A 49,536-nucleotide genomic window follows, 5' to 3' on the forward strand; every position below is an offset into this window, starting at 1 on the left:
TGACGGTGTAGGAGGCTCCACTGCTTCCCCTGTAATCGTAATTGGAAACACAAGTCCAGATTATGTGAGAACCATCATGCACGAGATTACACATGATTATGAAATTGATCATGATGGAACAACTTGCTCAAGTCAAACTCCTAATGTCATGGCATTTGGCGCTTCTGGTGGCAGTCCTTGCAGCTCTCAATACATCAAGAATTGGACCCCTAGTCAAGACACTACTATGGAATCTCGAAGAGGTTGGTATTAAATTACCAATCCTATCTCTTTTTTATTATTAACTAATAACACTAAACAAGTAAAATCAAAAATTGTCCTTATGGATAAAAAATGATTCATTGGTTTACGATGATTTTAATTTCCTGTATTGATAATTAGCATATTTGGCATCAAATCTTAATTGTCCATATTAAAAAAATCTGATCCTGTCTTCAGCGTAAGTTTGCTTAATAGTACAAATCTATGCCATCCTTTTTAATAAAATAATTGTGAATGTATTGCTATCATAGGTTAGAAAAACTTATGAGCATCTCTTAGAACTTTAATGCATTACAATGTCCAAAACTACTCGTCTAATTCTTTTGTTTGTTGCAATCGGTGTATTTGGTTTTGGAATTTACTTTGCTTTGAATTCCACCAATGATTATACATTCACAGAACTTTCAGATTATGATTCAAAACTGGGGATAAATGAATCTACTTGGGATTGTGCATCTGTATCTGTTGAAAAACTATCCATACATGATTTAGAAAAACTACAAAACAGACCAAACGGAGACCAGTTAATATTTTTGAATTTTACAGATAACAATTTAGATCAAGTAAATATTCTCGGAAAATTAGTGAGTGGCGTAAACAACCGGGAATATTCACTTAATGACCGAGGTTATGCAGAATTAGATATAGAAGAAATAGTAATTATTCAACACATTCTGATTGAAAAATCAATTTCAAAATACAAAGACACTATACACGATTATTCACGAGGATCAGATCCAGTACGTTATTATGATGATGATCTTGATAGATGGGAAAAAAACAAACATCGTTGGGAAGGTTATCTTGTAGAGTTTTTATCTCCCACAATAATTTACCAAGATCGTCTTTACCATGTTAATGGATTGGGAAGCAGCATCAGAAGTGACAATTTAGAAGAAACTATTAACGTTCAACTAATTGAAATGACTGAGCAAGAGTATCTTGCACAAAACCCAGAACACAAAATTATTGAGATTGCTGAACATGACATAAACTCTATGCCTGCAGTCCTGGATGCCATATCACAAATTGGAACATGGGAAATATCGATAACAGAAAGTCAGTACACTGGAGACAAAATACAACAGGAGATTGTTGATTATTTCAAATTAGAAACTCAAAGACAACTATCAGAATTTGAGGGAGAATATGTGGCAGATTTCACATATGGTGGAAATTATTACAGGACAGCATACCTTGTATGTTAAATCAACTATTGGAACTTGGCAAGATCAAACAAGATGTAACAGTACAAAAAAACTTTTGATAATTATTTCTGCATGTTGTCTTGTTTTTATAGACTGTTAAATCAGATCGATATTTTATTGTGATAGTTCCTTGTTGAGGAGAATCATGGTTCTTGAGATTTTCGTGTCATAGTCATAAATGCCGATATTTTTTGGATTTGAGGCTTTTTGGCTCAATTCTCTTTTGTAATAGAAGGATTTAAAGAGAATTGATGGCGCCCTCGGCGGGATTTGATGCTTTCAAGTCAGGCGGGTAGAAAGTAGGGATCACTTCAAAAACATTGTTTATTGAAGTCATTTCCGTCTGACTGATAATTTTTTTGATTAACCAAATGGATTATTCTTTTTTAATTCTATGAATTTTTCTAACACTTTATCACAAATTTTTAATTTGTTTTTGGCATTTCATTCTTTTATGTATCATAATTGAGTTAATCTACAAATTGAGATTTGCTAAAAAATAACTGTCTATGATTTTATAATGTGTGTCAAATTTTTCACGGTTTTAATAACTTACCATGAAGAATTTGAATAGTTCAAACCTATTGGGATTTGAATAGTGTGGACTTGTTGAGATTTGTTCTAGTCTTTCTTACTCAATTCATTTTCTAGTGCCTTTGTCACAAATTCTTTGATAGTAACTCCTTCGTCAACAATTCTATGCTTTAACTTTCGTTGAAGTTGTTCGTCTATCTCTACAATGAGTTTTGGCACAAGTTTAGCTTTGTATAATATTATAAATACTAGATTATAAATATATGGGAATATGGTAATATTTATTATTACCTTGATGATAGATATGACATGCATTCAGGCATAAAATCAGAGGCATATTCTGAAAAAACAAGTGATGATAGTCTATCACGAGATGAACTAATCATCAAGGCACAGTTAGAGCAATGGATTGTGGATGTACAGAAAAAAGCAGAACTAGAGCAAAGACTGCAAAAGGCATTTGAGAATAGTAAGAGTCATGTTTCATCTCTAAGTCAAATGTAGATTTCAAATCTCAACAAATCCGTAAAAATAAATGAATTTTTTAAGAATAAGACTACGTTGATTTGTGTTGTCATATGAGTATTAGTCAAGAACCACCGAGAGTCTATCTAGACACCAATCATTGGATACGATTATTAAAAATATCTCAAGGAATAGAAAAAAATGAAAAACTAGAAAAAATTTTTGAAATAATAAAAGAATTAACAAAGTCTGACAAGATTCGAGTTTTATATTCCGCTTTTACCTTAAATGAAATTTGGAAGTATCACGAAATTCAAGAACAGCATAAGTTAATTGATTTAATCTTAGATGTATCACAACAATGGGTGTTAAAACCTCACAATTTATTTCAAAAAAAAGAAATTGAGAATGCGGCTACTTTTGTGCTGAAAGGAAAATATATTCACAATCTAAATGCAGAAATGGTGGGAAAAGGCTTAGCTGCAATTTTTGATACCTCTTTTGATCACATGAATAAAAAACATCTTCTTGCATGGACTTTATTGAAGAATAATCCTTATGGCATATCTGAAGATTTTTTTAGAAAAGACTTTCAAAAGCATAGTGAAGATTTGGAAAATACTAAGCAAACTCTAAAAGATGGAAGATTACAAAAATTACACAAAGAGATTTTTGAAGAAAATAAAAAACTAATTGAAAATATGGAAGACTTGCGTCAAAAAAATAGTACTATGAATAAAGATTTGTTTTCTAGATATTCAATGGCACGTTCTTTAATAGATTCTGTAGTACCTCATTTGTCAGTTTTTATGCTTTCTAACCAAATAAAACCTGAAGAACTATTTGGTAAAGATCCTATCTCAAAAATAGCTAAAGAAAAAATAAATTTGTTGAGCAAACATTTGAATTCTTTGAATGTTATGTCTGTTTTAGTATTATCTAGAGATCTTACTACTCAAAAAAAGATTAGCCCCAATGATGTTTATGATATAGCACATTTGTCTGGCGCCATTCCTTATTGTGATGTTGTGGTTACTGATAAAATGGCTGCAAGAATCAGTAGACAAAAGAAACTTGATGAAATGTATGATTGTATTATTTTAGAGCGTCTTGAAGAACTTTCTCAAATTGAACCTATTAAATCTCAAATTTGATGTTGCTTTCATGAACATATACAATCCTCCCAGTTTTACACTGACATACTGAAATTAGGTTTAAGAGAATCAATGTTCAAACCTTGGCAGATTTGCACATATTTTATTAAAAATAATGCCAATACAGTTCAAATCTTGACAGGTCCATACAGTCAGAGTGTCATCACGATAAATGTGAAGTAATAAGAGCTACGCGTTTTTCTAAATTCTGAAATTTTGTAGCAAATATTTGTAAATGTTGTCTTAGCTCTTCTTTTTCTTCGTGATGTTGTTGCTTTAGTTTACTTAGTTCGGTATCATCAGAAATTTCAGAATATAATGTAATGAAAGGTTCTACCATTTCATAAAAAATTTCCAATTCTTCACGAGATTTTGCTAGATAAATTTTAGATGATTGGCTTTTTTGGCCCATGAATATACGAGCCATATCATCACCAACTGCTGCAATTTGGCAAGCAGTTCTGAAAACTTTACGTAATCTTTTTGGACGTAGTGGACCCTGCTTACCTTGACTAAGATAGATTCCGAGTCTTTGTTGTGCAATTCTAAAGTTTGTTGCTATACTAGCAGAATCCACCCTGTTTCTTTTCTCTCGAATACTAGAAACAAAAATTGGTTCGGAATCATCAGCATTGAAACGTTTTTCTCGTATATATTTTCGAAGTGCATTAGTAGATTCTATGCTAAAAAAAGTCTTTATCCATTCACCAGTTTTATTTCTGAAATTTGAAAGAAATAGCCTCTTGTGATTATCTTGATTTCTAACAAATTCTAGATTTAGCTTTATCAAATCCCCAATATCTAATCCTGAGGATATCAAACATAGTGCAATTACCTCATCTCTTCGATTTAATGATTTTAGGAAATCACGTAACAAAGATTTATTCAAGGTTAGTTTTCTATTATTTTGATTAACTGAAAACAGTGGATAATTGGCATCAGTTTGATCCACTTCTTTTGGTTTTGTTTTTGGTGAATGCCAATTTCTAGTATCAATTTTGTTGTGAGAATAAAATCCTCTTAATGTTCCATAGATTCCAATAATGCAAGAATTTTCATTTAAGCCATCATTTTTACACCAAGAAAATACATCTGCCAGTCTGCTTTCTGCAAGTTCATTGTCTTTTGCAGCTTCTGTGATTAATTCATCAGGGGTTTTTCTCGAATGTTTGAGTAATTTGACAATCCAATATGTCACACTTTTCCAAGTGTTCTCGGATAATCCACCATTAATTCCACGTCGGGTTAGTTCTCTTTTCCATCTTTTTACACTATCAAAGTCTTCAAAATCATAATCAAGTTGTATTGTTTTTTTACGCAAGTGTAATAATATGACTAAATGTGCTATTAAATTTTGATGATCTACAAAGTTTTCTATATTAAACTTTGGTCAAAGATTGAATACCGATTTAAAATTATTGTAAAAAGTATTCATATTTGATTTGACGATTGAGATATTTTCAATAATATCAGAACGAATTTTTTGTGGATCAATGTAAGATATTTTTTCTAATTTTTCTTGAGTGTTATCAAGCCACAAATGTATCATCTCTTCATTTACTTCCAAATGAAATTGTAATCCAATAGCACTTTTGTATTGAAATGCCTGATTAGGATAATGCTCAGATGAGGCCAATCTGACTGCATTTTCAGGTAAATCAAATGTATCTCCATGCCAATGAAATACTGTAAATGGATTGCTAAAACCAGAAAAAAATACAGAGTTATTATTAATTTTCAAATCATTGTAAAAGCCAATTTCTTTTTTAGGTCCAGCATAAACTCTGGCACCAAATGTTTTTGCAATTAACTGAGAGCCCAAACAAATTCCAAGAACAGGCAGATTCTTTTCAACATAATTTTTAATTAATTGTTGTTCTGCTTGAAGATAAGGTAAATTATCATTTGCACTTTCAGGTGCACCTAAAATCACAGCTAGTGAGAAATCTTGATCAGGCAATTTTTCATATTTTGCATTTATTGATTTAATTTTAAATCCATCATTTTGTAAAAGTTCGCCTAAATATCCAGAACCTTCAATTCGAGTGTTTTGTACTAGTAGAACATCGGACATGAATACAATTAACAAAAGTGCTTAATATGTTAAAACAAATATGACAACATGTTAGTTTCTGATCAAGAGATTTGTGAGTTAAAGAATTTTGTTTATCAATTAAACTCTATGAAAAATAGCGTGGTGATTGTAGAAGGAAAACGAGACTCTAACGCATTAAAAAAACTTGGATATTATGGAAAAATTTTAGAATTTCATAAATTTGGTGGAATGAATAATTTTGCAGATTCTGTTGCCAGATATGATAGGCTGATAATTCTTTTTGACAGAGATAGAAAAGGAAGAACGCTAACTAGTAAAACAATTCAACTATTACAAAGAAGGACAAAAGTTGATCTTTCTTTCAAAAGAAAATTACGTTTGATTACAAAGGGAAAAATTATGTTTGTCGAACAGCTAGTCAGTTACGAATCTTATCTAGCCTAAGATTATGGCCAAATGCCTTTTTGATTAAATGCCTCAACAACTCTAGAAACGGCCAAAGCCATAGCAGCCTTTCTCATATCCACCTTGTGTTTCTTTGACATTTCATATGCATCTTTGAATCCTTTTGTGATGTTTTTCTCCATCTTATTTGCAACCTCATCAAATGTCCAATAGTAACCCATGTTGTTTTGTACCCACTCTAAGTATGAAATACATACACCGCCAGAGTTGGCTAAAATATCTGGAATAACTAAAATTTTCTTTTGATAGATAATCGGATCAGCCTCAGGTAGAGTAGGACCGTTTGCAGCTTCTGCAATAATTTTACATTTGAGATTCTTTGCAATCTTTGCATCAATCTGATTCTCCAGAGCTCCTGGAACTAGAATATCACATTTAGTAGTAAGTAGTGCTTCAGTTGAGATTTTTGTACTACCAGGAAATCCAACAACGGAGCCTTTCTTTTCTTTATGAGCTAAAATTGCACTAACTTTTGCACCCTTTGGGATTGAGATAGACCCTTTAGAATCACTAACACCAATTACTTTAGCACCCATCTTTTCAAGATATTCTCCTGCAAACGTTGACGCGTTACCAAACCCTTGTAAAACAACTTTGGCACCTTTCAAACTAAGTTTCAATACTTTGGCAGCTTCTCTTACAGTATATGCTGCTCCTAATCCAGTTGCAACATTTCTTGCAAGTGAACCACCCATAGAAATTGGTTTTCCAGTAATCACACCAGGAGAGTAAACATTTCCATTTAGTTTACTAAATGTATCCATAATCTGTGTCATTTCTCGTCCTGTTGTGTAAACATCAGGAGCTGGAATGTCTTTTCCAGGACCAATAATTTCAGAAATCTTGTATGCAAATCCCCTTGTTAATCGTTCTAGTTCGCCATCACTGATTTTTTCAGTTTTAGGATTAACATAGATGCCACCTTTTCCACCGCCTAATGGAATATCAACAATTGCGCATTTCCAAGTCATCCAAGATGAAAGTGCCATAACTTCACGTTCCATGTATTCAACACCACCTTCTGGATTAAAGTAGCGAATGCCACCTTTGTATGGACCCCTATCATTGTTATGTTGACTTCTAAAACCTGTGAAAATTCTAATTTTACCATTATCCATTTTGACTGGAATTTTTACTCTCAAAACTTTATTTGGCATCGCCAAATATTCACGCAATTCTTTATCCTTAATTCCAAGGATATCACATGCATCGTTTACTTGCTTTGTTGCATTTACAAAAGGATCATTCTTGACCAAGATGTTTTTTCAGAACTGTGCATATTATATTAAGTTTAGTTGTAATTTTCTGATCGCAAATTAAAATAGATTAAAGATAGACTTTGGTGTGATTCATTTTTTTATCTAATTTATCAATTGCTTCATCAAGTGCACCTATGTTAATTTCAAGGAAACTAGACAAGTGAAAAATTGCGCCGTATTTATCGCCAATTTTTGAAATCATGTTATTCTTCTCAAGGACTTTTACATGATGTTGAACCGCCTTGTAATCAAGGTCTAGTTGCTTGGCTAATTGATGAGTGTTATATGGTTGCTCAAGCAGATGAATAATTATTCGTAAACGAGTGAATCCACCTCTTGTACTAGTAAACAGATAAAACAGTAGTTTTCTAGTCTGCTTGTCGGGTTGTCTTTGTTGCAGAGATTGTTTAGATCTAATAATTTCTTTGAATTCTAGTAGTTGATTAGCCATGTTTCCTGAAATAAGACAAGTCAATTTTGCTTAAAACCATATATCCAGATCTCACCCATATCTAAAAGGACAATTACCCTTAAATTGACTTGGCATAAACTCGGTATATCATGATGGCATCACGCGGTTACGATATGACTCCTACTATGTATTCTCCAGACGGCAGAATATACCAAGTAGAATATGCAATAGAGACCGTAAAAAGAGGAACACTAGCCATTGGTGTATGTAGTAAAGAAGGAGTCATCATGGCAGTAGAAGAAAAACCAAGAACATTACAAACAGCTAACGTTACGCAAAAGATTTTCCAAGTTGACTATCACATAGGAGTTGCAGCAGCTGGTTACATTCCAGATGCGCGTGTTCAAGTAGACAATGCAAGATTCTTTTCACAGGGAAATAGAATGACTTATGATGAATCTGTAGAAGTTGCAACAGTAGCTAAACATTTAGCAGACCAAGCTCATCAATTCACCCAATATGGTGGAGTTCGTCCAAATGGCGTCTCTATGATTATTGCAGGAATTGATCAAAAAGGAGAATCAATCTATGTTACTGATCCAAGCGGAACTTATGTACAATTTGCAGCAGTTGCAATAGGTGCAGGTTCTGATGAAGTGAATTCATTTTTGGAAAAACATTACAAAGAAAACATGAGTTTAGAAGATGCGGCATCTCTAGCTATAGCGGCAATCAACATAAAATCAGACATTAAAGAAGGAATCAACCATGTGAAAATGGCAAAGATTACTACAGAATCCAAAGTCTTTGAAAAAGTTTCAGAAACTGATTTACAAGACTATTCTCAAAAAGCATCAAAGTTTGCACCATAATAATTTAGATTTGAAAACTATTCAAACGAGCATATTGAAACGATAGATTATGGGTTTAGGAAGTTATTGGGGGGAAGTAATGGATGTACTTCGCGAAATCATCCCAATTTATGATAAAGTAAATTCCATCATATCATTAGGAAAAGACAAGGAACATAGAATTCGTGGAATTTCACATAGAGTACACCCAGGAAATAAAATTCTGGATGCAGGATCGGGTTTTGGAAACATGTCAAAAACAGCAATGAAGTTAACTGATGGAAAAATTTCAATCACACTTTATGATCCACTTGTACCCATGCTGAAAAATACTGGTACTCATTTTGAAAAAACCCCAGATATGGCAAACGGGGTTTTTGAACACATTCCATTTAGAGATGAAGAATTTGATGCGGTGTTATGTGGTTATTCATTAAGGGATGCAATCAATTTACGAATTGCAATTTCGGAGATTCACAGAGTGTTAAAAAAAGATGGAAGATTTGTGATTGTGGATTTAGGAAAACCAGATGAGGTGTTTTTTAGAGCAGGGGTTTCATTTTATCTAAGATGTATTTTACCCATTCTCGCATTTGCAGCAGGTGGAAGGTTAGGGTTAAAATTCGGAACACTGTATGGGACATACAAAAGATGGCCAAAAAATAAAAAACTAGAAGAACTGATATTAGAAAAGTTTTCAAGAGTTGAATTTGAGAAAGATCTTATGGGCGGAGCAATAATGGTTGCCGCATACAAATGAATAGAGTTCTGATACTAGTCAATATCACAGGTTTAATCATAGGAATTTCATATGGATTACATGGACCAATTCTTCCAGTATTTGCAAAAAATATTATCGGTGCAACATATTCTGATCTTGGACTAATTGGATTAGCAAATTTTATTCCGTACATGTTCATTCCGCTTTTTGTAGGAATTCTTCTTGATAGGATCAACAACGGATATTTACTTGCATTAGGTGCTGCAGTTAATTCTGCATCAATATACCTACTATCAATTGCTCAATCAGTACCAGAAATAATGGGATTCAGAATAATTACAGGTGTAGCTCATGCATTTTTTTGGCCACCATGTGAGTCCATCATATCCAATGAAAGCTCGGAGAAAAATAGAGTCAGAAACATCTCCTTGTTTACAATGTTTTTTGTCATAGGATTTATGGTAGGACCACTACTCGGTACAGTCTTTTTAGAAGGATTTGACATCACATACAGAATTTTATTCCAAATCGCTGCATTCATTCTTGCAGCAGCAATTATTTTTGCACTCCTAGCCTCAAGAAAAAATGTAAAAAATCACTACGAACGATTTTCATTTTCATCAATCAAGGAAATGAAACGATTTCCCGAAGTCATAGTATTGTTGGTTTTTTGTACGTCATCTTTTGGCATAATTTTAACAATTTATCCAGCATTTCTCAACGATAGTGGAATTAGTGCTGAAGACATTTTGTTGTTGTATTTTGTTTTTGGAATATCGCGAGTTGTATCCCTTGCATTGGTTGGAAAGCTTGCTAGGAAAACCAGTCAAACTTTGATTGCGGCAACTGTCGCAATATCAATAGGATTAGCGATATCACTGATGGCGGATTCGATTATTACTTTTGGTATTGCCTTGATTCTAATGGGATTTGGATTTAGCATATTCTTTCCATTAACATTAGAAATAATTTTGAGTAAAACACGAAAGGGAATTTCAGGGAAAATTATAGGAGCATATGAAACAATTTTTGGCATGGGTTGGGCAATAGGACCAACCATAGGAGGGCCGATCACACAGTCATTTGGAAATGAAACACCGTATTTGGTATTTTGTGTGATAGGTATTGGAGTGACAATATTTGCAATAATGTCTAGAAAGAAACTAGAGCCACAAAGAATCCTAAATTAGATAGATGTGGTTCCACGTTTTTTGGTGCAGATATCAAGTGCATCATCAATTGTTGTAACAAAGACTTTACCATCACCTTTAGTTCCAGTGCAAGCAACATTTGCAATAGCTTTCAATATATCATCTAGTTTAGGATCATCAACTACACAGATGATCATTTCTTTACTAAGATATTGACCAACTAGTGGCGGATCTTCAGCACCTTGACCTTGAACGGAGTGAATTGTTACACCACCAACCCCAATCTTTTTGATTGCAGCTACAACAAGATCCCTTGATTCTGGTTGAATTATTGCTTCAATTTTCTTCATAAATTAAGACCATCTTGAAATTCTTTAAATCAATGAGTATATTCTCATACTTGATATTCAATAATGAAATCTATTATCTAGGCATGTAAATAGAACATTACGTTTAATTTCAATTTAAAGAATACCAGATCATGTTGAATTATCCATTAAATGTGGGAGGAAGTGAATGGATGATTATAATTTTTGTTGCATTGGTTTTGATTTTAGGAACAGGAAAACTTCCAGGAGCTGCAAGAAAAATGGGACAAGCAGTCAATGAATACAACAAAGCAAAAAATGAAATTCAAAATCAGATGAAAGAAGTGACAGAAGAAACACCAAAAATTTCTGGTCCTGTTGGAACAGAGCGAGAAAAATTAGAAACTATTGCAAAATCAATTGGAGTAAAAATTGATGAAAAAACAGATGATGAATTAAGAGAAAACATATCTACAAAAATAGGTCAGAAAAAAACAGAAGAATCTGAGAATAAATGATTATTTGGATTTGATCCTGTACGTATTTGTATCAAGTCGTTTTTTAGCAAATTTGTAGTAATCTGGAACTATTTCAAAACCAAGAAATTTTCTTTGGAGCGATTTACTAACTACTGCGACCTGTCCTGAACCAAGAAATGGATCAAATACAATATCATTTTTTTTGCTAGAATATTCTAATAGTTTTTCAATTATTTCAGAAGGAAGTTTGGTAGGTGTTTTTTCATCACCTGTCCAATATTCACGTTTAATATCCCACACATTTTCTTTGTCTTTGTAGTGAAGACTTCGTCCATCTTTTGTTTTTTCATCTTTTTTGAACCTAGAAAATGGAAAAAACTTTCGTTTCTGATCATTTTTACAAACATAAAGACAATGGTAATGAGAAGTGACAAATTTCTTTTTAGTAACCACACCGAATTGATACTTCCAAATTATGTGGTTAATTGTGATAAAACCCACATCATCAAGAGCACGTAGAATATCTTTGAGGTTATTCCATCCTGAAAACACATACATGCTTCCAGAGTCTTTTAGAATCCGAAATGATTCATTCATCCATGCAAGTGTAAAATCATAATAATCCTTAGATTGGATTTCATTATACCCGGATAATACACGAGACGAAGTTCTGTTATAATTTGCTTTTTTGGCTTTGAAATTAATTGCAAATGGAGGATCAGTAATGATTAGATCAATTTTGTTTTTAGGAATAGAACTCATCCCTTCAATACAGTTTTGATTGTAAATTTTGTTAATTTCGATTTCTTTCATTTTTAAATTCAAGACAAATTCCTAGCTTAATAATGTGATTGGTTAGAACAACAACTAAACAATAAATCACCAAGTTATTCTAATCATATAGATCTTGAAATTCTCATGTCCAAAATGTAAATCAAAAATAGAAATTCAAAAAACATTTAACAAAAAAATGCATGTTTCATGTGAGAAATGCGGTATTGAAGATCTTTTAGAATTTACAAAAAATCCTGATGAAGTATTTTTAGAATTTCTTTCTAGATATGATAAAGGGTTAGTTACTGAAAAAGGACTTTCTGAGGGACTAAAAGAAGAAGGCATTGTGAGAGGAGAAAACGAGATTAAAGAGATGATTGGAAATAATAAACCAGATAAAATTACCGAGGAAATTCTATTTTCAAAAAAAGACTATGTGTCTCAATACAAAGTTTTGAAGAATCCTGAGCCTAAAATGGGATGTAGTGTTGAAGATTTAGGATTAGATGAATCAATCTCGGAGCATCTCAAAGAATTGGGAATAAAGCAATTTTACAAATTTCAGGAAGAAACAATTCAAGAGATCATATTTGGAGAAAATGTTGTGATTGAAGCACCTACAGCATCTGGCAAAACAGAAGCATTTTTGATTCCAGTGATTCAAAGAATAAAAAAAGAGGCCAATGACGGAAATGTTTTTGCAATTTTCATTTATCCTACAAAAGCACTAGCACGAGATCAACATCCAAAAATTCAAAAATTTGCGGAAAAGATTGGAATTAACATCAAAGTTTTTGATGGAGATACAAAGATAGAGGAACGAAGAGAGATCATTGAAAAACCGCCTCAAATTATAATTACGAATTTTGATGTTTTGCATTATCACATGTGGCATCAAACAAAATTTGCATCAATATTAACATCAGCGAGAATTCTAGTTGTGGATGAAGCTCATGTGTATTCAGGCATTTTTGGATCAAATGTACATTATATTATTAAAAGACTGAAAAGAATTTGTAGTAATAAAATACAATTTGTTGCAGCATCAGCCACATTAGAAGATGCCAAAGAATTTTGCCAAAATCTTTTTGGGGAAAAAATGCAAGTTATTCGTGGTTCAGGTAAAAAAGGTCTAACAGATTTTGTAATGCTATTTCCATCACTGAGGACACAAAGAAAACTCATGGTTGAACTAACAAAGAAAATGACTGAAAAAAAACACAAAACAATGGTGTTTAACAATTCACATCTAAATTCAGAATTATTAGCAATTCAAGCAAAAAAGCAAAAAGTCAACATTAAGGTTCACAGAGCAGGGTTAATGGCGAACTACAGAGCGTCAGTTGAAAAACAATTCAAAGACAACAGTTTGACTGCAATATCATGTACTCCAACGCTTGAATTAGGCATAGATGTAGGGAATGTTGATTGTGTAATATCATCTACCATCCCAGTAAACAGACTAATTCAGAGAATTGGCAGAGCCGCAAGAAAAGGTCAGAGAGGGTATGCATTTTTAGCATTAGGAAATGATCCAATCTCACAATACTACAAGAATCACCCTGATGATTATTTTGAAGATATTGAAAAAACATACATCGATCCGAAAAACCCGTTTGTAGAAGAGTTTCAAGTTCTAGCAATGGCATGTGACAGACCAATATCAAAACACGAATTAAAAGAACATCAAGAAGTGATAGAACATCACATAATCAAAGAAAATATCACACTATTCAATAACAGAATAATTCCTAACTTTGATAAAATTAATTCTATACTAAATGACTATAGTATCAGAGGAATCGGAAAATCAATCGACATTTTCTTATCAGACCAAAAAGTAGGAGACAGAGTATTGCCAATAGCATTAGAAGAATTGCACAAAGACGCAATCTATTTTTTGGCAGGTATTCGTTACAGAGTTAAAGAATTTGATTATCCTAAAAAGAATTATGCAAAAATAGAAAAAATTCCAAGAGATTATCCATATTATACAAAATCACTTACAGAAGAATGGCCCACCATTGAAACAGTTTTTGAGAAAAGAATTGCAAATGGAATAGAAGTTGCATTTTGTAAATTACATATTCAAAAGAAAGTGTATGGTTATGTCAACATAGAATTAGGTCAAGAGATTACACAAGGTGAAAAGATACTACTTGACATTCCATTAGAGTATGATTTTGTTACTAAAGGAATTGTTTTTCATGCCCCAAGACCGCTGACGGTTATAGAGACATCAGAAGATGAAGCATATGCAGAAGCCAGCGGATATCATGCGACAGAACACGTAGTAATTGAAGGAAGCAACATGATAACAGGCGGAGTTTCTCAAGATTTAGGAGGCATATCCCTTGGGACTTCAGGCTTGATTTTCATTTATGATGGGGCAATTGGAGGCAGCGGTGCAAGTAAGGCCCTCTATGACAGATTTGAGAAAGCACTAGAGAGAAGCATGTACATTGTAAAAGAATGCCCTTGTCAAAACGAATCAGGATGTCCCAGATGCACATTTTCATATAGATGTGGTAACAATAATGAATTTCTTCACAAATTATCAGCATTAGAAATTCTTCAGAGAATCAATAGTGGTGAAAAAACAGAATTGGTTGACCCTACAGAAGGCGATAGACCTCTTGTATGATTAATCAAAATGGGATAAATATAACAAAAATACAACATCATTATGGAAAAAGTTGCTCTTGTGACAGGTAGTTCTTCAGGAATTGGATTAGAAACTGCACTAGCACTTGCAAGAGACGGATACAAAACTTTTGCAAGTATGAGAGATACAAAAAAATCTGGAGAATTAGAACACGCTGCAAAAAAAGAAAACATGACAATCAAAGTTATAGAATTAGATGTGGATGATGAAAAATCAATTATCTCAGCAATCAAAAAAATAATGTCAGATAGTCAAAGAATAGATGTACTTGTTAACAATGCAGGATATATGCAATTTGGATGTACAGAAGACGTATCAATAAAAGATTTTAAAAAACAATTTGAAACTAATTTCTTTAGCATTGTAAGAATTATTCAAGAAATATCTCCAATAATGAGAAAACAGCAATCAGGAATTATCGTGAATATCAGTTCAGTTGTTGGCAGGATGGGTCTTCCAGGATCTTCAGCATATATCAGTTCAAAATTTGCTCTAGAAGGTCTAACTGAATGTTTAAGATATGAATTAGGCCAGTTTGGAATCAAAACTACTTTAATTGAGCCAGGTGTTGTCAAGACAAACTTTTTGAATTCAACCAAAGTTCCAAAATTAAATACAGATCAGAAGTATGAGAAATTAACACAGCATATTCTATCAGGTCTTAACATGATGTCAGAGCTGGGAACGCCACCATCTCAAGTAGCAGATGTTGTGATCAAGGTAATTCATGACAAAGAGATTCTACCACGTTATGTAGTAGGAACTGATGCAGTCATGTTTTTAGAGGCAAAAAAGACCAAAACAGACATAGAATTTGAGAAATACATGAGTAAAGAGCTATTTCCAAGCTGATTGAATACTACGTTAAATTGATATACAGATAGAATAGAGTTTTCATCAAAGTCCTCAATTTTAAAGTGAAAAAAATGAAATGGAAAACACTACAACATAATGGAATCTTATTTCCTCCAGCGTATGAGGCTCAGGGAATTAAGATAAAGATCAAAGGAGAGACTGTAAATCTCGATCTAAATCAAGAAGAAATGGTGTATCAATGGGCAAAAAAGAAAGACACACCATATGTACAAGACAAAGTTTTTCAGAAAAATTTTACGACAGATTTTGCTAAAACTCTAGATACAAAATTTAAAAAAATATCATATGAAGATATTGATTTTTCTCAAGCTTACAAAATAATCGACAAAGAAAAAGATCTCAAAGAGATGATGTCAAAAGAAGATAAGAAATCCATTGCTGCAAAAAGAAAAGAATTACGTGAGAAACTAAAAGCCAAATTTGGAGTTGCCATTATGGATGGAAATCAAGTCGAAGTTGGAAATTACATGGCTGAACCACCAGGAATATTCATTGGTAGAGGAGAGCATCCGCTTAGAGGAAGATGGAAACCACCGGTAACGCCAAAGGATGTTACGCTGAATCTTGGAAAAGATGCTAAAGTTCCTGAAGGAAAATGGGGCAAGATTATTCATGATAACGAATCTATGTGGTTAGCTAGTTGGATGGACTATCTTACACAAAAAAGAAAATATGTTTGGCTGGCAGATACAGCAGGATTAAAACAAGACAGAGACAAGGAAAAATATGAAAAAGCAGTAAAGCTTGCAAAAGAAATTGACAAAATCAAAGACAAAATTGTCAAAGACATGAAAAGCACAGATCCAAAAATTAGCAGAATTGCTACAGCTTGTTATTTAATTTACAGAACTGCAATGAGAGTAGGAGATGAAAAGGATCCTGACGAGGCAGATACAGTTGGTGCTACAACTCTCAGAAAGGAACACATCAAAATTACACCAAATTCAATAGAATTTGATTTTCTTGGTAAAGATAGTGTAAGATGGCAAGAAACTGTAAAAGCTGAAGGCCACGATAAACAGTTCCATGAAAATCTCAAGAACCTCGTGGAAAAGAAAAAACCTAAAGATGAGATTTTTGATGACATTACTTCAAGACATGTTAACGTGTATTATTCCAGTATTGTCAAAGGCTTGACTGCGAAGGTATTCAGAACATATCTTGCTACCACAGTTGTCAGAAATTATCTCATTGAGCATGACAATATGAAAGGAAAGACAGCAAATGAGAAACTATATCATGCAAAATTGGCAAACTTGGAGGCTGCCATGATGTGTAATCATAAAAGAACAATCCCTAAGACCTTCGAGCAGGCATTAGACAAGAAAAGAGACACACTCAAAAAAATAGAAAAAGAAAAGCCATGGGAAAAAACCCAAGCAGATCTTAAAAAAACAGAAGCAATACAACCAAAAACTGATGCTCAGAAGAAAAGCAAAGAAAAAAGAATCAAGACATTAAATGAGCAGATCAAAAAACAAAAGGCAAAACAAAAAGAGAGATCAGAGAAATTACAACTACAAATAGATCTATCAGAGAAAACTAAGGACTATAACATTGGAACATCTTTAAGAAATTACATAGACCCACGAGTTTTCAAAGCTTGGACAGAAGAGGTTGGTGTGGAGTGGGAAAAACTATACACATCAGCATTACAAAAGAAATTCCTTTGGGTCAAAAATGAAAATATTGATTGGAATAGTATAAAGTAATTTTATCTAAAATCCGGTCCCCAAGTATCTCTTTGTTTTTCTTTCCAATTTAATGAAGATTCTGTCTTTGCGTGAGAAACATCAGATAATGCATCATATTTCGGATCAAATGGGTTGTAACCTTGGCATTCAAAATAGAATTCATCAGTTAACGCAAATCCTTTGTAAAAGCTCTCCTCTCCATCATGTTCTGTTCTTACTATGTAATCTACAACACGACATTTTGTATAATCAAAACCACGAACAACATCATCACCATATGCTAAAATCAGATTCACATCAAATAGCTTAACTTGTGAAGAGACACCAGTTACTTTTGGTCCAGACTCGCGAGTTTGATCAACTGTGTGATATAGTAATGGAGTAACGCCAGGAACCCCCACAAGTGTAAATGTTGGATTTGCCCTTGCAATTAGATTACCTTGGTAGAATTCAGGAAAATCTACAACTTCAGTGCCGCTATCAAAATCAAAAGTAGCAATCATGTGAGGACCAGTGCCCATATTGTAGGAATTTGTTGTGTAAATATTGTTCATCTTAGATAATCTAGATTCTTTGGCATCAGATAGTTTATCAAAAACAGGGTTAACTGGAGTCAGACCAGAACAGACAACATCAAGAATTTCAGCAGTAGCAAATCCTCGCTTTCCAGTATAGCCTTCCTCGTGATCCCTTAGAGTCAGTATATCATATCCACTCACTATACAATCTTTAAAATCAAGGCCTCGTAGTGTTTCTTGAGAATTTGTAAATTCTACAGACACATCAAAGTCTTCGTTGAAAGTAGATGCCATGCCAGAAACTTTTTGAGATTTATCAATTGCGTTATCTATCAAAGGATGAGGTAAAACTGCAGTAATTATCTGAAAGCTAGGACCAGCGTCATTAGCCTCATTAAATCCTGAAGTTAACGTAAAAATCACAGACTCTATTTTTTCAGAACCATGATCAAATTCAAATGTAAGAAAAGTACGAACATCCTCGGCAAGTGTGAAAGGTAATGAGCCATAATCGGTAAAACTACGTGACATGGAATTCAAATCAGAGTTATCATAGTCTAAATTAATTCCAACTCCACCGCATCTAAATTGTATACTATTAACAATTACAAACCCGGTATCAGGTGCTAAATAGGACTCATAGTCATCTGTAAGAGTCGATACACTGTATCCAGAAATTTCACAGTTATCATATGTGAATGATTTTAGAATATTTTCATTTTGAACTACATTAACATCAACGTCAAAATATCGATAATTATACTCAAAGCTATTACCTCCAGTTAAAGTAGACATTCTATAGAGATATGCTTCATCTAATGCCTTGTGTAAATGAGGATTATTTCCCACAACACCTTCAACTTCAAAACTAGATCCAATGTTAGATACAATATCTGAAGTGGTGGAAAAAACAGGAAAATTCACAGTTTCAACACCATTCCTAAAATGAAAAGTAACTTCATTGTGTATACCTGCTACAAAATTATATTCTTCAGCATATACTGTGTTTAGCATTCCTTGAGACAACATTACAAGTACTGACAATGTGACAATAGATGCCAAAATAGAAAATTTTTGAAAACTTTTTGTCATTGTCAACAAAATATCAAAAATCAAGATAAGCTGTGAGAATGCATTGCAATGCACCGCACAGAGTGATTGTATTTTTGAGGTAAATCTGAGTTGCAAACTCATCAAATATCTTGTAGAATCATTTAATTTCCCAAATTTTCAGGCATATATTATGCCGGGGTAGCTCAGCCTGGTTAGAGTGCCAGTTCAATTGGTAATCTCTAACGGTTCTCCAACTAAGGCAATACTCATAATCTGGAGGTCGCGAGTTCAAAACTCGCCCCCGGCACACATTATTTACTAAAATCAAAATCTAATGTCATTATTCTAGGTTCAAAATTGTGCCAAACTATGCCATTTTTGGACAATATTTTCAAAATCATTCATTTGCTGCATCAAACGATGGGCACTTACAACTATCTCTATTCCCACAATAACAACAAATGCAATTACAGTAAGATATTACATTGTCACAACCCAAACACAATTCACGTGATTCTGGATTACTCACCAGAATCACCAAATTTTGGCATGTGCTCTTTACAATAACATTTCAGTTCGGCACATTCGCGCATTCCATCAACGTAATCACTTAGGATGACCTTTTTTGTCTCGCAGAAACAAACATCCGCCGGTTCTGTACATTTGATACAATAGCTCATAATTATAGTATAGTACTAGATAATAATATAGTATATTGTTAGAAATCTATATATTTGTTTAGTTATTACTTGTTTAATTAAAAATATGATTAAAACAGTTTAATGAAGATAATAAAGAAGCGTTGTCTTTTTACCCACTGTATTTTCAAACTATAACAATAAAATTATAATTTACAGCTCCCCTACATCTATAAAATTTCAATATCTTGTTCTGAAAGAGATTTTACTCTTCGTTGGCAAAAGAGGTCTTCAGGCATAGATTTAACATTTAGAGATAGTCTTTGCAAGTTTTGAAGTATCGTTTCATGAACCATTGCAAAAAGGGCAAATCATCGTCTTTAGTTTGTGACTTTTCAAGTGCATTATAGTATGAGCGCCTATCATTGTAATTAATGTCAAGTAATGGATAATCAAATTTGTTTAGGACATGATTCATCATTAGTCTTGTAGTTCTACCATTTCCATCGCCAAATGGGTGGATGGTGACAAATTTCAAATGCACAAGAGCCGCAAGCTCAACTGGATTTAGTTTCTTTTTATTTGTATTATACCACTTGAAGAATCCATCAACTAAAAATTTCACAGCAGTATGTGGTGGCGGAGTGAATTTGCTTTGTCCAATCCCTACATTATACTCTCGAAGTTTTCCTGCAATGTCCGATTTTGTTTGCTCAAATAATTTTTTGTGCCATTTTTTGACTACATTTAAAGACAGATCCTCTTTTTGTTTTATTACTTCTAGAAATAATTTTTGATGCATCTCAGTTTCTTTAATGTCTCTATAAGGTCGATTTAATGGTGTAAGACCATCTTCTAAAAGAAATACAGTGTCTTTTAGAGTTAAAGTAGAACCTTCAATTCGTTGTGTATTATACGTGAATTTAACAGAAAAATCCTTTAGATTTTTTTCTTTTATTGATAATGGGATTTTGTTTTGTTCTTTTTTGTAGTTTTGATGGATTCTTTCAAGATCTGGAAGCCATTCTTCTCTTTCTATCTCTAAGGCAAAATTCTTTTTCCGATCCTCAATGTCTTCTGGAATTATTTTTCCTAGATATTCTTCTCGTTGTTTTCGTTTACCTTTTTTTGAATCATGGTACAGGTAGTAATAGTCTTGATTTCCTTTTCTTCGTTTTATCATAGTTACCATAAACAGTATTACCCAGGAAATTATTTAAAAATTACTATTTTTATAAAATCTTCCTTGGTAAGTATATACACTTAGAAATAAGGCTAATTCCCCAGGAAATATTGGAAAAAACAAGAATTTATTGAAAAATTCCTGTCTAATCTATTCACATCGAATTCTTTATTTAGTCAAAATGAAAAATGGGCTAATTTTGTGGGTGAAAATAGTAGATGAAATCTAAGAAGGTTTTATGTGATCTGCGATTCTTTTTTCACTGGGTTTGTGTTTGCCTGTAACGATATAGTTTATAGCATCACTCATGAATACTGCATGATCCCCAATTCTTTCAAGATATCGTAAAAGTAAAGCTTCAGCTAGCGCACATTTAGTGTTATTTGATTGAATTAATTGAGGTAATCTTTCCTTGTAAATTTTATCTATGAATGCCTCATCTTCTTGAATTTTTACAGCTTTTCTAACATCTAGTTCTGCAAAAGAAAGAACAGCTTCTTTTATCATGTGTTTTACTTTCTTTGTGATTTCAATTATGGATTCATTTGTACATTCAGAAATATCTCCAAACAGATCTCTTACCTGAGTTATATCATAAGCATATCTTCCAAATCTTGAAAACGCATAAGATATTTCAGTTGAGGAGCGAATCATTCTAAAATCATCTGCAACTGGTTGATATTTTAACAACATATCAAAAATCAAATCTTCAACTTCAAAATACTTGTTACGAATTGAATCAGATAACTCATAAACTTCATGGGTAGTATTTTTCCCTTCAAGATACGAGTCAACTGCTAATGAAATACATTCGATTGCCATATCTCCCATCTCAGCCATGGTTTGAGATAGCTTTTCAAGTGACGGATCAATTAATCTAGTCATTATCCAAATTGTCCCTGAACATATTTTGCAGTTAATTCATTTTTCGGATCAGTGAATAGTTTCTTTGTCTCTCTAAACTCAATTAGTTCTCCCAGATACATAAATCCAGTATAATCTGAAACTCTAACTGCTTGTTGCATATTGTGTGTAACAATAATTATCGTGTACTCTTTTTTTAGTTCTGTAATTGTTTCTTCAATTTTTTGAGTTGCGATAGGATCAAGAGCAGATGCAGGCTCATCCATCAATAAAACTTCAGGTTGAATTGCCAAGGCTCTAGCAATACAAAGTCTCTGTTGTTGACCACCAGACAATTCAATTGCAGACTTTTTCAAATCATTTTTCACTTCATCCCACAAATATGCCATTTTAAGTGAATCCTCTACAATTTCATTTAGAATTGTTTTATCTCTTACTCCGTTTAGTTTCAAACCTGCAACAACATTATCATAAATAGACATTGTTGGGAATGGATTTGGTTTTTGAAAAACCATTCCAACTTTTCTTCTGTGATAAATTGGGTCTATAGCCTTATCATAAAGATCAATGTCATCAATCATTACTTTACCCTCAACTTTAGCATTTTTTGTCATGTCATGCATCCTGTTAAGACATCTGAGAAATGTTGTTTTCCCACAACCAGAAGGTCCAATTAAAGCAGTAACAGATTTTTCTGGAAACTTCATTGTAACATTTTTCACACCAACAGTGGTGCCATAATAGACAGAGACATTTTCTGCAACCATCTTGAATTTTTTTACAGCATCAGATGTAAAAGAGTGTGGATCAGAATCAACCGTAGCAGTAATTTTCTGAGGAGAGATAGTCATGGTCATTTTTTATTCATTACCCCTTGTTTAATTAATCTCCCCATTATTCCATTTCCTGTTTTATTGGCAAAGTAATATCTAACACCCAAATTGATTCCAAGAATAATTATGATTAAGACTAATGCAGATCCCCAACCTTGCAATTGTGCACTGTCATAAGGCAATAAAGACAACCTCCAGATTCTTAGTGGTAATGCATCCATCGGTACATCCATACTACTGAAAAATTGACTGCTTCCAAGAATAGTCATTATCAGTGGAGCAGTTTCACCACCAATTCTTGAAACAGATAGTAGAATTCCCGTAATCATCCCACTTTTTGCCGCTGAAATCACAATTCTAAATGTTATAATCCATTTTTTTAATCCCAAAGCAGTGCCGGCCTCCCGATAAGTTATTGGAACCATTTTCAAAGATTCCTCAGTAGTTCTAGCAACAATAGGAAACATGATTAAAGATAACGCAAATGCGCCTGCCCAGACAGAAAAATGACCGAGAATTAGTACAATTACCAAAAATGCAAATATTCCAAGGACGATAGATGGAAATTCCATAAACACATCATTGAAGAATCTAATAAATCGTGCCAATTTGTTATCGCCATATTCAGACAAGTATATTCCAGACATTACACCTATTGGAACACCAATCAAACTGGCAAGTCCAATTATTATCAAAGTACCTTGAATGGCAGGCCCTATTCCTCCTTCGCCAGAACCAATAGAACCAGGAGTTGCTGTCAAAAATTCATAACTTATGGCAGATATTCCGTTTTTGAATACTTCAACTAGAATACTGCCCAATGGAATAATTGCAATAATTACACATGCAAAAACAATAATTCTAACTATTTTGTCTACTAAAAGACGATTCTTTACATTTTGTTTGAAAAGAGTTCTGTATTCCTGTCTTCGTTCGTTAGTGGTCAATTGTTAATTGCACCCTCCTTTACTTTCATCATTTTAGTTACTAGAAGATGAGCTATAACATTAATCACAATTGCAATTAATAAAAGAACCAAAGCTACTCCAATTAATGCAGGAAGATGTAACGATGCTGGTGAGGCTTCAACGAATTCATTTGCAATTATACTAGACATTGTTTGACTTGGTTTGAATAACGATGAAGGAATTGCAGCAATGCCTGTTGCATTTCCAATTAACATTGTTACTGCCATAGTTTCACCAACTGCTCTGCCAAGACCAAGAATGGATGCACCAATCAATCCAGTTTTAGAATATGGAAACACAGCAATCTTAAACATTTCCCATTTTGTTGCACCTAACATGTATGCAGCTTCTTTTTGTTGTTGAGGAACTGCTTTCATTACTTCACGAGATACTGCTGAAACTGTTGGGATGATCATGATAGCTAAAATCACACTTGCAGTTATAATATCAAGACCAAATGGTGTTCCTGAAAATAAAAATATCGAGTCACCAAATAAATCATGTAATGGTTGTTCCACCCAATCCTTAAAGTAAAGTCGAAAAACCAAAAGACCCCAAAGGCCATAAATTACACTTGGAACAGCTGCTAAAAGTTCAACTAGAAATCCTAATGGGGCACCTATTTTTGGAGGAGCATCTGAAATGAACATTGCAATTCCAATACTTAGTGGGACACCGATTAGCATTGCAAGTGATGCAGTAACTAGTGTACCAAAAATATATGGTAATGCACCGAAAGATTCACGGCCCTCAACGGCATTCCAATCAGTGCCAACGATAAATGATAATCCTTCTTCTTCCCATACCGGGTATGATTCAGTAGCTAATTGAAAGACCAACAAGGCAATCATTACTAAAACAAACGTTCCTGCGATTGTAGCGCCTACCTTGAAAATTTTATCTGATAAAATATTCTGTTTTTTATATGCTACATCGTTTTTCTTCACACAATTCCAACAATATTGACACATTATCTAAAAAATGATCATAAATTATGTAGAGTATGAAATAAACGTAGAACTATATAGATTATGTTCAGAAGCAGTATATTGGAAAAAAATCAATTATCACACAGTCATAAACCATGTCAGAGATAAAACAGATTAGGCGATTACAGCTAACTGGTGGATCTACGTATATTGTATCGCTGCCAAAGACATGGATTGATGAACTACAACTAAAGAAAAATTCCAACATAACGTTGGTAAAGAATCGTAATGATTCAATCACACTATTTCAAGAAGAGCAAACCAAAAAGAACAACGCCCTAGCAACAATTGGAAAAAATGATTCAAAGGAATCAATTAGAAGAAAGATAATTGCAATGTATCTTTCAGGATATAAAACCATAGAGATAAGAACAAAAGGGATTGAAATTCCAAGTGCACATAAAAGTGCAATTAGAGATTTAGTAAGAACCACACTAATGGGAACTGAGATTGTTGAATCAAGTGCAGAAAAAATAACATTACAAATTCTAACTCAACTTGCACAATTATCATTTACTGTTGCATTGAAAAGAATGTACACAACTGCTAAAAATATGCATCAGGAAGCTATTGAGGCATTAAATGAATTAAATTTAGAACATGCCGAAGAGATTATCAAAATGGATGACGAGGTAGATAGATTCAGCCTCTATTTACTAAGAAATTTAAATCTAGCATTAGAAAATGTTCAAGTTCTACTAGATTCTGGACTCGAAAAACCATCTGATTGTCTTGGTTATAGAACAGTAGTAAAATGTGTAGAAAGAATTGCAGATCATGCAGGACTTATTGCTAAAAAAATAAAATATCTAAAATCACCAATAGATAAAAAAATTCTAAAAGAAATAGAACACATCAGTATAGAATCACTTGTTGTTTTTGAAAATTCAATTACAGCACTTTCCAAAAGGGATTACCTGATGGCAGAAAATGTTGCAGCAAGCGTAAGTAAAGTCATAGAAATAGAAAAAAAACTAATGGATTCACTTAAACCCGGTGAAGATACAGGCATAATAAAATTAATTTTAGAAGACATTAGAAGAACTGCAGAATACTCAAGAGACATATCTGAGATTGTGATAGATGAAACCGTGCAAAACGTTATCGAAGAATCTTAAAAAAAAATAAAAAAGATTTTGGATGATTTATCCACGGTATTTTTTGTTCAAGCCAAAGATCAACATAGCTGGTGCTGCTAGATACATTCCAAGATTCATCATAATTACACCTATACCATAGCCTAAAACTTCAGAGTCAGACTCAGCATATTGCATTATAGACAAAGATGATATTAATGGAGTAATTCCAATTTTTATCATTTCTTTGAATACGGGGTTTGCTCTTTCCATATCAGCAATGGATGGGGAGAATGAGTAATACAATTGGTTAAATCCTGTCATAAAAGATGTACCAGATGCAGTATTCATTAGTTGATTATCCCGAATTTCTCTCAACATCTGAACTTGTGGTGCCATTTCTGTACCATACGTTGCAGTTGCAATTAGACAACCGCCAGTCTCCGTTTTTTCAGTTTGTTGTTTAATCTCTTGTGTAACTTCTGACTGTGGAGATGCATTTGCATCCCAGAGAATTTCTCCATCATATGTTATTTGTTGTAGTCCTTGCTGTCCAAGTATTGTTACTTTATCAGATAGTGGAACATACAGCAAACTTGGTGAGAATTCTTGGCCATCAGTAATCATCCAATTAATTAAATGAATTACGGCTTTTGCTTGTTCTTTGGTTTTAGTTACTGGTTTTAGATCATCATGCACTAACAAGTATGTAAAACTTGCAATTGGGTATGAGTTAGAACCTGGTGCGTTAACTATTGATACTTCTGCCCAGCTATCTTTAGATGCAGGCAAACTATCAGCAGCACCACTAGATGCATCAGAGATGCTGTCTAAAGATGGTTCAATGAATGCAGATTTGTCAGCATTTTGAATTGATGCAAAACTCATCCCTGTTTGAAATGCATAAGCAAGTTCAACATATCCAATAGCATATTCTGTAGATTTTACAATTCTTGCAACGCCTTCATTGCCTGCAGCAGCTAGTCCTGTTGGCCATGGAACAGATTTACCTTTGCCCACTTTGTCATGCCATTCTGGACTAACAGTACTCAGATAATCTGTAAAGACGAATGTAGTTCCAGAACCATCTGATCTTTGAGCTGTGACAATGTTTTTGTCAGGAAGATTCAACTCAGGATTTGTTGCAACAATTTTAGGATCATTCCATTTTGTGATTTTTCCCAAAAATATTTCTGCGACAGTATCAGCAGTTAGTTTTAGTCCCTTGTTTGGAACTTCAGGTAGATTATAGGCCACTACCACTCCCCCAATTGTTTCAGGAATGTGGAATGTTCCAGGGGCTAGTTTTCTTTCTGATTCTGTTAGAGGTGCATCAGATGCTGCAAAATTTACAGTTCCTTCTATGTGTTGTTTAACTCCACCACCACTTCCAATTGATTGATAATTGAGGTTTACATTGTCGTAGATATTGTTGTATTCAACTCTCCATAAATCAATGATAGGGTAAGGGAATGTTGCACCTGCACTAGTCAAATCATATTGAATGTTTGGATTAGGTGCTTCAGGAGCTGTTGCTGCGTCTGCATAAAGAGGAGTGATGATCGCTCCAAATGCAGTCAATAAAATCAGTAACGATGTTTTTGTCTTCATTGCTTAATAATTTTAAAAATTCTATTTACAAATACTAGGCATAGATTATAGTAGTTCCATATACTATATAGAAAATTATTTCTTAACAAGTAAAATGTAGTAGATGAAAATATAATATTTTATGGATTCTATATTAGTTAATCTTTAGACACATTTTACAATATCATTTGTAATGACCTCACAATCTTCCTTGAGCAACAACAAAGCAGAAAAGAAATTGCAGATAGCCAATTATATTTTCAGACTTGTTCATCTAACTGCAATCAATCTAAATCTAAGCAATGATAGGGAGAAAAAACAGGACAAAATTTAGTTGCCAGATGAATCATGTAGAAATTGTGGAAATTTACTACAAATTTTTTCAAAATGTAAAGAATGTAAAATAGTAGAACAGGAAATATGCTTCAAATGTAATAATAAAACAATGACGAGGTACCACAATTGCATAAAATCATCTATATCCATATGTTAATTCTGTATGGATCATAGAAAACAATACTAATCAGTTTTTAATTGAATCTAATGTCTCCATATTATACAAAAAATTAAAACACTTTATGATTATAATACCAACAATGTCTAGTATAATTGCTAGTAACGAGATTTTCTAACAGTAGCTAACTTTTTTTGTGATCTTGGTGTTTTTGTTTTAGCTTTTGATTTTTCTACTTTTCCTTCTGCTTTAACAATTTTACCGCTTCGTCTTGCAGCTTTTAGTATTTTGATTCTAGTTTTTTGTTCTTCTTTTTGTTTTTTTATTTCAGCAGCAGTTAGTTTTTTTCTTACCATTAATGTGTAATCTACTCCATCATAGATAAGTGAGATCATAGTTACAAATGTGTGAAAAAATTGGGTTCTGTCAAGTGTATGAGGCTTGAGTTTTTGAGCGAATCATTTTATTCTGTATCGGAGTATGGCCAAAACAGAGTCATGAATTTGTAATTTGGTTATAATTGCTGGAGAGGATACAAATTCTATTTTAGATGACTTTTTTCTTGCAATCTCAAGCATGTTCATTATTTTTTTGAACTGAGAGTTTGTGTGATATTCTGCTGAAACAATGAGCGTGTCTACCGCACCTAATTCCAGTGCCTTGTAAATTACATCATTTCTTTTTGCAGTTAGCTTGTCTTTAACTAGTTTTTCATATTTTTTAATAATTTCTTCTACATGCTTTCTTCGATATTGGTAAAGATGATGAATTATTTTCTCATGTACACAACTAATTGGAGTTGAAAAAGACAAGTTTTCAACAAATCTACACTTTTTTACTAATTCGGAATCAAGCTCATCAAAAAACTCCGTTTTTGCATTACCTGGACCTCCTAACAGTATTAATTCAGAATTTGAATCCATAATTTGAACTTTCTTTACAACTTTTTTGAAGAAAACATGAATTTTAGTTTGTCTTGCCCTGAGGAATCTCCCTTGACTCTGTCCTCCTTTTTTATGTCTTCCACGCAGATCAATGCTTTCTTTTGATTCTTGTATAATCCGGTTACCATGAAACTTTTGTATTGTTGCAGATTTTTGATCGAGTGTTACTAGTATTACGTCATAATTAGTTTTGAGTATATCACGAAATGGCTTGATGTACGGTTTTTTGCTTACCATGTAGATGTATGGCAATCTTTTTGAGGTTGCAATTTCTTTAGTGTGCACTTTTCCGTTTACTAGCCATCCAAAAATACAAAATGTCTTTGCAAACTTTCCTGTAGAAGCATAATCATTTTTTATTTTACTAATTATTTGTTCAATTTTTGATTCTATTTTTTCAAATTCCTCTTTTCTCTTTGTTTCCTGTAGCAAAGATATTGTTTCTTGCCCCTTTGTAGACGGATAATAAAGCGACACACAAGGAAAACGAATTTGTTTTATTTCATATAGAAACTGGTTAAGCGCTAGCCATTCAGCTGGAGATATCTCAGAATCCACGAATAACAGACGTTGCATTAGTATTCAAATTTACCTATACGTAATCTAGGAATTAACCAGATGTTGAAAAATCCATAGTATCATATGATGTTTCAGATCTTCAACAAAAGTTACAAGAGATAAACCAAGATCTGATGATTATGTTTAATATCCTATGAGATTAATCAGATATTTCATCTTTGTAAGATTAGACAAATTCTAAAATTGTGTCGTATATAAGATTATAATAATTATTAAAAAATTGTTTGTTTCTGCTTGATTCTTTGAACATTTGTATAGTTTTTTGCTAGGTAATATTATCTAAAATATATTCAATAAAGTAAAAGTGGCAAAATCCCCTAACGAAACAAAAGATATCTTTAATGTGTCTAAAAACAATGTGGAACGATATTTTGAAGAGGTTGAAAAAATTTCACCTAAATATCATCAGTCTATTGCAAAACTTCAACAAGATTACATCGATGCATGGAAAACAGTGATCAACTCTGCTATTTCTTTGGAACAAGAGTATGCACTCAAAGCAGGTTACAAAACAGAGGCATCTGAATCAGTCCTTAGAACCATTCGTGATATTACTGATATTTCTCTTCAAGCATATGCAACCCAAAACAAAATTACTGTAGATACATCTGAAGCAACAAAAGAAGCTTTCAAAATGTTTAATCAAAATATAAAATCTTTTTCTTCTCTTAATAAAGAAATTATGGGATACATAATGTCGATATTTGAACAGAAATTAAATACGTAATCAGAGATTTTTTACCTAACATCATTCCAAATAATTTCTTGAATTTTATTTTGTCCTATTTTATTATCTTTAAATCACAGTTGCAATCCTCTCGTTTACCACATTTTGGACAGTTACAGTCACATAATAGTAATGAAGTGTCGCAACTAATGCATTTAGTGTATTCTGCAAAATCTTCTTTCATTTTATGTATATAGGTGATAATGAAAAATAAAGGTTAGATTTTTTTCCTTTACATTTATTAAAAATAATTTTAATTTTCAAACAATTTTAAAGAAAAGACGTCATTAAGATTATGTTACATTAATGTTATTTTCTATTAATGTCTGTGACGCAAAATCTTAACGAACATGAAGAAAAACTACTCAACATGATATTAGGGGAAGTTCCAAGCTCCAGAATTGCAATAATTTGTGATCATGACGGAAACATTCTATGGAATAGTATCAGAGACGGTACCACTAGTTATCTTAACATGAATGAAACAAAAGAATCTCTAAAGAGATCCATAAAATCATGGGAAGAACGTGACAAATATTCTGGAAAAATAGGCAAGGGAAAATATGCAATAGTGGCTTATGATAAAATAAAAAGAATCACAATACCTCTGCCAAATAACCATCTTTTGTTTGTAAGTTTAGAAGGGGAAGAATTCGGCAATGTTAAAAATATAATTACCATAGTAAATTGGGTAAATTCCAACATGGGGTTATAGTTACAATGGATTATGAGAACCTTTTACAAAGAATCATGCATTCAGATGTAAATGTTAGACACAGTGTTGTAACAGATCTAGATGGAAATATTCTTGCAACTAATCATCGTGAAGGAATAACAAATTATCTATCCCCTGAAGAAACTGCATCATCTCTAAAAAGAGCAGCTAGTGCGTGGAAAGCAAGAAAACAACTAAGCCACAAGATTGGCAGGGGGCTTTATGCAGTTGCAGCATTTGAAAAAATAACACGCATTACTTTTCCATTAGGTGAGAGTAATCTAATTTTTGTTAGTTTAGGGTCAGATACGATGAGGATGGATCTTCATGAAGGAGGACAAAAACAAATCATTGAACATGTTCTAAATATTCTAAGTCGAGATCCTACTAAAGGATAATAAATTAAATTGCGAGAATCAAGCCTTGATCATGTAAAAAGTATAGACAGTAATCTTGCATTCATCCTTTGACAATGCGCATCGATACTCTTTTTCCCTCTCGATGTTTTTGATTTGATTACTGCCTTGATTAACTGTGTCATAATAAAATAAAAACTACTCTAAAGCAATAATGAATATTTGTTTAATTTTTCAATTGTTATTGAATATTTGAATTTGCTGTGAAATCTTTTATTCTAATCGTGTATTATTATAGTGATGTTTCAACATCAAACTTCATACAAAGGCAGTGAAAAATAAATGCCCAAGGCATATGTTTTGATGAACTGTGACTTGGGTTCAGAAAAACAAGTAATTGCGTCGTTGAAAAATATTGAAGGCATAAAAGAAGCTCATGGCACACTCGGTCTATATGATATAGTTGCACAAATTGAATCAGACACTGAAGAAAAAATTCGAGAGATCGTTACTGTTACTGTTCGCAACATGCCAAAAATACACTCTACAGTTACTTTGACACGTTCAGAATCGGGAGAACTGTTTCAAGCATCTGAAAAACTAATTGGAATGATGTTGGGACAGAATCTTGCCAGAGCATATGTTGTTATTCATTGTGATAACGGGGAAGAATATACCACATTAAAAAATCTCAGTCACATACCAGAAGTAAAAGAGGCAGATGTGGTTTTTGGATTTTATGATGTTATTTGTAAGATAGAAGCATCAGATGAAAAGACATTGGATCATATTCTTACCAAAGCCATAAGATCTTTACCTCACATTAAAACCAGCATGACTCTGAAGATAATTAATGAGCAAGAATCATAGATCTTATTATTTTTGCCAACATCTATGTTTATGTTTAAATGAAATAATATTCAGATGTTTAATTTTTAGATAAAAAACATTACAATTTTAAGTAATTCAGAGAGTTTTACTTAAATAATTTTTGAGCATGTATGAATTATGGAAACTGCTTATGTCCTAATCAACTGTGATCTTGGTTCTGAAGAAGCAATACTTGATTCTCTAAGACACATGGAATCAATAAAGGAAATTCATGGAACATTTGGCGCATATGACATTATTGCAAAGATAGAAAATCTAGACAGAGACAAGCTCAGAGAAATCATAACGTGGAATATAAGAAAAATCAAACATGTTCGCTCTACTCTCACATTGATGGGAATTGAGGGACGGAATTAATGGTAAAAGCATACGTTTTGATTGTGAATGAATCTGGAAAAGAAGATTATATAATTTCAAATTTAATAAAAATTCCAAGCATTACGGATGCATATGGAACGTTTGGAACATATGATATTCTAACTAAACTAAAATCATCAAATGAAGAAGATCTCCAACACGACATTACAAATGGAATTAGAAAAATGCCAAAGATCAGAGGAATTACAACACTACTAGTTGACAAAAAACCAGGAATCTCAAAGATAAATAAAATTGAACAAAAAGTTCTAGACGAATATATGGTTCATGCTTTTATCACTATTCATTGTTCAAAGTCAGATGAATCTGACATAATGGAAAGATTGCAAGAGATTCCTGAAGTGGTGGAAGCTGACATTCTAGTTGGAAATTATGAAATAATTTGCAAGCTTTCTGCACCCACATACAACGATATTTCAAATATTATTAGCAAAAAGATTAGAAAGGTTCAGGGAATAAAATCTACACTTACAATCAATGTAATAAATAAACAGGGATTTAGCAGATAGTTATTTTTTAGGTAAAATCCATTATTTCGCCTTTAGCAAGTCTCTCTCTAAACTTTTCTTTGAATTCTTCACGGTGTTTTTCCTGAATTCTCTTTTTTTCACTATTTTCTAGGTTCTTTGCCATATTCAGTAGATAGTGATTATTGGATTTATCCTAGCTTGTAAGAATTCTATAAATCTGTTTAACTTTTTTCAAATTTTTAATCAATAATTAAGAAATTCAACAATCAAAGTTATTTTCAAGGATACACATGCGTGATTAATGCAAGATGCTCTTCGTCAAGACATAGACGACTTGGAAAATGAGATTTTACAGATTGAGGAGAATATAGTTGAATTTTCGAGAATGAAGTATGAGGAAGGAATAAAGATATCATTACGTAAGTTAGAGTCAGATTTAAAATATCTAAGCATACTTGCAAATGGGATTCCAATTGAAAAAGATGAAGATAGAAAGATCATGGATTTTTTGAGAACGCACTATAACAAATTACAAAAACTATCAGTTCCAGCATAATTTTTTAAATATCTGTGTTTAGATAACTTTCAGTTCATCAAAGGAAACGATGCATGAACTTGACCAATCATTCAATTCCCATTTTATTATCAATTATTATTCACTCATCACGAAATTAATCAAGAAAGAATATTCAAAGTAGAACTTGATGTTGCACATTCTAAGTATATTTGGCATACTAAATCAATATATTAATGGAATTTACCAATCTTTGGAATTTGATATAGAACCATTTTCAGTAAACATAGCAAACATGTTTAGTGGTTTTAATCAAGAAAACATTCCTGAATTTCTTCAAGAATTCATAAATGTCAGTAGTAGCATACTGGAATCGATTTCTTCTGATTCAATAATATCTGCACCTATGTTGTTGTTAGCTGCAGGTGTAACTATATTTTTTGGAGTGATGGGTGAATCATTTTTCAAAAAAACAGGAATTCCAGATGTAGCATTTTTGATGTTGTTAGGTGTACTTTTTGGTCCTGTGTTAGGATTAATTCAACCAGATGTTGTAATTGAAGTTGTTCCTTATTTTGCTGCCTTGGCATTGATAATAATTATGTTTGATGGTGGATTGAATTTGGATCTTGGACATATGGTAAGAACAGCTCATTTTGCAATCTTGTTATCAATTATTGGCTTTGCCATATCTGTGGGAATTGTTGCAAGTCTTGCTCATTATGCATTGGATTGGTTTTGGTTAGATAGTATTCTTTTAGGAGCCATGGTAGGTGGCAGCAGCTCTGCAATAGTATTTGGATTGGTAAGAAATCTCAAAATCTCAGATAAAACAAAATCGCTACTAAGTTTCGAGTCCGCACTTACTGATATTTTAGCCACAATCATTGCATTTGTGATGTTTGGGGCAATCATAGCAGGTTCTTTAGATTATAACACATTAGGCGATACCATTGGAAATTCATTGCTTGTAGGAATTTCTCTTGGTTTAGGTGTCGGGCTTCCTTGGATGTATTTGACAACCAAGATGGGCAATTCTCAACACAGCTACATGTTGACATTGGGAATTTTATTTGTGCTTTTCTTTATGGCAAATACTTTTGGAGAATCTGGCGCTCTTACCGCACTAGTATTTGGATTGATGATAGGAAACAAGAAGAGATTTGCAAAGATTTTCAGATTCAAAATTCCAAAAATTGAGGCAGACAATGCCATGCACAATCAATTGACTTTTCTAGTTAGAACTTTCTTTTTTGTATTTGTAGGTCTTCTTGCTAGCTTTGGCAATGTTGAATATATCATATTTGGTGTAGTTACTACAGTCTTAATCTATATTGGAAGAATCATACTTTGTAAAATGATTCTAATTGGAAGTTTTTCAAAATTAGATAAAAAAGTTACATCTATAATGATTCCACGCGGATTGGCAGCAGCTGTGTTAGCTACATTACCACTTACTATGGGATTACCTAATGCGGAAGCATATCCTCAAATAGTTTTTGCAATTATCATGACATCTGTTGTACTAACAACTATGGGGCTGGGAAGTGCCAAAAAAATACCTCCTCCAGTAGCAGAAGAGGGAGGATTCATCATAAAGGATTCACTAGAAGAGGATACTGAATCTAAAAAGATAAAACAAGATTTGGATAAATCCTTTTAATAAAAATTTCAGTTTAATTTCAAATGCTGACTAGAGTGTGTTAGTTGGGATTACGATCTATTGTTCCGCCTTGTCCATACAACACATGCATGGTATAGGTAGACTCGATGTCAGGATGATTTCGTAATCTCTTGACAATTGTATCCACACCATCAGGATCGGTAGTGGCAATCTTTAGAAATATATCGTATTTTCCCCAAACACCATTGATTTCAGTTATTTCAGGCATTTCTTTGAATTCGGAAATTATTGTAGTTTCCCTTCCAGTAACACAGTTTAACAAAACATAAGCTTGCATACATTAAATCCTGTTCAGAGTAAATAAAGATGCATAGATTATTTCTGATAATAATTGGTTTGTTTTAAAATTGAATGTAAATCAGATAGGATCACAAAAATTACTTGACCAGATATACAGGAATTTTAGATTTTTGTATGATGTAATTTGAGACACTTCCAATCATATCGCCTGATGCAGAGCCAGCACCAGTAGTACTCATAACTATATGATCAAACTTTCCAGATTTTGCCATATGTAATGTGACATGACTAGGTGAACCTCTCAGTAGTTTTGTGGTAAATTTAATATTCTTATTTCCTGCATGTGTAGATGCCTTTTTCAGAACAATCTCTCCATCTTCTTTAAGTTGCTTATCAAATGCCTTTGTTCTAGGACCACCTTCTAAAACGTGGGGAATTACATGAATGCATGTTACTTGTCCATGTGTAAACCCTGCAAGAGTTATTGCTCTGTCTAAAGCTTGAAAAGATTTTTTTGAACCATCAACTGGTACCAGAATTCTATTAAGATCCATTAAAAAAAATCAAAGATTGTTCCATATTAAGAGTAGAATTGATTCTCAATTGAGAGATTAAACATTTGAGATTGTTTGTGATGTCAAATAATTGTAGAAAATGTGAAAAACATATTTAGAAAATAAGTGCGTGTAATTTGAAAAATAAGACAGATAAAATCAAATTCTTAGTTAAATCAATAATCAATGTTTATGATTTTTGATGCAGCTGTCACAGAATTCAGAACCACAGGAATCACAAGAAACTAACTGTCCTGGCCTATATCCTGTAAAGCAGTTATCACAGCTTGTACCATTCATGAAATTATCAACCAGTATGAGAGATAAAAAGATAAAGTAGACAGATTGGAAATCACATAGTAAAACAACTAGAAACTCATTTTCTAGACAGGATTAATCATTTTATGAAACATTTACAGGTACAATCATACATACCAGCTTTTCCCATACATTGATCATGATGTTCATTATAGCATTTATTACAAATCAACATATCAATCATGGGTTTTCTTTTCATGGGTTTTTTCATGAGTTAAGACTTTGGAAAAAGTGTCTGAATTTCCATCCCATTTGAAGTTACATTGTCTACAATTGTATTTCATTTTATTTTGTTAAATCCTCTTGTTTCTTTTCGGATTCTTTGAACGAATTTACATCATTTGAAATTTTGGTTTTAGAAGAACCAGATCTCAGTTTTTCAATAATTTTTTTAAACATACTATTACTAGATTCTCTCTGGTATATACTGGCGTATTTGACAGAGTTTATGCCTTGTTTTCGATAGACTTTTTATCACGATTAGTCATCATGCGCAAGTACATATGGCTTGTTAGTTTCTATGTAGATATGGTAAACTACTTGGGAGATAACAACAAACAACAAGTTCATAATTTAGAAAATCAGAAAGAAAATTGTCAAATGGATGAAATTAAAATTGTGCATAAAAGATACTTTATTCCAGATACATTTGAACAAGCAAATGCTGAAGGATATGCTAGTTGCATTCATTGTATTGAAAATTTACAATAGCGCATATGGCAGGATATCTTGGTGATAAATCAAATGGAATCGTACATCATCTAGCACAGATGACAAAGGAATGTTTGATATATTATATAAAAAAAGAAAATAAAATATATTTTACACCAGATACTCTTAGTCAAGCAAAAAACAAAGAATTTGTTCCTTGCACATACTGTATTAATGAGACATAAAATAAAATTTTGTGCTCAATATATTTAAGAATAATATTCTTTGAATCCCTTATCAGTAGGATGGAGTTCAATTCTAGAACCAAATAATCCTTGTTTTTGGATTACCTTCAACATACCAGTTATCTCTAAATCTTCCAGTATAGCATCAAGTTCTTTGTTATCCAATCCAGTGTTTTTTTGAATACTTTCAAATGTTTTTGAGCCTCTGTGTAAGGCACCCAATACAAGACTGTTTTTTGTTTGAGGCTTTGAAGACTCAACTTGTGGTTTTTGGTAAGATTCGTTAAAATTTGACTGAGATAATTTTTCTTGTATTTTTTGAGGTTTAAAATTACCAATTCCATATTTGGTTAATAATCTAGGAATTATTCTTGCTAACGGAATTGCTAAAAAAATTACAAGATAAATCCAAGAAAAATTGGGATCTGCCATGTTTTTTGTAATACGAATTAACATAAATTTGTTAATAGACACTAATTCCAAATGATTTCCTCAGTAGATTGGTATAATAGTGGTAGGGTAATCACTAGGTATATTGTCAAAGTATCAATCTCCTAAAGTTAAAGTAAACGTTGGGGCTGCGAAAGGAGTTTTAATTGGAATTGTTTTGTTAATTATCATCGGTGTTGTGGCAGCTTCTTCAGTTCAAATTGTCGAATCTGGAAATAGGGGGGTTTTACTTCATTGGAGTGCAGTTGATACTAACTTTCCACCTCTAGAAGAAGGGCTTCATTTTGTGGTTCCATTTCAAGATAGTGTTGTAAACATGGAAGTTAGAACACTGAAATTTATCAAGGCGACATCTTCTGCATCAAAAGATCTTCAGACGGTATCAACAGAAGTAACAGTAAACTATAGACCATCTCCAAACTCAATTCATACACTATACAAAGAAGTAGGATTAGATTATGAAAATAGAGTTATTTCACCAGCAGTAGAGGAAGTAGTAAAACAGGTTACAGCCAACTATAATGCTGCAGAATTAATCACAAAACGACCTCAAGTTAAATCAGATATAGAATCTGAAATTACTACCCGTCTTCTAGAATACAACATCTTAACAGATGTCATTTCAATTACCGATTTCCAATTTTCTGTATTATTTGCTCAAGCCATTGAATCTAAAGTAGAAGCAGAGCAAAAGGCACAAAAAGCAGAAAATGATTTAGTCAGAATAGAAGTAGAAGCAAGACAATTAGAAGCTCATGCCGAAGGTCTTGCAGCAGCAAACATTGCTGAAGCCAGAGGTGAAGCAGCAGCAATTGCAATTATCAATGAAGCATTAGCAACAAATCCAAATTATTTAGAATGGTTAAAGACTCAAGCATGGGATGGAAAATTACCTCTAGTTGTAGGTGAAGGTGGGACACCATTCATTTCAATACCAACAACCCCTTAGATTATTTAGAAAATACTTAGTCGTTTTCTTTGTTTTTCTGATTATCCCTTATTACATCATACATTATAAGAAATTGATCAGGTTCATTCTGTCTATAATTTTTCTCAAGATTTTGAATTTCTTGATGTGAAATTTTCTCTCCTTTGATATCATAATATTCTTTAATAATTTGAGAAGGGGTTTTTTTTATATTATATTTTTTAAGAGATTGATTTACAGATCTTTTACAAAACAAATCATATAGTACAAATCGGTATACAAGATATCCAGATAATCCAATAATCATTACAAGTATGATTGGAATTATTATGATTGATGCCATATTATTCGTAAGGATGTTTTGATATTTGATTGTTCTTCTTTAAAGATATTTTTGTTATCAACCTAAAATAAATAAAAATTATTTTTTAGAGCACACTAAATCAACTTTGTAGTTTAACGTAGTGCGGGGATTTAGTTTTAAATTCCAAGCAATGTACGAGGGTGTTTTTGTGTTAGGCATGATTTTAAATCCTAAATTCTCTAAATTTGTGCGTAATTCTGTTTCATTAAGGATTTTTTTGACGGAATGTATACCCCTATCAAAGTCATACGGATCAGAGATTACAAAATATCCAGAAGATATTTGTTTTGATACAGCAGTTAAAAATTTTATAGGTTCAACTAATTCTAAAACATTTAGAGCAAGGACAAGATCAAATTGTAATTTTCCAAATACTGGAGATAAAAAATCAGACACAATATAATCAAGATTATCATGACAGGATTTTTTTGCAAATCTTAATGCTGTAAATGATCTATCAACACCAAACACCATTGTATGAGATTGGGCTAGAACAGAAGTCATAATTCCAATTGAGCAACCATACTCTAAAACGAGATCAGATTTTTTTGCAAAGTCAAGATTTTTTTGTATGTGTGAATAAAATTTTGAGGATTTGCTATTTTGATATATGTTGGACCAACGTTCTTCGAGATCAGTTCTGTCATCATTAATTTGATTGATTTTGGATAAAGAAGATTTACAAAATTGTTTTAGAGTGGAATTTTCAATTAGTTGGTATATCTGTCCACCCAATTTTTTACGTGAGGAGAGATAAAGCGAAAAATCATCCCACATTATAGGAATTTTTTCTATGATTGGGAATTGTGCATTACATTTTTTACATTCTAAAATTCCCTCCATAACTTCTCTATCATACTTGAATGTGTTTAATTCTAATTTTGAGCAACATCTAACGCATCTCAAAAATTCAAGACTTGATTCTAACATTTTCAGATAACAGAAGAATAATTTTTGAATTAATAATTTCTTTGATAAGAAAAACAAGTTAATCTTAAATGGAGTGTTTTTGAATTTTATGCAAATTGGGAGAATTTCAAGAATTTGCTGAGGCGTTATTTGGACAATTATCAGTGGAATTAAACGAAGAAAAGGAGATCATGGGGCTAGCAGCAAAAGCTAAGGAAGACATTACCAACAAAGTGCAATTCAAGGAATTAGATGAGATTGCAAATTCAGTATTATCAGATTTTAAAAATAAAGTAGAAGAATTTCTCGGAGTAAAAGTTCCAGAAAACATAGTGTTAAAATTTCCAGAGTTAGAAGAATTAAAACGAGTTAAAGGAAACAAAGTATTTGCAGACAAAGAATCAAAAGAGTTTGTTAAAGAACTATTTCATGCAGTTGCAAAAGAAGATTTGAAAAAAATTGCAGAGCTAATGCAGCAAGACACTGCAAAATATTTAGTATATTCAACATATGCAATTCAATACATTTCTAAAATCACAACAACGTATGGTGATTATCTTGACTCTGTGATTTATTTGAACAAGTTCATTTTATCAAGATACCCACAAATAATTCTACATAAACAAGGAGAGCCTTATGAATCAAGATTTGATGATGTAAATTCAGGGTATTTTGGAGCGGTAAAAATGACTGTACTTGAAGAACTAATTCATTCTGCACAAGAAAATCTTCAACAAGTTAACAAGAATGCTGCAATGCAAGTAAATAAAATAAATGAAGAACTGGCAAAAATCATCTTAGGATTAGATGCTGAAACAGTTAACAAGTTATCAGAATATTGTCAACTACAAATAGTGCCAGACGATTTTCCAATTGCAAAAAAAGCTAATTTGTTTTTCTTTTTGAATCCGGATCATTTCTTAATTGAACAAATCGGCCCAGATGTAATGACATTTACACATGTAGAAATAGACCCAAAGATTGGAGAGGCAATTCCAGAGCTTTTAGAGATTTACAAAAAATGGCTAGTTCCAATTCAACAACATCATGCAACGTTTACTGTAATGGAGGGCATGGCTGCTTTTGCAATTGAACATATCTTAAAAGATGATCAAGATTTTCAAAACTATCTTACAGCATTTGTTGGGACTGATTTTTCATCGTATCAGGTTAGAAAAAGCATGGGTAAGGACTTTACAAAAGCAATATATGAAAAACTAGGTAAGAATACCTTCAAAAAAATGATTGAAATCCCTCCAAACACTAGAGAGTTAAAAGAACCTCAACTATACCTCAAAAAACTGAGTATGTGATATTGGAAGAACAATTTGATCCATTAGTTGCAGAATGGCTTTCATTTGTAAAAAATCCAAATTTTAACTTGGTTGAAAAATGTCTAAAATTTGCACAAATTTTGGAATACCCAGATCTGAATGTTGATGAATATATCAAAAAAATAAATCAAATTGGAAAATCTCTGAAAGAAACAATCAGTGATGTAAAAAATCCAACGTATCTGATATCAATGTTAAACGAACATCTGTTTGAAAACTTGGGTTTTAGTGGAGATGATGACGATTACTATAATCCAAAAAATAATTTTCTAAATGAAGTTATTGATAAGAAAACAGGTCTTCCCATCACGATTTCAATACTTTATGCAGAGATTGCAAAATTTATTGGGTTAGATCTTAAAATTGTTGGATTTCCAAGTCACGTGTTAGTGAAATATAATGAAGAGATGATTCTAGATCCATTTTATGATGGACGTTTATTAGATGTAGATGACTTGCAAGACATTTTAGATACTAATTTTGGAGGACAGTTAGAATTCCAACCAGAATTCCTTGATGAAGTAAAACCAGAGCAGATTCTAGTTAGACTTGCACGTAATTTGAAAAATTCCTATGTACAGTCATTTGTTTACGAGAAAGCAATGCGATGTGTAAACATGGTTTTAGCAATGGAAGACGAATCATCAGAAGACATCAGAGACAAGGGGATTATAGAAGAGAGGCTACTAAATTACGAAAGCGCTTTGAAATATTTGAATAAATATTTGGAACTCAATCCAAATGCAGAAGACGTAGACTATATTTTGGAATTAATTAGAAGTATAAAGACAAAAAATTAATCAATTATAGACTCTACATCAGATCCTTTCTTGATCATCGATATTTCATGACGAGCGATTTTATTTCTTAGTGCACGTTTGAGAATATCAACTTCACTGCGAAGTAAGGCAATTTCGTCTTCGAGTTTTGCAACTCGTTCATAGATGGTTTCAGCTTCTGAACTCATGATTATCTATCAGGAAAAAATTGTCTTAAAAAGTTAGCGTATCCACATTTTATGCTCTTAATAAAAAAAATTGACCTCAGAAAAGCTAAGATGACGCTTAATGGCGTATTTTTCAAAATTTGTGAATGCTTATTGAATGAATTTATCGCCTTTTTCCCAAGACAATTCAAATAATGAACTCATCATATCCACTAGAGTTTCAGAATCAGACCACCATGCAAAGATTTGCCTTGTTGGGTGGTTTGCATTACGCATAAAGATGAGAACTTCTTTTTTATCATTAATTATAAAACATTTGTTTTCAGAACCTGTTTGACAAACTTTGATTTCTTCATGAAAATCTGAAAAAAAATCAGGAATTTTTGATAATGATGTAACAACTATTTTTAATTCTGTGGGAGATTCTTTTGTCCAATCAAAAACATCTGAATAATACATTCTGTGAATATCTGCCAAACTTCCATAAATTCTAAAATCTTCAATGCTAGACCTTATCATTTCTTTGATTTTGTTATTGATTGGTCCTGTCCCATGTAACAATTGCATTTTTTCAGATTTTGATTCATCTGTTTCTATTGCAAAAAATGGAATCTCTTTCCACATTTCTGATAAAGATTCTTCTTTTATTGCTAAAGAGTCTATTTTTTCTTGTTGTTGTTTAACCAATGTAGTAATTGCCTCCTTCATATCCATAGCAGTGTATTTTGTAGGATGGGACAATTCTGCAATAACTAGTCCTAAACTTTGTAGAGAATTTACAAGATGATACGTTTCAGTTCTTGGCAATTGTAATGCCTTAGACACCTCAGAAGCTGTTTTAGAACCATATTTACCTAGGTAAATGAATACTTTGGCCTGACTTTTTGTGAGTCCAAAATTAATTAATTCATTTTGTATTTTTTCAAGAACAAGCTTGTGCTTGTACATTGCAGTGTCAGATTCGTTATCAAACAAACTGATTTGATTTTCAAAATTCATTTGGATGTCTCCATTGTTTGTTGTTTAATCTTGATCATGATGTCACTAGTCATTTTTAATAGAGATTCCATAGAATTAGAGATTATATTAGGAACTGCTGGAATCTGTTGTTCATGGTTCACTGACATTCAAAAGGTGTAAGAATGATTTGGTAATAGGAAGAAGGGAAAAAACCATGCTTGATCGATTCCGATCTGGTCATTTTCTACATATTATCAAGTAAATAAAACATGACAAAGAATTGTAGATAATCATCTAAGTGATTTTTTGATTATTTTATAATTCAAATTCTTGACGACATTTTTCACATTTTGCTCGCTCTTCTCCAGGGGAGCCAAGAATGAAAATTTTACCAATAGTTTTACAGAGAGGACACATTCCTGTTGTCGCATTTTTTGGACCAGTACGAATAATTTTTTGGGTTTTTCTTCTTCCCATGAAAAAACTTCCTGAATCGGTCTATTAAGTTTTAATGGCGCGTGGGATATAATTAGGAGTGAGATTTTGCACTTTTCTGTATATTAGAGGCTCAGATTTTGCACTTTTCTAAAGGATTTTTGGGATAGTTATGGCTCTGGATTTTGTACTCCTCAAAAAGAGACATACTAAAAGCAAAAAAAAACGTCAAAACTGCAACCATACTAAATCTAGTCAATACATAATGTTTAGTAACAGTAATCGCAATTGTGGCTATACTTGAACAAGGAGATTACATTAACTGTCATAGTTTTGGTTTTAACCACAGCTTCAATTGTGGGACTGCTGTATATTTACACACACAATGAGATACAAAGAATTAATGATGAAATAACAAAAACAAAAATAAATGAGGTTGATGCTTTATCATCCCGTTTTACATTAAGATTACAATATGTTACGGGCATAATGGAATTAACCAGTAAAACTTTTCCAATGACAAAACCTCCGACATATTCTAATTTAATCTCTGATCAGTTAAAAGGCATACCGCAAGATGTAGACCATGATAAAAGAGAATTAGCAAGAAATGTGTTTGATAAAAAACTTGATCTTGATTATGTTTTTTATGCCATGCCCAATGGAGATATCTACTTTTTAGAGCCATTTTCTTCACAGGTCAAACTTTCTCAATTGAATTTTGCTTTTAGGGACTGGTATGTGGGGGCAATGAACACTGGTTCTACATATGTAAGTGAGGTCTATGTTTCTGCTAATGAAAATCATAATGTGATAGCCTTCGCAGTTCCAATACACAGTAATGCTAACCAAACTTTGAATGGAATCTTTGTTGGAGCACTTGATCTTGGTGCAGTTCAAAGATCATTATCATATGTGAATTTTGGGCAAAATGAATATTTTCTCATAGTAGATCACAATAATAACATCGTAGTAGATTCTCGAAGATCAGCACCAGACGTTGAAATCAAAAGATTTACGTTAGATTTGAATGGACAGTCACAAGAAAATAGAGTCAACATCATAACAAAATCCATAGATGAAAAAGATCACATCATAGCATTTAAAACCATATCTGTTGGAACTCACAAATGGTCAATCATGTCAATTCAACCATATGGTGATGTGTTTGCATCGTCTGTTGCGTTGAGAAATGAAACATTTGGAATGATTGCCACCATAATTGCAATCACAAGCATGTCTGGATTTTTTATGATCAGAAAAATAAATATAAACATACATCTCTCAAACAGACTACAACAAAGCAATTCGGAATTAGAATTAAAAACAGAGCAAATCAAACATGTTGATATTCAAAAAGACGAGTTCTCTGCCATGGTTACTCATGAATTAAAGACTCCAATAATGCCAATTTTATGGCATTGTAATTTGTTAAAAAAAGGAATGGCAGGTGATCTTAATGCAGAACAGATGGAATCAATAGAGTCTGTTGAAAAAAACACAAAACATCTTGAATCCCTCATTAGTGATATCATGGATATAAGAAAACTAGAGATGGATAAGATGAAATTCAATTTAGAATCCGTCTCACTTGATGAATTCTTTGGCAATCTTGATCATGCTTATAAAAACACCTTGGTTGACAAGAAAATATCATTTAAGACAAGATATCCTTCAGGAATTACAATCTGCACAGACAAGACAAGACTGCGACAAGTCTTTGATAATGTAATAGGAAATTCCATAAAGTTTGTTCCTCAAAATACTGGCATAATTGAGATAATAGCAGAGACAAAAGAAAACGAATTGGCAATATCTATCAAAGACAATGGCATAGGCATTCCTCCCGAAAAACAAAAAGGATTGTTTCAGAAATTCTATCAAATAGATACATCAGAGAGAAGAAAAAGTGGAGGGACTGGACTAGGGCTTGCCATCTCCAAGGAAATCATAGTCAAACTTGGAGGTTCAATCAGGCTTGAAAGTGATGGCAAGACAGGCACAACAATTCACATTAGTCTGCCTATTGAAGATCAAAAATCTTAAAATAGATCGTTCACATATTGTGAATGTATGCACTTTTTGTTGGTTGACGATAATGAAGAAATTACAAAAATAATGTCAAAATATTTTACAAAAAAAGGTCATTTGTGTACAGTTGCAAATGACGGTCGCAATGCACTTGAAATCTTACAAGGTCAAAAATTTGATGTTACACTACTTGATCTTGCAATGCCTGAATTTTCAGGCAGAGATGTAGTTATGCATTTAAAAAACAATGGAAAAATAAATGATCATAACATAGTGTGTCTTACAGCATCTTCTCCTTCTGGAGAATATGAAGATGAATTAAGAGCCATGGGAGTAAAAGCTATACTGAAAAAACCAATTGATCCTGATGTATTACTTGACTTTATGAATCAGTTTCAAATCAAACATTAACAATCAATATGGATGATCATATTATTAATGAACTGCAACAAATAATTTTATTTCAGAAAAAACTAGAACAAATAATCAACAGTGATGAACAAGATAAATCAAGACAAATACCTGATTTAATAGACAATCTTGAATCTACAAATATCCTTACTGAAAAACTTGTAAGTGATATACTCTCAGATAAAACAAAATTCGATAAAGAATTTTTAAGTATACTTAATCATGAATTGCGTACTCCACTTGTGCCGATAAAGACATATTCGGAAATGTTAATGCAAAATAAATTTGGGAAGTTAAATGAGCAACAAAAAGAAAAGTTGGATATTATTATAACAAACACCAATCTACTGCAACAAAAAATAATGGATCTTCTCAAACAAAATGCAGATAAGATTTCATCAGATAAAGAATACAGACATCATCTAAAAGAGATAGAACAAGAAAAAGTATTGCTGGAAAGATTAAATGATCTTTTGAATGACGAAATAAAACAAGACAAAAAGACAGTACATGAATTACAAGATACCGTGACAAAATTGAATCAAAACCAAAAAGAGTACAGACAAGAAGAATGGTTTTTAGATAAACTCGTAAAAGATGAAGAGAAGAAAAATAACCTTCTTGCCAAAAAAAACCTTATAATCATTGCAATATCTGCAATAATTGTTAGTGCAGGATTTGTAGCATATTCTACATATGTGGTAAGCGTTGTAGGCTCACAATACAAGATAATCAATATTGGGGACATGCGATCAGGCTATGTAATCCAGAATTTGCGAGGAGACACCATAGACACATGGCTATCATGGAGACTAGTTGAGGGAACAACAATTGACGTCAATTTACTTGACGGTGAAAAATATCCTGACATGGCAGAGATTGTAAGAAAAGTGCTTTTATCAGAGGAATCAATTGAGATTGACAACTCACTATTACACAAGGGTCTCAAAGGTACAACATCCACGTATTATGTAGGATGGGCAGGAGCTCTTGGGAGTATTGATAATCCTACAGAATTTTACATTCCTAAAAAATTCAACCTGATAGAGTCAGCAAAAGGGGAAGGTGCCATTACAATAAGACTTACTCCTCTGAGCAATGGCGATGGCTATTCTGGGTATACAAAATCAATTGCAGATGATGCACAAAACCAGATATTAAAATCAGAGATTACAATATATGAAATAGATAAACTATCAAAGGCACAGTTTGAAACAATACTTCGACACGAGCTTGGACATGCGTTAGGTCTTGCTCATTCCACAGCTGCTGAAGACCTGATGCATCCAACGATAGAGACGAATTATCCGTACATCTCTGATTGTAATATTGATGCCATAATATTGCTGTATGATGGCGGGAAGAAAAGCGAAGTAACATGTGAAATATGAACGTGATTCTAGAAAAATTTACAGTAAAGTTTCAGAAAAACTAAACTCATAAACTGTAAAGTTTTATTAAAATTTTATTATAATTATGGAATGTTATTATGATTATGAAAATTTTATTATAATTGCAAAACTTGTCAATATTGATAATAACAATACTTTGTGCGTAATTATGAAATCATTCTGATATTATTATAAAATCAGGCACGGAGTTTTATTAAAATCATTTCAAAATTAGGCATGAATTTTGATAATATGCAAAACAATATTGTTTCATTTAGAAACTATTTTATTTTTAATGTCTGTAATATCAAAACCAAACTACATCCATTGACTTTATGCTTTGATCATTCATTGTTGTAATTGTAAAACATTAGCACATTCATTGTTGTAATTGTAAAACAATGATTGTTGTAATTGTAAAACATTAGCACATTCGTTGATTGTTTTAATTCGTTGACATAATGGGTTTTTCAGGCGTGAATGACTCTATTTTTTGTGTATTGTTACAATGATAAAATCAACGAGTGACAATTTTACGAAGGAAGATAGTATTCTAGATTTCATTTTCTATTTTCTTCAGATAAAGTCATACAATATGGATTTTTCAAATAGCTCAAAATATCCTCTTGTGCTACTTCATGTTGTAATTTATCTCCAATCCAACAATAAAATCTCATATGAGTTAGATCATAACTGCCATCAAAATACAGATTCATTCTAACATGAAAATCATCATCATTTCCTGCAAAATATGATACATGAGCATCTTGTACTGATACGTTGGCATCATCATATTTGGCATAAAATGCTACAACTTCTGGTTTGTCTTTGTAACGTTCAATTAATGTCAATTTGTGAGCCTGTTTTTCAGCATAGTCTTCTCTGGCATCCGACCAATCTGGAAGATGCCCGTTTAGGAATAGTTCCCAACAATGACTAAAACTTGAGCGAGGATCTTTCATCCATATAGGCGGATACAGACAGTCATACATTTGATCAAAAAGATATACAGCAATGCCTGAAATAATTATTCCAAATACTATCAAAAATATTATCAGAAACTTAGTTTTCATTTTCTACCTCAAAATGTATTTGTAAAACTCCTAAACCAGTCGACCCATCTTGGCTCTAGTTTACAAATTGATGTGCAAACATAGTTTTCAGGTGCGTTTGGAGGAATGATGCAGGGTTTACACGTCATATCAACCATAGACCAAATGATAAACACAATGACTGTTCCAATTAATGCAAAAATGATGATTTTAGTTTTCATTTTTTTCCTCAAGTAATTCTAAAAGTTCATCCACACAAATATCAAATTCTGATTGGGGAAATCCAAATCCTATGTCTTCAATACCATATTCTGCTCCATTCTCAAACATACTTGAGTGTCTAGCAAGATGGATCATCATGTCATATGTACAAATTTGAGGCACATCATATCCCAAAAACGAATAGCCAAATTGGAATCTGTATTCCATAGGAGCATATTTGGAATCACATAATTTTTTATCATCGTACCAAGTTCCATTTAACAAATCACATTGTACTTTGTTTTCAACTATTGGGATTCCTGTTTGAATGTCGTATTTTCCAATTCTTTGGCATTTGTCATTCTTGATCATACCTCGACCTCCCATACATAATGCTTCATCTAATTCATATGAGCCCGAATCTGTTTTGTTTTCTAATTCTCCTGTCGCACGTTTTTCAAGAATCACATTCCAACATTCTTCAAATTTTTCTTTAGACATTCCATCAGGTAAGCCAATAAAATCTAGATAATATCCTCCATCAGACTCAAAATCCAAAATATTTGAGTGTCTGGAAAGATGCTCAAGCATTGGTTTGGTACACCCCATTTCCTCAAATTGTTTTAATGAGATACAGGTATCGAGAGTAACACCACTTTCAGTTTCACCAGAAGTTTCCCTATCCACAACAAAACAAATTGGGTCAGGTAAGATTTTTTGAGGTTGAGGATTTTCATCACTAGTTATCATTCCGGTAGCTAGTTTAATTTCCTGATTATATGCAAGAGAAACGTAGGTTGTAGAAATTGCAATAATAACAATTATTCCGATGATTATCACGGGTTTAGTTTTCAATTATTCAAATTGAAATTATGATGTTCATAAGTACTTCGAATCTGTTACTCTTGAGAGATAAAATGAAACATCTAGCAAGTACATCTAGAACCATCCCTCATCTTAGGATTACATATTTTACAATCTAAGAGACATTTGTATTCTGGGCAATATCCGCAAAATTGCTTCTTTTCAGAATTGGGCAATATGATATTTTCAACTTCAAATTACAAAAGATTTGTTCTAAAGTCCTTCTAAAAGGATCAAAAGGTTTCATAAGCAATTTTTAGTTTCATCATGATCTGTGACATTTCTAATCCTCTGTCTACCCAAAGTTAATTTTGTTTTGTGAATTGTTTTCAAAAATAGGCATAGTTGTGACATTTCTTGGGCTCTGTCTATATTCCCCGCGCCATTAAAACTTAATAGACCGATTCAGGAAGTTTTTTCATGGGAAGATATTGAATATGAATTGGGATTTTAATCCCTCTTTTTTATCTTGTTGAAAGAACTCTATAGAATAAT

General features: G+C 32.6%; 55 protein-coding genes and 1 tRNA gene (1 of these 56 running past the window's edge). 29 read left to right on the plus strand and 27 right to left on the minus strand.

Going from position 1 to position 49,536, the window contains the following annotated elements; all coding sequences use genetic code 11:
* Window positions 1-253 carry the final stretch of a hypothetical protein gene (locus WDZ98_RS07655; protein WP_368059611.1) on the plus strand. It extends 599 nt beyond the left edge of the window, so the window shows 253 of its 852 coding nt (coding positions 600-852); its start codon lies beyond the left edge, outside the window; the stop codon is at window positions 251-253.
* Window positions 254-557: 304 nt separating this feature from the next.
* Window positions 558-1,469, plus strand: a complete 912-nt coding sequence (locus tag WDZ98_RS07660; protein ID WP_368059609.1) for a hypothetical protein — start codon at window positions 558-560, stop codon at window positions 1,467-1,469.
* Between the two features lie 621 nt (window positions 1,470-2,090).
* Here the strand turns inward: WDZ98_RS07660 and WDZ98_RS07665 are convergent.
* Entirely contained in the window at window positions 2,091-2,222 is a 132-nt protein-coding gene (locus tag WDZ98_RS07665; protein ID WP_368059607.1) for a hypothetical protein, read from the minus strand.
* A gap of 90 nt (window positions 2,223-2,312) precedes the next feature.
* Between WDZ98_RS07665 and WDZ98_RS07670 the strand changes: the two genes are divergently transcribed.
* Both WDZ98_RS07670 and WDZ98_RS07675 read left to right on the plus strand, forming a co-directional pair.
* On the plus strand, window positions 2,313-2,507 hold the full coding sequence (locus tag WDZ98_RS07670) for a hypothetical protein (RefSeq protein WP_368059605.1): 195 nt from the start codon (window positions 2,313-2,315) through the stop codon (window positions 2,505-2,507).
* A 74-nt stretch (window positions 2,508-2,581) separates the two neighbouring features.
* Window positions 2,582-3,622, plus strand: coding sequence for a hypothetical protein (locus WDZ98_RS07675; RefSeq protein WP_368059603.1), 1,041 nt, complete (start codon window positions 2,582-2,584; stop codon window positions 3,620-3,622).
* Window positions 3,623-3,785: 163 nt separating this feature from the next.
* Here the strand turns inward: WDZ98_RS07675 and WDZ98_RS07680 are convergent, their stop codons facing one another.
* Entirely contained in the window at window positions 3,786-4,943 is a 1,158-nt protein-coding gene (locus WDZ98_RS07680; RefSeq protein ID WP_368059601.1) for a hypothetical protein, read from the minus strand.
* Window positions 4,944-5,012: 69 nt separating this feature from the next.
* Window positions 5,013-5,696, minus strand: a complete 684-nt coding sequence (locus WDZ98_RS07685; RefSeq protein ID WP_368059599.1) for a type 1 glutamine amidotransferase — start codon at window positions 5,694-5,696, stop codon at window positions 5,013-5,015.
* A gap of 48 nt (window positions 5,697-5,744) precedes the next feature.
* Between WDZ98_RS07685 and WDZ98_RS07690 the strand changes: the two genes are divergently transcribed.
* Complete coding sequence (locus WDZ98_RS07690; protein WP_368059597.1) at window positions 5,745-6,122, plus strand: toprim domain-containing protein; 378 nt, start codon at window positions 5,745-5,747, stop codon at window positions 6,120-6,122.
* Window positions 6,123-6,124: 2 nt separating this feature from the next.
* On the opposite strand, the gene WDZ98_RS07695 is transcribed toward WDZ98_RS07690, so the two are convergent.
* A complete protein-coding gene (locus WDZ98_RS07695; protein ID WP_368059595.1) occupies window positions 6,125-7,399 on the minus strand; it encodes a Glu/Leu/Phe/Val dehydrogenase in 1,275 nt (424 codons plus the stop codon).
* A gap of 70 nt (window positions 7,400-7,469) precedes the next feature.
* Window positions 7,470-7,853, minus strand: a complete 384-nt coding sequence (locus WDZ98_RS07700; protein ID WP_368059593.1) for an ArsR/SmtB family transcription factor — start codon at window positions 7,851-7,853, stop codon at window positions 7,470-7,472.
* A 110-nt stretch (window positions 7,854-7,963) separates the two neighbouring features.
* Between WDZ98_RS07700 and WDZ98_RS07705 the strand changes: the two genes are divergently transcribed.
* Genes WDZ98_RS07705 through WDZ98_RS07715 form a run of 3 tightly spaced genes read left to right on the plus strand, consistent with a single transcriptional unit; the run spans window position 7,964 to window position 10,576 of the window.
* Window positions 7,964-8,686 carry an archaeal proteasome endopeptidase complex subunit alpha gene (locus WDZ98_RS07705; protein WP_368059591.1) on the plus strand — a complete coding sequence of 241 codons (723 nt, stop codon included), beginning with the start codon at window positions 7,964-7,966 and terminating at the stop codon, window positions 8,684-8,686.
* Between the two features lie 49 nt (window positions 8,687-8,735).
* Window positions 8,736-9,425: a class I SAM-dependent methyltransferase gene (locus WDZ98_RS07710; protein WP_368059589.1), complete on the plus strand. Its 690-nt coding sequence runs from the start codon at window positions 8,736-8,738 to the stop codon at window positions 9,423-9,425.
* Entirely contained in the window at window positions 9,422-10,576 is a 1,155-nt protein-coding gene (locus WDZ98_RS07715) for an MFS transporter (protein ID WP_368059587.1), read from the plus strand. Before WDZ98_RS07710 ends, WDZ98_RS07715 begins: the two co-directional genes overlap by 4 nt.
* Here WDZ98_RS07715 and WDZ98_RS07720 read toward each other — a convergent pair.
* Window positions 10,573-10,887, minus strand: coding sequence for a P-II family nitrogen regulator (locus WDZ98_RS07720; protein ID WP_368059585.1), 315 nt, complete (start codon window positions 10,885-10,887; stop codon window positions 10,573-10,575). The two genes, WDZ98_RS07715 and WDZ98_RS07720, sit on opposite strands and share 4 nt — an antisense overlap.
* 131 nt (window positions 10,888-11,018) lie before the next feature.
* Here WDZ98_RS07720 and WDZ98_RS07725 point away from each other — a divergent pair, with 131 nt between their 5' ends.
* The gene (locus tag WDZ98_RS07725) at window positions 11,019-11,363 is read left to right on the plus strand and encodes a twin-arginine translocase TatA/TatE family subunit (protein ID WP_368059583.1); all 345 of its coding nucleotides are present in this window, start codon (window positions 11,019-11,021) and stop codon (window positions 11,361-11,363) included.
* Here WDZ98_RS07725 and WDZ98_RS07730 read toward each other — a convergent pair whose 3' ends face one another.
* Window positions 11,364-12,137: a site-specific DNA-methyltransferase gene (locus tag WDZ98_RS07730; protein ID WP_368059581.1), complete on the minus strand. Its 774-nt coding sequence runs from the start codon at window positions 12,135-12,137 to the stop codon at window positions 11,364-11,366.
* 94 nt (window positions 12,138-12,231) lie between these two features.
* Here WDZ98_RS07730 and WDZ98_RS07735 point away from each other — a divergent pair, with 94 nt between their 5' ends.
* The 3 genes from WDZ98_RS07735 to WDZ98_RS07745 all read left to right on the plus strand — a co-directional run bounded on the left by WDZ98_RS07735 (window position 12,232) and on the right by WDZ98_RS07745 (window position 17,351).
* Window positions 12,232-14,742 carry a DEAD/DEAH box helicase gene (locus WDZ98_RS07735; protein WP_368059579.1) on the plus strand — a complete coding sequence of 837 codons (2,511 nt, stop codon included), beginning with the start codon at window positions 12,232-12,234 and terminating at the stop codon, window positions 14,740-14,742.
* A 42-nt stretch (window positions 14,743-14,784) separates the two neighbouring features.
* Window positions 14,785-15,615 carry an SDR family oxidoreductase gene (locus WDZ98_RS07740; protein ID WP_368059577.1) on the plus strand — a complete coding sequence of 277 codons (831 nt, stop codon included), beginning with the start codon at window positions 14,785-14,787 and terminating at the stop codon, window positions 15,613-15,615.
* Between the two features lie 74 nt (window positions 15,616-15,689).
* Window positions 15,690-17,351: a DNA topoisomerase I gene (locus WDZ98_RS07745; RefSeq protein WP_368059575.1), complete on the plus strand. Its 1,662-nt coding sequence runs from the start codon at window positions 15,690-15,692 to the stop codon at window positions 17,349-17,351.
* A 2-nt stretch (window positions 17,352-17,353) separates the two neighbouring features.
* Here WDZ98_RS07745 and WDZ98_RS07750 read toward each other — a convergent pair whose 3' ends face one another.
* Window positions 17,354-18,943 carry a hypothetical protein gene (locus WDZ98_RS07750; RefSeq protein ID WP_368059573.1) on the minus strand — a complete coding sequence of 530 codons (1,590 nt, stop codon included), beginning with the start codon at window positions 18,941-18,943 and terminating at the stop codon, window positions 17,354-17,356.
* 153 nt (window positions 18,944-19,096) lie between these two features.
* On the opposite strand from WDZ98_RS07750, the gene WDZ98_RS07755 reads away from it, so the two are divergent.
* A tRNA-Met gene (locus tag WDZ98_RS07755) sits at window positions 19,097-19,211 on the plus strand.
* Between the two features lie 641 nt (window positions 19,212-19,852).
* On the opposite strand, the gene WDZ98_RS07760 is transcribed toward WDZ98_RS07755, so the two are convergent.
* The 5 genes from WDZ98_RS07760 to pstC all read right to left on the minus strand — a co-directional run bounded on the left by WDZ98_RS07760 (window position 19,853) and on the right by pstC (window position 24,337).
* Window positions 19,853-20,734 carry a Fic family protein gene (locus tag WDZ98_RS07760; protein WP_368059571.1) on the minus strand — a complete coding sequence of 294 codons (882 nt, stop codon included), beginning with the start codon at window positions 20,732-20,734 and terminating at the stop codon, window positions 19,853-19,855.
* A 216-nt stretch (window positions 20,735-20,950) separates the two neighbouring features.
* Window positions 20,951-21,610, minus strand: a complete 660-nt coding sequence (locus tag WDZ98_RS07765) for a phosphate uptake regulator PhoU (protein ID WP_368059569.1) — start codon at window positions 21,608-21,610, stop codon at window positions 20,951-20,953.
* A complete protein-coding gene (gene pstB, locus WDZ98_RS07770) occupies window positions 21,610-22,356 on the minus strand; it encodes a phosphate ABC transporter ATP-binding protein PstB (protein WP_368060132.1) in 747 nt (248 codons plus the stop codon). The genes WDZ98_RS07765 and pstB overlap by 1 nt, the downstream gene beginning before the upstream one ends.
* An 86-nt stretch (window positions 22,357-22,442) precedes the next feature.
* A complete protein-coding gene (pstA, locus tag WDZ98_RS07775) occupies window positions 22,443-23,369 on the minus strand; it encodes a phosphate ABC transporter permease PstA (protein ID WP_368059567.1) in 927 nt (308 codons plus the stop codon).
* Complete coding sequence (pstC, locus tag WDZ98_RS07780) at window positions 23,366-24,337, minus strand: phosphate ABC transporter permease subunit PstC (RefSeq protein ID WP_368059565.1); 972 nt, start codon at window positions 24,335-24,337, stop codon at window positions 23,366-23,368. Before pstC ends, pstA begins: the two co-directional genes overlap by 4 nt.
* A 137-nt stretch (window positions 24,338-24,474) precedes the next feature.
* Here pstC and WDZ98_RS07785 point away from each other — a divergent pair, with 137 nt between their 5' ends.
* Window positions 24,475-25,497 carry a PhoU domain-containing protein gene (locus WDZ98_RS07785; protein WP_368059563.1) on the plus strand — a complete coding sequence of 341 codons (1,023 nt, stop codon included), beginning with the start codon at window positions 24,475-24,477 and terminating at the stop codon, window positions 25,495-25,497.
* 27 nt (window positions 25,498-25,524) lie between these two features.
* On the opposite strand, the gene pstS is transcribed toward WDZ98_RS07785, so the two are convergent.
* The 3 genes from pstS to WDZ98_RS07800 all read right to left on the minus strand — a co-directional run bounded on the left by pstS (window position 25,525) and on the right by WDZ98_RS07800 (window position 29,001).
* Window positions 25,525-27,066 (minus strand): phosphate ABC transporter substrate-binding protein PstS, encoded by a 1,542-nt coding sequence (pstS, locus tag WDZ98_RS07790; protein ID WP_368059561.1) that lies wholly within the window; start codon window positions 27,064-27,066, stop codon window positions 25,525-25,527.
* Between the two features lie 591 nt (window positions 27,067-27,657).
* Complete coding sequence (locus tag WDZ98_RS07795) at window positions 27,658-27,855, minus strand: hypothetical protein (protein WP_368059559.1); 198 nt, start codon at window positions 27,853-27,855, stop codon at window positions 27,658-27,660.
* A 102-nt stretch (window positions 27,856-27,957) separates the two neighbouring features.
* On the minus strand, window positions 27,958-29,001 hold the full coding sequence (locus WDZ98_RS07800; RefSeq protein ID WP_368059557.1) for a Vms1/Ankzf1 family peptidyl-tRNA hydrolase: 1,044 nt from the start codon (window positions 28,999-29,001) through the stop codon (window positions 27,958-27,960).
* 325 nt (window positions 29,002-29,326) lie between these two features.
* Between WDZ98_RS07800 and WDZ98_RS07805 the strand changes: the two genes are divergently transcribed.
* From WDZ98_RS07805 to WDZ98_RS07840, 8 genes are all read left to right on the plus strand, one after another.
* Entirely contained in the window at window positions 29,327-29,749 is a 423-nt protein-coding gene (locus tag WDZ98_RS07805) for a hypothetical protein (RefSeq protein ID WP_368059555.1), read from the plus strand.
* Window positions 29,750-30,071: 322 nt separating this feature from the next.
* Window positions 30,072-30,464 carry a hypothetical protein gene (locus WDZ98_RS07810; RefSeq protein WP_368059553.1) on the plus strand — a complete coding sequence of 131 codons (393 nt, stop codon included), beginning with the start codon at window positions 30,072-30,074 and terminating at the stop codon, window positions 30,462-30,464.
* Window positions 30,465-30,469: 5 nt separating this feature from the next.
* Window positions 30,470-30,862, plus strand: a complete 393-nt coding sequence (locus WDZ98_RS07815) for a hypothetical protein (RefSeq protein ID WP_368059551.1) — start codon at window positions 30,470-30,472, stop codon at window positions 30,860-30,862.
* Window positions 30,863-31,162: 300 nt separating this feature from the next.
* Window positions 31,163-31,690: an Lrp/AsnC ligand binding domain-containing protein gene (locus WDZ98_RS07820; RefSeq protein WP_368059549.1), complete on the plus strand. Its 528-nt coding sequence runs from the start codon at window positions 31,163-31,165 to the stop codon at window positions 31,688-31,690.
* Between the two features lie 138 nt (window positions 31,691-31,828).
* Window positions 31,829-32,068, plus strand: coding sequence for an Lrp/AsnC ligand binding domain-containing protein (locus WDZ98_RS07825; RefSeq protein WP_368059547.1), 240 nt, complete (start codon window positions 31,829-31,831; stop codon window positions 32,066-32,068).
* Window positions 32,068-32,598: an Lrp/AsnC ligand binding domain-containing protein gene (locus WDZ98_RS07830; RefSeq protein WP_368059545.1), complete on the plus strand. Its 531-nt coding sequence runs from the start codon at window positions 32,068-32,070 to the stop codon at window positions 32,596-32,598. Before WDZ98_RS07825 ends, WDZ98_RS07830 begins: the two co-directional genes overlap by 1 nt.
* A 262-nt stretch (window positions 32,599-32,860) precedes the next feature.
* Window positions 32,861-33,115, plus strand: coding sequence for a hypothetical protein (locus WDZ98_RS07835; RefSeq protein ID WP_368059543.1), 255 nt, complete (start codon window positions 32,861-32,863; stop codon window positions 33,113-33,115).
* A gap of 148 nt (window positions 33,116-33,263) precedes the next feature.
* Complete coding sequence (locus WDZ98_RS07840; protein WP_368059541.1) at window positions 33,264-34,736, plus strand: cation:proton antiporter; 1,473 nt, start codon at window positions 33,264-33,266, stop codon at window positions 34,734-34,736.
* A 40-nt stretch (window positions 34,737-34,776) separates the two neighbouring features.
* Here the strand turns inward: WDZ98_RS07840 and WDZ98_RS07845 are convergent, their stop codons facing one another.
* Together WDZ98_RS07845 and WDZ98_RS07850 are read right to left on the minus strand one after the other, a co-directional pair.
* The gene (locus WDZ98_RS07845; RefSeq protein ID WP_368059539.1) at window positions 34,777-35,034 is read right to left on the minus strand and encodes an Lrp/AsnC ligand binding domain-containing protein; all 258 of its coding nucleotides are present in this window, start codon (window positions 35,032-35,034) and stop codon (window positions 34,777-34,779) included.
* Between the two features lie 100 nt (window positions 35,035-35,134).
* Entirely contained in the window at window positions 35,135-35,551 is a 417-nt protein-coding gene (locus WDZ98_RS07850; protein ID WP_368059537.1) for a universal stress protein, read from the minus strand.
* A gap of 846 nt (window positions 35,552-36,397) precedes the next feature.
* On the opposite strand from WDZ98_RS07850, the gene WDZ98_RS07855 reads away from it, so the two are divergent.
* Window positions 36,398-36,580 (plus strand): hypothetical protein, encoded by a 183-nt coding sequence (locus WDZ98_RS07855; RefSeq protein WP_368060960.1) that lies wholly within the window; start codon window positions 36,398-36,400, stop codon window positions 36,578-36,580.
* A 209-nt stretch (window positions 36,581-36,789) separates the two neighbouring features.
* Here the strand turns inward: WDZ98_RS07855 and WDZ98_RS07860 are convergent, their stop codons facing one another.
* A complete protein-coding gene (locus WDZ98_RS07860) occupies window positions 36,790-37,197 on the minus strand; it encodes a hypothetical protein (RefSeq protein ID WP_368059533.1) in 408 nt (135 codons plus the stop codon).
* A gap of 103 nt (window positions 37,198-37,300) precedes the next feature.
* Here WDZ98_RS07860 and WDZ98_RS07865 point away from each other — a divergent pair, with 103 nt between their 5' ends.
* Window positions 37,301-38,164 (plus strand): prohibitin family protein, encoded by an 864-nt coding sequence (locus WDZ98_RS07865; protein ID WP_368059531.1) that lies wholly within the window; start codon window positions 37,301-37,303, stop codon window positions 38,162-38,164.
* Between the two features lie 16 nt (window positions 38,165-38,180).
* Here the strand turns inward: WDZ98_RS07865 and WDZ98_RS07870 are convergent, their stop codons facing one another.
* Complete coding sequence (locus WDZ98_RS07870) at window positions 38,181-38,486, minus strand: hypothetical protein (protein ID WP_368059529.1); 306 nt, start codon at window positions 38,484-38,486, stop codon at window positions 38,181-38,183.
* Window positions 38,487-38,564: 78 nt separating this feature from the next.
* Complete coding sequence (locus WDZ98_RS07875; RefSeq protein WP_368059527.1) at window positions 38,565-39,437, minus strand: methyltransferase domain-containing protein; 873 nt, start codon at window positions 39,435-39,437, stop codon at window positions 38,565-38,567.
* Between the two features lie 95 nt (window positions 39,438-39,532).
* Here WDZ98_RS07875 and WDZ98_RS07880 point away from each other — a divergent pair, with 95 nt between their 5' ends.
* Complete coding sequence (locus tag WDZ98_RS07880) at window positions 39,533-40,729, plus strand: hypothetical protein (protein WP_368059525.1); 1,197 nt, start codon at window positions 39,533-39,535, stop codon at window positions 40,727-40,729.
* A 2-nt stretch (window positions 40,730-40,731) separates the two neighbouring features.
* Window positions 40,732-41,550 (plus strand): SirB1 family protein, encoded by an 819-nt coding sequence (locus WDZ98_RS07885; protein WP_368059523.1) that lies wholly within the window; start codon window positions 40,732-40,734, stop codon window positions 41,548-41,550.
* Here the strand turns inward: WDZ98_RS07885 and WDZ98_RS07890 are convergent.
* The 3 genes from WDZ98_RS07890 to WDZ98_RS07900 all read right to left on the minus strand — a co-directional run bounded on the left by WDZ98_RS07890 (window position 41,547) and on the right by WDZ98_RS07900 (window position 43,133).
* Entirely contained in the window at window positions 41,547-41,717 is a 171-nt protein-coding gene (locus tag WDZ98_RS07890; protein ID WP_368059521.1) for a hypothetical protein, read from the minus strand. The two genes, WDZ98_RS07885 and WDZ98_RS07890, sit on opposite strands and share 4 nt — an antisense overlap.
* A 129-nt stretch (window positions 41,718-41,846) precedes the next feature.
* Complete coding sequence (locus WDZ98_RS07895; protein WP_368059519.1) at window positions 41,847-42,695, minus strand: TrmB family transcriptional regulator; 849 nt, start codon at window positions 42,693-42,695, stop codon at window positions 41,847-41,849.
* A gap of 276 nt (window positions 42,696-42,971) precedes the next feature.
* Window positions 42,972-43,133 carry a hypothetical protein gene (locus tag WDZ98_RS07900; RefSeq protein ID WP_014965662.1) on the minus strand — a complete coding sequence of 54 codons (162 nt, stop codon included), beginning with the start codon at window positions 43,131-43,133 and terminating at the stop codon, window positions 42,972-42,974.
* A 258-nt stretch (window positions 43,134-43,391) separates the two neighbouring features.
* Between WDZ98_RS07900 and WDZ98_RS07905 the strand changes: the two genes are divergently transcribed.
* The 3 genes from WDZ98_RS07905 to WDZ98_RS07915 are packed head-to-tail and all read left to right on the plus strand — an operon-like array spanning window position 43,392 to window position 46,924.
* On the plus strand, window positions 43,392-45,137 hold the full coding sequence (locus WDZ98_RS07905) for an ATP-binding protein (protein ID WP_368059517.1): 1,746 nt from the start codon (window positions 43,392-43,394) through the stop codon (window positions 45,135-45,137).
* 27 nt (window positions 45,138-45,164) lie between these two features.
* Window positions 45,165-45,533 (plus strand): response regulator, encoded by a 369-nt coding sequence (locus WDZ98_RS07910; protein ID WP_368059515.1) that lies wholly within the window; start codon window positions 45,165-45,167, stop codon window positions 45,531-45,533.
* Between the two features lie 8 nt (window positions 45,534-45,541).
* On the plus strand, window positions 45,542-46,924 hold the full coding sequence (locus tag WDZ98_RS07915) for a histidine kinase dimerization/phospho-acceptor domain-containing protein (RefSeq protein WP_368059513.1): 1,383 nt from the start codon (window positions 45,542-45,544) through the stop codon (window positions 46,922-46,924).
* A gap of 560 nt (window positions 46,925-47,484) precedes the next feature.
* Here the strand turns inward: WDZ98_RS07915 and WDZ98_RS07920 are convergent.
* Genes WDZ98_RS07920 through WDZ98_RS07930 form a run of 3 tightly spaced genes read right to left on the minus strand, consistent with a single transcriptional unit; the run spans window position 47,485 to window position 49,032 of the window.
* Window positions 47,485-47,997 (minus strand): hypothetical protein, encoded by a 513-nt coding sequence (locus tag WDZ98_RS07920; RefSeq protein ID WP_368059511.1) that lies wholly within the window; start codon window positions 47,995-47,997, stop codon window positions 47,485-47,487.
* Between the two features lie 8 nt (window positions 47,998-48,005).
* Window positions 48,006-48,197, minus strand: a complete 192-nt coding sequence (locus WDZ98_RS07925) for a hypothetical protein (RefSeq protein WP_368059509.1) — start codon at window positions 48,195-48,197, stop codon at window positions 48,006-48,008.
* Window positions 48,187-49,032, minus strand: a complete 846-nt coding sequence (locus WDZ98_RS07930) for a hypothetical protein (RefSeq protein WP_368060962.1) — start codon at window positions 49,030-49,032, stop codon at window positions 48,187-48,189. The genes WDZ98_RS07925 and WDZ98_RS07930 overlap by 11 nt, the downstream gene beginning before the upstream one ends.
* Window positions 49,033-49,536 lie beyond the last annotated feature (504 nt).

Source organism: Candidatus Nitrosopumilus sp. (assembly GCF_040878665.1).
GTDB lineage: Archaea > Thermoproteota > Nitrososphaeria > Nitrososphaerales > Nitrosopumilaceae > Nitrosopumilus.

Excerpts from the sequence above, each read along its gene's own strand:
- WDZ98_RS07710 (WP_368059589.1), top strand. The coding sequence starts at position 8,736 with ATGGGTTTAGGAAGTTATTGGGGGGAAGTAATGGATGTACTTCGCGAA.
- WDZ98_RS07725 (WP_368059583.1), top strand. The coding sequence starts at position 11,019 with ATGTTGAATTATCCATTAAATGTGGGAGGAAGTGAATGGATGATTATA.
- WDZ98_RS07705 (WP_368059591.1), top strand. The coding sequence starts at position 7,964 with ATGATGGCATCACGCGGTTACGATATGACTCCTACTATGTATTCTCCA.
- pstB (WP_368060132.1), bottom strand. The coding sequence starts at position 22,356 with ATGGTTGCAGAAAATGTCTCTGTCTATTATGGCACCACTGTTGGTGTG.
- WDZ98_RS07875 (WP_368059527.1), bottom strand. The coding sequence starts at position 39,437 with ATGTTAGAATCAAGTCTTGAATTTTTGAGATGCGTTAGATGTTGCTCA.
- WDZ98_RS07870 (WP_368059529.1), bottom strand. The coding sequence starts at position 38,486 with ATGGCATCAATCATAATAATTCCAATCATACTTGTAATGATTATTGGA.
- WDZ98_RS07700 (WP_368059593.1), bottom strand. The coding sequence starts at position 7,853 with ATGGCTAATCAACTACTAGAATTCAAAGAAATTATTAGATCTAAACAA.
- WDZ98_RS07730 (WP_368059581.1), bottom strand. The coding sequence starts at position 12,137 with ATGAAAGAAATCGAAATTAACAAAATTTACAATCAAAACTGTATTGAA.
- WDZ98_RS07860 (WP_368059533.1), bottom strand. The coding sequence starts at position 37,197 with ATGGCAGATCCCAATTTTTCTTGGATTTATCTTGTAATTTTTTTAGCA.
- WDZ98_RS07920 (WP_368059511.1), bottom strand. The coding sequence starts at position 47,997 with ATGAAAACTAAGTTTCTGATAATATTTTTGATAGTATTTGGAATAATT.
- WDZ98_RS07760 (WP_368059571.1), bottom strand. The coding sequence starts at position 20,734 with ATGGTAACTATGATAAAACGAAGAAAAGGAAATCAAGACTATTACTAC.
- WDZ98_RS07900 (WP_014965662.1), bottom strand. The coding sequence starts at position 43,133 with ATGGGAAGAAGAAAAACCCAAAAAATTATTCGTACTGGTCCAAAAAAT.
- WDZ98_RS07910 (WP_368059515.1), top strand. The coding sequence starts at position 45,165 with ATGCACTTTTTGTTGGTTGACGATAATGAAGAAATTACAAAAATAATG.
- WDZ98_RS07670 (WP_368059605.1), top strand. The coding sequence starts at position 2,313 with ATGCATTCAGGCATAAAATCAGAGGCATATTCTGAAAAAACAAGTGAT.
- WDZ98_RS07675 (WP_368059603.1), top strand. The coding sequence starts at position 2,582 with ATGAGTATTAGTCAAGAACCACCGAGAGTCTATCTAGACACCAATCAT.
- WDZ98_RS07660 (WP_368059609.1), top strand. The coding sequence starts at position 558 with ATGTCCAAAACTACTCGTCTAATTCTTTTGTTTGTTGCAATCGGTGTA.
- WDZ98_RS07690 (WP_368059597.1), top strand. The coding sequence starts at position 5,745 with ATGTTAGTTTCTGATCAAGAGATTTGTGAGTTAAAGAATTTTGTTTAT.
- WDZ98_RS07715 (WP_368059587.1), top strand. The coding sequence starts at position 9,422 with ATGAATAGAGTTCTGATACTAGTCAATATCACAGGTTTAATCATAGGA.
- WDZ98_RS07720 (WP_368059585.1), bottom strand. The coding sequence starts at position 10,887 with ATGAAGAAAATTGAAGCAATAATTCAACCAGAATCAAGGGATCTTGTT.
- WDZ98_RS07810 (WP_368059553.1), top strand. The coding sequence starts at position 30,072 with ATGTCTGTGACGCAAAATCTTAACGAACATGAAGAAAAACTACTCAAC.
- WDZ98_RS07685 (WP_368059599.1), bottom strand. The coding sequence starts at position 5,696 with ATGTCCGATGTTCTACTAGTACAAAACACTCGAATTGAAGGTTCTGGA.
- WDZ98_RS07890 (WP_368059521.1), bottom strand. The coding sequence starts at position 41,717 with ATGAGTTCAGAAGCTGAAACCATCTATGAACGAGTTGCAAAACTCGAA.
- WDZ98_RS07850 (WP_368059537.1), bottom strand. The coding sequence starts at position 35,551 with ATGGATCTTAATAGAATTCTGGTACCAGTTGATGGTTCAAAAAAATCT.
- WDZ98_RS07830 (WP_368059545.1), top strand. The coding sequence starts at position 32,068 with ATGGTAAAAGCATACGTTTTGATTGTGAATGAATCTGGAAAAGAAGAT.
- WDZ98_RS07765 (WP_368059569.1), bottom strand. The coding sequence starts at position 21,610 with ATGACTAGATTAATTGATCCGTCACTTGAAAAGCTATCTCAAACCATG.
- WDZ98_RS07895 (WP_368059519.1), bottom strand. The coding sequence starts at position 42,695 with ATGAATTTTGAAAATCAAATCAGTTTGTTTGATAACGAATCTGACACT.
- WDZ98_RS07845 (WP_368059539.1), bottom strand. The coding sequence starts at position 35,034 with ATGCAAGCTTATGTTTTGTTAAACTGTGTTACTGGAAGGGAAACTACA.
- WDZ98_RS07840 (WP_368059541.1), top strand. The coding sequence starts at position 33,264 with ATGTTGCACATTCTAAGTATATTTGGCATACTAAATCAATATATTAAT.
- WDZ98_RS07815 (WP_368059551.1), top strand. The coding sequence starts at position 30,470 with ATGGATTATGAGAACCTTTTACAAAGAATCATGCATTCAGATGTAAAT.
- WDZ98_RS07925 (WP_368059509.1), bottom strand. The coding sequence starts at position 48,197 with ATGAAAACTAAAATCATCATTTTTGCATTAATTGGAACAGTCATTGTG.
- WDZ98_RS07740 (WP_368059577.1), top strand. The coding sequence starts at position 14,785 with ATGGAAAAAGTTGCTCTTGTGACAGGTAGTTCTTCAGGAATTGGATTA.
- WDZ98_RS07750 (WP_368059573.1), bottom strand. The coding sequence starts at position 18,943 with ATGACAAAAAGTTTTCAAAAATTTTCTATTTTGGCATCTATTGTCACA.
- WDZ98_RS07915 (WP_368059513.1), top strand. The coding sequence starts at position 45,542 with ATGGATGATCATATTATTAATGAACTGCAACAAATAATTTTATTTCAG.
- WDZ98_RS07825 (WP_368059547.1), top strand. The coding sequence starts at position 31,829 with ATGGAAACTGCTTATGTCCTAATCAACTGTGATCTTGGTTCTGAAGAA.
- WDZ98_RS07785 (WP_368059563.1), top strand. The coding sequence starts at position 24,475 with ATGTCAGAGATAAAACAGATTAGGCGATTACAGCTAACTGGTGGATCT.
- WDZ98_RS07820 (WP_368059549.1), top strand. The coding sequence starts at position 31,163 with ATGCCCAAGGCATATGTTTTGATGAACTGTGACTTGGGTTCAGAAAAA.
- WDZ98_RS07745 (WP_368059575.1), top strand. The coding sequence starts at position 15,690 with ATGAAATGGAAAACACTACAACATAATGGAATCTTATTTCCTCCAGCG.
- WDZ98_RS07795 (WP_368059559.1), bottom strand. The coding sequence starts at position 27,855 with ATGGTAAGAAAAAAACTAACTGCTGCTGAAATAAAAAAACAAAAAGAA.
- pstS (WP_368059561.1), bottom strand. The coding sequence starts at position 27,066 with ATGAAGACAAAAACATCGTTACTGATTTTATTGACTGCATTTGGAGCG.
- WDZ98_RS07835 (WP_368059543.1), top strand. The coding sequence starts at position 32,861 with ATGCAAGATGCTCTTCGTCAAGACATAGACGACTTGGAAAATGAGATT.
- WDZ98_RS07855 (WP_368060960.1), top strand. The coding sequence starts at position 36,398 with ATGGTAAACTACTTGGGAGATAACAACAAACAACAAGTTCATAATTTA.